52 protein-coding genes and 1 pseudogene (1 of these 53 running past the window's edge) are annotated in these 56,078 nt (G+C 68.5%); 44 read left to right on the top strand and 9 right to left on the bottom strand.

What is annotated here, in order from left to right; genetic code table 11:
* The first annotated feature begins 374 nt into the window (after positions 1-374).
* The 11 genes from V5F61_RS17430 (at position 375) to V5F61_RS17480 (ending at position 11,746) form a co-directional block, all read left to right on the top strand.
* On the top strand, positions 375-1,586 hold the full coding sequence (locus V5F61_RS17430) for an EAL domain-containing protein (RefSeq protein WP_393989034.1): 1,212 nt from the start codon (positions 375-377) through the stop codon (positions 1,584-1,586).
* Positions 1,583-2,371, top strand: coding sequence for a response regulator (locus V5F61_RS17435; protein WP_393989035.1), 789 nt, complete (start codon positions 1,583-1,585; stop codon positions 2,369-2,371). The genes V5F61_RS17430 and V5F61_RS17435 overlap by 4 nt, the downstream gene beginning before the upstream one ends.
* Before the next feature lie 433 nt (positions 2,372-2,804).
* Positions 2,805-4,400, top strand: a complete 1,596-nt coding sequence (locus V5F61_RS17440) for a methyl-accepting chemotaxis protein (protein ID WP_393989101.1) — start codon at positions 2,805-2,807, stop codon at positions 4,398-4,400.
* Positions 4,401-4,833: 433 nt separating this feature from the next.
* Positions 4,834-6,429 (top strand): methyl-accepting chemotaxis protein, encoded by a 1,596-nt coding sequence (locus V5F61_RS17445; protein ID WP_393989036.1) that lies wholly within the window; start codon positions 4,834-4,836, stop codon positions 6,427-6,429.
* Between the two features lie 162 nt (positions 6,430-6,591).
* Positions 6,592-7,575 carry a diguanylate cyclase gene (locus V5F61_RS17450; RefSeq protein ID WP_393989037.1) on the top strand — a complete coding sequence of 328 codons (984 nt, stop codon included), beginning with the start codon at positions 6,592-6,594 and terminating at the stop codon, positions 7,573-7,575.
* A 382-nt stretch (positions 7,576-7,957) separates the two neighbouring features.
* On the top strand, positions 7,958-9,115 hold the full coding sequence (locus V5F61_RS17455; RefSeq protein ID WP_393989038.1) for an amine dehydrogenase large subunit: 1,158 nt from the start codon (positions 7,958-7,960) through the stop codon (positions 9,113-9,115).
* Entirely contained in the window at positions 9,112-9,696 is a 585-nt protein-coding gene (locus V5F61_RS17460) for a MauE/DoxX family redox-associated membrane protein (RefSeq protein WP_393989039.1), read from the top strand. Before V5F61_RS17455 ends, V5F61_RS17460 begins: the two co-directional genes overlap by 4 nt.
* Before the next feature lie 9 nt (positions 9,697-9,705).
* Positions 9,706-10,302 carry a redoxin domain-containing protein gene (locus tag V5F61_RS17465; RefSeq protein WP_393989040.1) on the top strand — a complete coding sequence of 199 codons (597 nt, stop codon included), beginning with the start codon at positions 9,706-9,708 and terminating at the stop codon, positions 10,300-10,302.
* Between the two features lie 22 nt (positions 10,303-10,324).
* Positions 10,325-10,855, top strand: a complete 531-nt coding sequence (locus tag V5F61_RS17470; protein ID WP_393989041.1) for a methylamine dehydrogenase light chain — start codon at positions 10,325-10,327, stop codon at positions 10,853-10,855.
* Entirely contained in the window at positions 10,852-11,298 is a 447-nt protein-coding gene (locus V5F61_RS17475) for a c-type cytochrome (RefSeq protein ID WP_393989042.1), read from the top strand. The genes V5F61_RS17470 and V5F61_RS17475 overlap by 4 nt, the downstream gene beginning before the upstream one ends.
* Before the next feature lie 28 nt (positions 11,299-11,326).
* Complete coding sequence (locus V5F61_RS17480; RefSeq protein WP_393989043.1) at positions 11,327-11,746, top strand: c-type cytochrome; 420 nt, start codon at positions 11,327-11,329, stop codon at positions 11,744-11,746.
* A gap of 48 nt (positions 11,747-11,794) precedes the next feature.
* Here the strand turns inward: V5F61_RS17480 and V5F61_RS17485 are convergent, their stop codons facing one another.
* Positions 11,795-12,712 carry a helix-turn-helix domain-containing protein gene (locus V5F61_RS17485; RefSeq protein ID WP_393989044.1) on the bottom strand — a complete coding sequence of 306 codons (918 nt, stop codon included), beginning with the start codon at positions 12,710-12,712 and terminating at the stop codon, positions 11,795-11,797.
* A 247-nt stretch (positions 12,713-12,959) separates the two neighbouring features.
* Between V5F61_RS17485 and V5F61_RS17490 the strand changes: the two genes are divergently transcribed.
* Genes V5F61_RS17490 through V5F61_RS17540 form a run of 11 tightly spaced genes read left to right on the top strand, consistent with a single transcriptional unit; the run spans position 12,960 to position 23,369 of the window.
* The gene (locus tag V5F61_RS17490) at positions 12,960-13,643 is read left to right on the top strand and encodes an HAD-IB family phosphatase (RefSeq protein ID WP_393989045.1); all 684 of its coding nucleotides are present in this window, start codon (positions 12,960-12,962) and stop codon (positions 13,641-13,643) included.
* Complete coding sequence (locus V5F61_RS17495) at positions 13,636-15,057, top strand: aspartate aminotransferase family protein (protein ID WP_393989046.1); 1,422 nt, start codon at positions 13,636-13,638, stop codon at positions 15,055-15,057. The genes V5F61_RS17490 and V5F61_RS17495 overlap by 8 nt, the downstream gene beginning before the upstream one ends.
* Before the next feature lie 5 nt (positions 15,058-15,062).
* Entirely contained in the window at positions 15,063-15,980 is a 918-nt protein-coding gene (locus tag V5F61_RS17500; RefSeq protein WP_393989047.1) for a hypothetical protein, read from the top strand.
* Positions 15,977-16,345, top strand: a complete 369-nt coding sequence (locus V5F61_RS17505; protein ID WP_393989048.1) for an EamA family transporter — start codon at positions 15,977-15,979, stop codon at positions 16,343-16,345. Before V5F61_RS17500 ends, V5F61_RS17505 begins: the two co-directional genes overlap by 4 nt.
* Before the next feature lie 6 nt (positions 16,346-16,351).
* Positions 16,352-17,230, top strand: coding sequence for an alpha/beta hydrolase (locus V5F61_RS17510; RefSeq protein WP_393989049.1), 879 nt, complete (start codon positions 16,352-16,354; stop codon positions 17,228-17,230).
* Between the two features lie 55 nt (positions 17,231-17,285).
* A complete protein-coding gene (locus V5F61_RS17515; protein WP_393989050.1) occupies positions 17,286-18,434 on the top strand; it encodes a GNAT family N-acetyltransferase in 1,149 nt (382 codons plus the stop codon).
* Positions 18,431-18,877 carry a DMT family transporter gene (locus V5F61_RS17520; protein WP_393989051.1) on the top strand — a complete coding sequence of 149 codons (447 nt, stop codon included), beginning with the start codon at positions 18,431-18,433 and terminating at the stop codon, positions 18,875-18,877. Before V5F61_RS17515 ends, V5F61_RS17520 begins: the two co-directional genes overlap by 4 nt.
* Complete coding sequence (locus V5F61_RS17525; RefSeq protein ID WP_393989052.1) at positions 18,850-19,371, top strand: DUF2147 domain-containing protein; 522 nt, start codon at positions 18,850-18,852, stop codon at positions 19,369-19,371. The genes V5F61_RS17520 and V5F61_RS17525 overlap by 28 nt, the downstream gene beginning before the upstream one ends.
* A gap of 6 nt (positions 19,372-19,377) precedes the next feature.
* On the top strand, positions 19,378-21,159 hold the full coding sequence (locus V5F61_RS17530) for a sensor histidine kinase (RefSeq protein ID WP_393989053.1): 1,782 nt from the start codon (positions 19,378-19,380) through the stop codon (positions 21,157-21,159).
* Entirely contained in the window at positions 21,149-22,534 is a 1,386-nt protein-coding gene (locus V5F61_RS17535; RefSeq protein ID WP_393989054.1) for a sigma-54-dependent transcriptional regulator, read from the top strand. Before V5F61_RS17530 ends, V5F61_RS17535 begins: the two co-directional genes overlap by 11 nt.
* Positions 22,527-23,369, top strand: a complete 843-nt coding sequence (locus tag V5F61_RS17540) for a MipA/OmpV family protein (RefSeq protein WP_393989055.1) — start codon at positions 22,527-22,529, stop codon at positions 23,367-23,369. The genes V5F61_RS17535 and V5F61_RS17540 overlap by 8 nt, the downstream gene beginning before the upstream one ends.
* Positions 23,370-23,417: 48 nt before the next feature.
* Here the strand turns inward: V5F61_RS17540 and V5F61_RS17545 are convergent, their stop codons facing one another.
* Positions 23,418-24,191, bottom strand: coding sequence for an SDR family oxidoreductase (locus V5F61_RS17545; RefSeq protein ID WP_393989056.1), 774 nt, complete (start codon positions 24,189-24,191; stop codon positions 23,418-23,420).
* A gap of 139 nt (positions 24,192-24,330) precedes the next feature.
* Here V5F61_RS17545 and V5F61_RS17550 point away from each other — a divergent pair, with 139 nt between their 5' ends.
* The 17 genes from V5F61_RS17550 to V5F61_RS17630 all read left to right on the top strand — a co-directional run bounded on the left by V5F61_RS17550 (position 24,331) and on the right by V5F61_RS17630 (position 39,038).
* Entirely contained in the window at positions 24,331-25,233 is a 903-nt protein-coding gene (locus V5F61_RS17550; RefSeq protein WP_393989057.1) for a LysR family transcriptional regulator, read from the top strand.
* A 939-nt stretch (positions 25,234-26,172) separates the two neighbouring features.
* A complete protein-coding gene (locus V5F61_RS17555; RefSeq protein WP_393989058.1) occupies positions 26,173-27,234 on the top strand; it encodes a D-alanine--D-alanine ligase family protein in 1,062 nt (353 codons plus the stop codon).
* A complete protein-coding gene (locus V5F61_RS21260) occupies positions 27,231-27,884 on the top strand; it encodes an ATP-binding cassette domain-containing protein (RefSeq protein WP_445329453.1) in 654 nt (217 codons plus the stop codon). The genes V5F61_RS17555 and V5F61_RS21260 overlap by 4 nt, the downstream gene beginning before the upstream one ends.
* Complete coding sequence (locus V5F61_RS17565; RefSeq protein ID WP_393989059.1) at positions 27,872-28,177, top strand: nitroreductase family protein; 306 nt, start codon at positions 27,872-27,874, stop codon at positions 28,175-28,177. The genes V5F61_RS21260 and V5F61_RS17565 overlap by 13 nt, the downstream gene beginning before the upstream one ends.
* The gene (locus V5F61_RS17570) at positions 28,096-28,419 is read left to right on the top strand and encodes a nitroreductase family protein (RefSeq protein WP_393989060.1); all 324 of its coding nucleotides are present in this window, start codon (positions 28,096-28,098) and stop codon (positions 28,417-28,419) included. Before V5F61_RS17565 ends, V5F61_RS17570 begins: the two co-directional genes overlap by 82 nt.
* Positions 28,420-28,546: 127 nt before the next feature.
* Positions 28,547-30,049, top strand: coding sequence for a PAS domain S-box protein (locus V5F61_RS17575; RefSeq protein ID WP_393989061.1), 1,503 nt, complete (start codon positions 28,547-28,549; stop codon positions 30,047-30,049).
* A complete protein-coding gene (locus V5F61_RS17580) occupies positions 30,046-30,708 on the top strand; it encodes a response regulator transcription factor (RefSeq protein WP_393989062.1) in 663 nt (220 codons plus the stop codon). Before V5F61_RS17575 ends, V5F61_RS17580 begins: the two co-directional genes overlap by 4 nt.
* A gap of 198 nt (positions 30,709-30,906) precedes the next feature.
* Positions 30,907-31,728 (top strand): SphA family protein, encoded by an 822-nt coding sequence (locus V5F61_RS17585; protein WP_393989063.1) that lies wholly within the window; start codon positions 30,907-30,909, stop codon positions 31,726-31,728.
* A 31-nt stretch (positions 31,729-31,759) separates the two neighbouring features.
* Positions 31,760-33,058, top strand: coding sequence for an acetamidase/formamidase family protein (locus V5F61_RS17590; protein WP_393989064.1), 1,299 nt, complete (start codon positions 31,760-31,762; stop codon positions 33,056-33,058).
* A gap of 11 nt (positions 33,059-33,069) precedes the next feature.
* Positions 33,070-34,272 (top strand): aromatic ring-hydroxylating oxygenase subunit alpha, encoded by a 1,203-nt coding sequence (locus tag V5F61_RS17595; RefSeq protein ID WP_393989065.1) that lies wholly within the window; start codon positions 33,070-33,072, stop codon positions 34,270-34,272.
* A 10-nt stretch (positions 34,273-34,282) separates the two neighbouring features.
* Positions 34,283-34,621, top strand: coding sequence for a hypothetical protein (locus tag V5F61_RS17600; RefSeq protein WP_393989066.1), 339 nt, complete (start codon positions 34,283-34,285; stop codon positions 34,619-34,621).
* Positions 34,618-35,112, top strand: coding sequence for a nuclear transport factor 2 family protein (locus tag V5F61_RS17605; RefSeq protein WP_393989067.1), 495 nt, complete (start codon positions 34,618-34,620; stop codon positions 35,110-35,112). The genes V5F61_RS17600 and V5F61_RS17605 overlap by 4 nt, the downstream gene beginning before the upstream one ends.
* Before the next feature lie 25 nt (positions 35,113-35,137).
* Entirely contained in the window at positions 35,138-36,403 is a 1,266-nt protein-coding gene (locus tag V5F61_RS17610) for a styrene monooxygenase/indole monooxygenase family protein (RefSeq protein ID WP_393989068.1), read from the top strand.
* Positions 36,393-36,947, top strand: a complete 555-nt coding sequence (locus V5F61_RS17615) for a flavin reductase family protein (RefSeq protein ID WP_393989069.1) — start codon at positions 36,393-36,395, stop codon at positions 36,945-36,947. The genes V5F61_RS17610 and V5F61_RS17615 overlap by 11 nt, the downstream gene beginning before the upstream one ends.
* Positions 36,940-37,728 carry an SDR family oxidoreductase gene (locus V5F61_RS17620; protein WP_393989070.1) on the top strand — a complete coding sequence of 263 codons (789 nt, stop codon included), beginning with the start codon at positions 36,940-36,942 and terminating at the stop codon, positions 37,726-37,728. The genes V5F61_RS17615 and V5F61_RS17620 overlap by 8 nt, the downstream gene beginning before the upstream one ends.
* Positions 37,725-38,054, top strand: a complete 330-nt coding sequence (locus tag V5F61_RS17625) for a non-heme iron oxygenase ferredoxin subunit (RefSeq protein ID WP_393989071.1) — start codon at positions 37,725-37,727, stop codon at positions 38,052-38,054. The genes V5F61_RS17620 and V5F61_RS17625 overlap by 4 nt, the downstream gene beginning before the upstream one ends.
* A 3-nt stretch (positions 38,055-38,057) precedes the next feature.
* Entirely contained in the window at positions 38,058-39,038 is a 981-nt protein-coding gene (locus V5F61_RS17630) for a 2Fe-2S iron-sulfur cluster-binding protein (protein ID WP_393989072.1), read from the top strand.
* A 52-nt stretch (positions 39,039-39,090) separates the two neighbouring features.
* Here V5F61_RS17630 and V5F61_RS17635 read toward each other — a convergent pair whose 3' ends face one another.
* The 3 genes and pseudogenes from V5F61_RS17635 to V5F61_RS17645 form a co-directional block, all read right to left on the bottom strand.
* A complete protein-coding gene (locus tag V5F61_RS17635) occupies positions 39,091-42,249 on the bottom strand; it encodes an efflux RND transporter permease subunit (protein ID WP_393989073.1) in 3,159 nt (1,052 codons plus the stop codon).
* Positions 42,250-42,252: 3 nt separating this feature from the next.
* Positions 42,253-43,362, bottom strand: a complete 1,110-nt coding sequence (locus tag V5F61_RS17640; RefSeq protein ID WP_393989074.1) for an efflux RND transporter periplasmic adaptor subunit — start codon at positions 43,360-43,362, stop codon at positions 42,253-42,255.
* A 216-nt stretch (positions 43,363-43,578) separates the two neighbouring features.
* A pseudogene (locus tag V5F61_RS17645) lies at positions 43,579-45,854 on the bottom strand (DUF3141 domain-containing protein).
* Positions 45,855-46,748: 894 nt separating this feature from the next.
* Here V5F61_RS17645 and V5F61_RS17650 point away from each other — a divergent pair.
* Positions 46,749-47,627: a class I SAM-dependent methyltransferase gene (locus V5F61_RS17650; protein WP_393989075.1), complete on the top strand. Its 879-nt coding sequence runs from the start codon at positions 46,749-46,751 to the stop codon at positions 47,625-47,627.
* 291 nt (positions 47,628-47,918) lie between these two features.
* Here the strand turns inward: V5F61_RS17650 and V5F61_RS17655 are convergent, their stop codons facing one another.
* From V5F61_RS17655 to cysE, 4 genes are all read right to left on the bottom strand, one after another.
* Entirely contained in the window at positions 47,919-48,449 is a 531-nt protein-coding gene (locus V5F61_RS17655; RefSeq protein WP_393989076.1) for a rhodanese-like domain-containing protein, read from the bottom strand.
* A 110-nt stretch (positions 48,450-48,559) separates the two neighbouring features.
* Positions 48,560-50,458 carry a SufS family cysteine desulfurase gene (locus V5F61_RS17660; RefSeq protein WP_393989077.1) on the bottom strand — a complete coding sequence of 633 codons (1,899 nt, stop codon included), beginning with the start codon at positions 50,456-50,458 and terminating at the stop codon, positions 48,560-48,562.
* A complete protein-coding gene (locus V5F61_RS17665) occupies positions 50,445-51,830 on the bottom strand; it encodes a family 2B encapsulin nanocompartment shell protein (protein ID WP_393989078.1) in 1,386 nt (461 codons plus the stop codon). The genes V5F61_RS17660 and V5F61_RS17665 overlap by 14 nt, the downstream gene beginning before the upstream one ends.
* A 76-nt stretch (positions 51,831-51,906) precedes the next feature.
* Positions 51,907-52,677 carry a serine O-acetyltransferase gene (gene cysE / locus V5F61_RS17670; RefSeq protein WP_393989102.1) on the bottom strand — a complete coding sequence of 257 codons (771 nt, stop codon included), beginning with the start codon at positions 52,675-52,677 and terminating at the stop codon, positions 51,907-51,909.
* Positions 52,678-53,279: 602 nt separating this feature from the next.
* Between cysE and V5F61_RS17675 the strand changes: the two genes are divergently transcribed.
* The 4 genes in view from V5F61_RS17675 to V5F61_RS17690 are tightly spaced (at most 60 nt apart) and all read left to right on the top strand, a layout consistent with a single transcriptional unit that may run on beyond the window.
* Positions 53,280-54,110, top strand: coding sequence for an ABC transporter substrate-binding protein (locus V5F61_RS17675; protein ID WP_393989079.1), 831 nt, complete (start codon positions 53,280-53,282; stop codon positions 54,108-54,110).
* Positions 54,111-54,170: 60 nt separating this feature from the next.
* Positions 54,171-54,965 carry an amino acid ABC transporter ATP-binding protein gene (locus V5F61_RS17680; RefSeq protein ID WP_393989080.1) on the top strand — a complete coding sequence of 265 codons (795 nt, stop codon included), beginning with the start codon at positions 54,171-54,173 and terminating at the stop codon, positions 54,963-54,965.
* Positions 54,958-55,782, top strand: a complete 825-nt coding sequence (locus V5F61_RS17685; RefSeq protein ID WP_393989081.1) for an amino acid ABC transporter permease — start codon at positions 54,958-54,960, stop codon at positions 55,780-55,782. The genes V5F61_RS17680 and V5F61_RS17685 overlap by 8 nt, the downstream gene beginning before the upstream one ends.
* Positions 55,775-56,078 carry the 5' portion of an ABC transporter permease subunit gene (locus V5F61_RS17690; protein ID WP_393989082.1) on the top strand. 416 nt of this gene lie beyond the right edge of the window, so the window shows 304 of its 720 coding nt (coding positions 1-304); it begins with the start codon at positions 55,775-55,777; its stop codon lies beyond the right edge, outside the window. Before V5F61_RS17685 ends, V5F61_RS17690 begins: the two co-directional genes overlap by 8 nt.

Here is a 56,078-nt window from a genome sequence, read left to right on the forward strand (position 1 = left end):
CCTGGATGTCCCGTGCGGCGAGACCCGCCCGAGTGCACCGCTTCGGCTGCCGGTTGGTCAAGGGTAACTCGATCCAAGGCGGACGCAAGAAATCAGATCGGTCCAGAATAGATCAGTTCGGAAGGTACTTTAATGCCCTGCCCCGGAATGGAGGTATCCTACTATGTTTTTTTGCCCGCTGGTGACAGCCCAGGATTTTTAATCTGACGGCTTGCAAGCTGTGCGCTAGGCGTCAGAATGGGGATGACCTGATAGAAATGGAGCGTTCGATAGTCGAACGGCGCCCAGGCGGGCATTTTATTCTTTTAAGGAAAGGGATATCGGCGGTCGTGGCAGGAGAGTAAAGAGCCCATGAAGGAAAGAACCCCACGCGCATGAAGAAGCGCATTTTCATTCTCGATGACGATGACGCTTTCCGCGAGGATCTCGGCGAGCTGCTGGTCATGTGGGGGCACGACGTGGATGGCCGCGGCGCCGTCGACGCATCGTGCCTGGAGCGAATTGGCTGCTATGATCTCCTGCTGCTGGACCTGTCGCTACCCGGGCTCGACGGCACGGAGGTGATCCGTGCTCTTTCCCACCTGCCGGTGCGGCCGCAGGTGGTCCTGGTTTCCGGCAGCGCGGAGGATGTCCTCAGCGCGGTGGCCGATGCATCGCGGCTGCAGGGCATGCCCATTCTCGGCACCTTGAAGAAGCCTTTCGATCCTGCGGATCTGTTGCACCTCGTGGATGCGACGCCATGCCTTGCGCAGACTCCGGCGGGCGGCGTGGCACAGGTGGACAGGGCCACCGTGGCCCGGGCCCTGGACGCCGCCCTCGCGCGGGGCGATCTGCCAGTCATGTTCCAGCCTAAGGTCGATGCGTGTGATCTGAGCTTCCGCGGCGCGGAGCTGCTGCTGGGCAACGACCTGCCGGGAGTGGGGTGGGTTCCGGTCCCCGCCATGATCGAGGCTGCTGCGGATTGGCCCGAGCTCATGGCGCGTCTCGTCGAACATACCGTCCGCGCGGGCCTCGCGGCTTGCCGGCTGTGGCAGGGGCTCGGATACAGCGGCGCTGTAAGCATCAACATGCCGCACGACGTGCTCCTGAGCACCGATGCGCCCAAGAGGCTGGCCCAGCAGGTGCGGGAAGCGGGGATCGAGTCGTCGTCCGTGATCTGTGAGCTGACGGAGGACGCACTCTACGACAATTCGAGCGACAGCCTGATGACTCTCGCCCAACTGCGGCTCGCCGGGCTCGGCCTCGCGCTCGACGATGTCGGCCAGCGCCAGAGCGGATTGCTCCAGCTGGCGCGCCTGCCGGTGACGGAGCTGAAGATCGACATGGATCTTCTGCACGGCGCGCGCACCTCGTCCAAGGCCGGCAGCATCCTGGTGTCGCTGACTGAGCTTGGCCACCGGCTCGGCATGAAAGTGGTGGCCGAAGGCGTTGAAACGTCGGAGGACCTTGCCATTGTCCGTGCTGCCGGCGTCGATATGGTGCAAGGCTATCTGATCGCGCGCAAGATGCCGGTCGGCGATCTCGTGGCATGGCTTGCGAGCCATGAGCCGTGCCGGGAGGCCGTAGCCGCTGGGGGAGCCGCATGACGGATCAGGCACAGACACTGGCGCAGCCGCGGGTGCTGGTGGTGGACGACGATCCAGATGGTCTGGGTGAGCTCACCGAGGGCCTCGGCCTGCTGGGCGTTCCCGTCCTCGGCGCCGCCACCGCGGCCGAGGCGCTGGATCTCGCGCAATCCCATGCGGGCCTGCAGGTGATCGTGACGGACCTGCAACTGCCGGGCATCGACGGCCTGGAGCTGCTGCAGAAGCTCTCCGCGCGCCGCCGCATGTCGCCGCTGGCGGCCATTGTCGTCACCGGGCATGCCTCCCTGGAGCGCGCGGTGAATGCCTTGCGCCTGCGGGTGGTCGATTTCCTGCAGAAGCCGGTGACCGCGGACGAGGTGGCGGCCGCCATAGATCGCGCCCTCGCGCTCCTGGGGAGCGCGCCGACCCAGGTCCAGCCTGCGAGCCCCGGCAGCCTCCACTGGCCGGATTTCCTGCGCATCCTGGTGGCCGCGCAGGCGGACCGCGCCGCCATCTTCGAGCCCAACCCGTTCGGTGACCCGGCCTGGGAGATGATGCTGGATCTGCTGATATCGGAGGCCTACGGGCGGCATATCTCCGTCACCAGCCTGTGCTTCGCCTCAGGGGCCCCCACCACAACCGCGCTGCGGCGCATCGACGAACTGCTGGAGGCCGGGTTCCTGGAGAAGCAGCCGGACCACAGCGACAAGCGGCGCACCCTCGTGCGCCTTACGCCACACGGCCGCGAGCGCATGGAGGCGTTCGTTCAGCGCCAGGCAGGGCGGCTCAGCCTGAAGCTGGACTGATATCGGACAGGGCGCGGGCCTGATTCGCGCGCCAGCGGCCGGAGTCTGCGTCAGGCGCGCGCACTCTGGGTTGCGGCGCCGTCGGGGCGCAATGAAGGGGCGTCGCGGCGCGCTCCGCTCTCTTTACATGTGCATTCGGGGTGGCGGCGGGAGGTATCCCGAAGCGCTCGTCGGCCGGCTATTTGCCTTGCCGAAGTTGTTTGGCGGATTGGTCTTGATAATAGGAGGGAGATGCTTCCATTCCGGCTCCATGAGTGTATCTGTGTGGAGCTTTCCCTCGGCGCGAAAATATTGCCGCCTGCAACTTGATCCGCTGTGGGAAACACCAATAAGTTGGGTGCGTAGCATGCTATCCTTGTCGATCAAGTCCAGGCTTTTGCTCCTGTTCGGGACCTTCATCATCGGTCTGGTGGCTGTCAGTGCTGTTTTCCTCATGTATCTTAAGGGAAGCATGCTGAATGAGCGCAAGGAGGGCGTGAGTCACATCGTCGAGGCGATGTATTCGCAGATCAACGGTTTCCACCAGGCGGTGCAGAAGGGCCAGATCACTGAAGCGGAGGCGAAGCGGCTCATCGGCGACCTGATCCACCGCACGCGGTTCGATGGCGACAACTATCTGTTCGTTTACGATGGCGAAGGCGTCACCGTGTTCCACGGCGCGCGGCCTGAACTGGAGGGACGCGACCGCAGCCAGGACCGCGACATCCAGGGCAACCTGTTCGTCAAGCAGCAGGTGGAGGCCGCCAGGGGTGGTGGGGGTTTCACCGTCTACTACGCGCCCAAGGCCGGCGACAACAGAACGTCGTTCGAGAAGATCTCCTACAGCCTTATGTTCGAGCCTTGGGACTGGGTGATCTCCGCGGGTGTTTATGTGGATGATATCCAGGAAACCTTCTACGATCAGGTGATCGAACTCGCCACGATCATCGCGCTGGTCCTTGCCGTTCTGGCTGTGGTCTCCTTTTTCCTTTACCGCTCCATCATGCGCCCCATGGACCACCTGTCGGCGGAGCTGCGGGCCATCGGCGACGGCAACCTCGACGTGGAGGTGGCCACCGCCGCCCGCTCCGACGAGTTCGGCGCCATCGGCCGGAACGTGATCTACATGCGGGATCGGATGCGTGAGGGTGAGCGCCTGAAGGAGGCGCAGAAGGCCCGAGAGGCGGCCGAGCGCGAGGTGCTCGCGCGCCGCGAGAAGCTGGCCGGCGCCTTCGTGGAGCGGATGCAGCAGCTTGCCGGCGGCTTCGCCGGCTCCTCCGGGAACGTGGCGGACGCGGCACGCAATCTTTCGGCCACCGCCGAGCAGACCTCCCAGCAGGCGCGGGCGGTCTCGGGCGCGGCCGAGGATGCGGCCGTGAACGTGCAGACGGTCGCGGCCTCGGCCGAGGAGATGGCCGCTTCCATCCGCGAAATCAGCAGCCAGGTGGCCCATTCCGTGCAGATCGCGGACACTGCCTTCACCGAGGCTCAGACCTCCAACGCCCGCATCTCCGACCTCGCGGCGGCCGCGTCCGCCATCGGTGACGTCATCAGCCTCATCAAGACCATCGCCGACCAGACCAACCTGCTCGCCCTCAATGCCACCATTGAGGCGGCGCGTGCGGGCGAGGCGGGCAAGGGCTTCGCGGTGGTGGCGGAGGAGGTCAAGCAGCTCGCCCAGCAGACCGCCAAGGCCACAGAGGAGATCGGCGCCAAGGTGTCCGAGATCCAGCAGGCCACCGAAAGCTCGGTGACGTCCATGAGCGGGATCGCGCGGGTGATCTCGACCCTCAAGGAGATTTCCTCTGCCATCTCCGGCGCCGTGGAGGAGCAGAGCGCGGCCACCTCCGAGATCGCCCAGAACTGCCAGCACGCGGCCACCGGCACCCATCAGGTGATGCAGAACATCTCCGGAGTGGGGCAGGCGGCGGGCATGACGGGCGCCGCCTCCACCCAGCTCATGTCGCTGTCCGCAGGCCTTTCGAGCCAGGCGAAGGAGTTGCGCAGCGCGGTGGACACCTTCGTTTCGGATTTCGCCGCCGCGGCGTGATGGTTCGGCCGGGGCGCGGCCTTTTCCGTGCCCCGGCCGGCCTGTGCGCGAGGTTGTGCTCAAGGGCGTGCCAGCACGCCCCAGTCGCGAAGAGATATCGCGTAGTCGCCTCTCACGCCTAGGAAACCGGCATGTCCGTTTCGCCCGCATGAGGTATCATGGTGAATGATACTCGTTTTCATTTGCAGTGTGGAAGATCTGGATCCGAACTGGTCTGATTACAGGGGGTAGATGCGTCCGATCCGGTTTCATAAGTGGATCTGTGAAGGCTTCTCCGGGGTGCCAAGACAACGCATTTGATGAATTGTTGTCCCTTGGAAAAACACCAATCAGTTGGGTGCCGGTCATGCCATCTCTGTCGATTAAATCCAGGCTCCTCATCCTGTTCGGAACCTTCATCATTGGGCTGATGGCGATCAGTGCCGTTTTTCTGATGTCGCTCAAGACGAGCATGATGGACGAGCGCAAGGAGGGCGTAAGCCACATCGTCGAGGCGGTGTATTCGCAGATCAAGGGCCTTCATGAAGAGATCCAGAAAGGCGTCCTCACCGAGGCCGAGGCAAAGAAGCTTGCCGGCGATATCATTCACCGCACCCGGTTCGACGGGAGCAACTATCTGTTCGTCTACAGCGGCAGCGGCTTCGCGGTGTTCCATGGGGCTCGGGCCGAGTTCGAGGGGCGCGACCGCAGCCAGGATCGCGATACCCACGGCAACCTGTTCGTCCAGCAGCAGGTGGCAACGGCGAAGGCCGGCGGCGGCTTCACCACCTATTACGCGCCGAAGGCCGGAAACGATCAGACATCGTTGCAGAAGATCTCCTACAATTTGATGTTCGAGCCCTGGGACTGGGTGATCTCGGCCGGCGTCTATGTCGATGACATCGACGAGACCTTCTACGCCCAGGCGCTCAGGCTTGCGCTGGTCATCGCCCTCGTGCTCGCGGTTCTGGCCGCGGTCGCCTTCCTGCTCTATCGCTCCATCATGCGGCCCATGAATCATCTTTCGGAGGAACTGCGGGCGATCGGCGATGGCAACCTCGGTGTGGAAGTGGTCACGGCCGCCCGCTCCGACGAGTTCGGCGCCATCGGCCGAACCGTCATCTACATGCGCGACCGGATGCGCGAGGGCGAGCGCCTGAAGGAGGCGCAGAAGGCCCGAGAGGCGGCCGAGCGCGAGGTGCTCGCCCGGCGTGAGAAGCTGGCCGGGGTCTTCGTGGAGCGCATGCAGCAGCTTGCGGGCGGCTTCGCGGGCTCCTCCGGGGAGGTGGCGGATGCCGCCCGCAACCTCTCCGCCACCGCCGAGCAGACCTCCCAGCAGGCGCGGGCGGTCTCGGGCGCGGCCGAGGATGCCGCGGTGAACGTGCAGACGGTCGCGGCCTCGGCCGAGGAGATGGCCGCTTCCATCCGCGAAATCAGCAGCCAGGTGGCCCATTCCGTGCAGATCGCCGACACCGCCTTCGCCGAGGCGCAGAGCTCGAACGCCCGCATCTCCGACCTTTCCGCTGCGGCATCTGCCATCGGCGACGTCATCAGCCTCATCAAGACCATCGCCGACCAGACCAATCTGCTCGCCCTCAACGCCACCATCGAGGCTGCGCGGGCGGGCGAGGCGGGCAAAGGCTTCGCGGTGGTGGCGGAGGAGGTCAAGCAGCTTGCCCAGCAGACCGCCAGGGCGACCGAGGAAATCGGCTGCAAGGTTTCAGAGATCCAGCAGGCCACCGAAAGCTCGGTGACCTCCATGAGCGGCATCGCGCGGGTGATCTCCATTCTCAAGGAGATCGCCACCACCATCTCCGGCGCGGTGGAAGAGCAGAGCGCGGCCACCGCCGAGATCGCCCAGAACTGCCAGCATGCGGCCACCGGCACCCATCAGGTGATGCAGAACATCTCCGGCGTGGGGCAGGCGGCAGGCATGACGGGCGCCGCCTCCAGCCAGCTCATGTCGCTGTCCTCGGGCCTGTCCAACCAGGCGCAGGAGCTGCGCACGGTGGTGGACGGGTTCGTGTCGGATTTCGCCGCCGCGGCGTGATGGTGCCGGCTGGGGGCGGGCGCGCGGCCGGACCCCAGCGGCATACCTTGCATCCGCTTGCTGCGGCGCCCGTGATTTGGGATCATGGGGCCGCAACTTTTTGCGAGGGCAGGATCGCGTATGTGGAGACGAGCCGTCCCGCCGCTGAATGAGGCCGAACGCGTGAGCGTCCTCGCGGCGTGCGGCATCATGGACGCCACGCCCGACGAGCGCTTCGACCGCATCACCCGCCTCGCCGCCCACATCTACGATGCCGAGGCCGCCTTCATCGGGCTGGTGGACGACCAGTGCCAGTCGCTCATCTCGCTGACATCGAGCGCCCTCGGCCGTAACGTGCCCCGCCGCGACAGCGTCTGCGACATGATCATCGAGAGCGGGCAGCCGATGGTGGTGGGGGACCTGAAGACCGATCCGAGGCTGGAGGGCCATCCGCTGGTGCCGCAGCTGACGCTGCGCTTCTACGCCGGAGCCCCCATCGTCGCCGAGCCGGACCTCGTGCTCGGCACGCTGTGCGTGATGAAGCGGGACCCCGTCGACCCCGACCGCTTCGATATCGGCCCGCTGGTCGATCTTGCAGCCATTGCGGCCGACGAGATCGTGCAATGGCGGCGCAACGCGGAGCTGGCCCGCCAGTCGCAGACCGACAGCCTCACGGGCCTTGCGAACCGGCGCGGCTTCGACGACGCCATCGCCGGCGCGGTGCGCCGTACCCACAGGACCGGGCAGCCGCTGTCCCTGCTGGTGCTCGACGTCGATTATTTCAAGGGCCTCAACGACCTCGGCTGCCACCAGATGGGCGACGAGGTCCTGGCGCGCATCGGCGGCCTGCTCGCGGCGATGGCGCGCTCGCCGCTGGATCTGTGCGCGCGGATCGGCGGCGACGAGTTCGCCGTGATTCTGCCGGACGCCGGCGAGCAGGGGGCGCGGGCGGTGGCCGAGGCCCTTCTGGCGGAGCTGCGCGCCGCGGCGATTCCCCATCCGGCCGGCACCAGCGTGACCGTGAGCATCGGCGGCGCCACCCTGGGCGGAGAGGACGCCACCGCATCAGACCTGTTCAGGCTGGCCGATGCCGCACTTTATGAGGCCAAGCGCGCGGGCCGCGACACCTTCCGCCACAACGCCCTGGAGCTCCTGGAGCGGGCCTGAGCCGGCGCGCGGCGGGTGTGTGTTCCGGAACGGTGTTTCCGGCCCCCCGGCTGTGAATGGCCCGGCGCCGTGCCGGCTGCATGAATGGCATTTATGCATGTCTGATCTGCGTATTTCGCAAGCCTTGGCCCGCGCCTGGGCTGGCTCCGCGCAGCCGCACACGAGCGCGCGCCGGGGTTGCGGCGCATCCGGCGAGTAGGAAAAAACCTTTCCAAAACAAACCATAAGAAAGGGCGGCTTCCCTCGGCAGCGTCTAAAATGATTAAAATATAGTCATTCTATATCTGCGCATTTGCTGGGCAATTGCCTAGGCGGGGGCTGGATAGATTCACGTTCTACCCCTGCCTAGCGTCCCGGAAGACAAGAGTGCGGAGACGATCAGATGCGTTTTGTCACCCCGGGGCTCACTGCGGTGGCCCTCGTGCTTTCCCTCGGCGCGGCGGCGGCGGAAGAGAGCTTCGTTCCCGAGAAGCTGACCGTGGAGGAGCGCATCCCGCCGGGCCCCAACGTGTTCGTTGTGGACCAGCGGTGGGACGGCGCCAGCAAGGTTTCGGTGATCGGCGCCGACAAGCTCGACCGGCGCGGCACCATCAGCGCGGGGCTCATCGCCCAGTTCGCCCTCTCGCCCGACCGGAAGACCCTCTACACCGCCTCAGCCTATGCCAAGCGCATCACCGCCGGCCCCACCGAGGCGGTGCTCCAGGAGTTCGATGTCGAGACGCTGACGGAAAAGCGCGAGATCGCCGTTTCCGAGAAGATGGCGCAGGTGGCGCCGCAGAACAACGCGCTCGCCCCCTCCGCCGATGGCCAGTACATTTTCGTGCAGAATGCGACGCCTGCCACCTCCGTCTCGGTGGTGGACCTGAAGGCGGGCAAGCAGATCGCCGAGGTGCCCATTCCCGGCTGCTGGTCCATCCACCCGGCGGTGAGCGGCCTGCGCTTCACCACCCTGTGCGGCGACGGCACCCTCCAGACCTACACCATTCAGGCCGACGGCACCTTCTCCAAGCCGGAGAAGAGCAAGAAGATCTTCGACGCCGTCAGCGAGCCGCTGTTCACCATCAGCCAGCGGCGCGGCGAGGCCCTGCTGTTCCTCTCCTTCAACGGCAACGTCTTCATCGTTTCCGACAAGTCCGGCCCGGCCCAGCTCGAAGAGAAATTCTCCATCACCGAGGGCCAGAACGGCGCCGACGAGGCGTGGGCGCCCGGCGGGTTCGAGGTGATCGCCTACAACGCCGCCAACGACGTGCTGTTCGTCACCATGCATCCGGAGGCCAAGGAGGGCAGCCACAAGAGCGCGGCCCATGAGATCTGGCCGGTCCAGGTGGCGCAGAAGAAGGTGCTGTACCGCTCGCCGGTGGAGGGCGTGAAGTCCATCGCCGTCACCCAGGGCAAGGAGCCGGTTCTGTTCGGCACCGATGACGAGGAGAAGGTGCTCACCCGCTACGCTGTGGACCCCGAGGCCAAGTTCGCCGCCAAGCTCACCGGCAAGGTGAAGGACATCGGCGAGATGGCCGTGCAGCTCTACGTGGCGCCATGATGGAGAGCGCCTTCACCACGGCATCCCAGGCCATGGTGGCGGCCACGGCCACCACCTTCACGGCCCTGCTGCTGGCCCGCGCCCTCTGGCACAAGCTGAGCGAGCGCGCCGCCTTCACCGGCTTCCTGGCGGACTACCGCCTGCTGCCGGAGCGGGCGGTGGAGCCGGCGGCGTGGCTGCTGGCGGCGATGGAGGGGGCGGCCATCGCCCTCCTGGTGTGGCCCGCCGCCCGTCCGGCGGGTGCTGTCCTCGCGGCGGGGCTGCTGGCGCTCTACGGCGCCGCCATGGCCATCAACATCGCCCGCGGCCGGGCCAAGGTGGAATGCGGCTGCGGAGGCCCCGCCCAGGCGCTCTCCGTGCCGCTGCTCGCGCGCAACGGGGTGCTCGCCCTCATCGCCCTGGCGGCGGGGGTGAACGGGCCCGGCGCTGGCCTCGGCCTGCCGGAGGCGAGCGTCTCCATCCTCGCCGGGCTCACCCTGTGGCTGCTCTATGCGGGCATCGAGCAGCTCCTCGCCAATGCCGGCCAGATGCGCCTTGCCGGGACGCCGCGCGGCGCCGGCCAACCGCCCTCCAAGAATTGAGCTGAAGACATGAATGCCCTCATCTTTGCCGTTGCCGCCCTGTGGCTGCTGGTCCTGGTTCTCATCGGCGTCATCTTCGCGCTGGCCCGCCAGGTCGGCATCCTGTTCGAGCGCGTCACCCCCGTGGGCGCCATGGTGAACGACAGCGGCCCGAAGATCGGCGAGGCCGCGCCCGCCTTCGGCCTGCCCAGCCTCAACGGCGGGGAGGTGACCATCGGCGCCCGCGGCGCGGAGCGCAGCACGCTGGTGTTCTTCCTCTCCACCACCTGCCCCATCTGCAAGAAGATCCTGCCCGCGCTGCAGGACATGCGCCGTAGCGAGGGCCGCTGGCTCGACGTGGTGCTGGCCAGCGATGGCGATGCCGACCTCCACCGCGCCTTCATCACCAAGGCCGGGCTGCAGCAGTTCCCCTACGTGCTCTCCCCCGATCTGGGCATGAGCTTCCGCGTCTCGCGCCTGCCGTTCGCCGTGCTCATCGACGCGGAGGGCACCGTGCGGGCCAAGGGGCTCATCAACAGCCGCGAGCAGCTGGAGAGCCTGTTCAACGCCACGGAGCTGGGGGTCGGCTCCATCCAGAGCTTCCTCGACGCCCCCGCCCACTCCTGAAACGCCCCATTGGAGGCCCGTCATGACCCATTTCATCGACAGCCTGCTGAAGCTGATCGACAAGACCACCGAGAAGACCAGCCGCAAGGCGGCCACCCAGTTCGGCCGCCGCTCCTTCCTCTCCAAGGCGGGGATGGCGCTGGTGGGCGGGGCGCTGATGCCGGTGCTGCCGTTCGATCGCACCGGCGGCGCCGCCTTCGCCGCCGAGGCGGAGGACGAGACCTCCTGCGACTACTGGCGCTACTGCGCTCTCGACGGCAATCTGTGCAACACTGCCGGCGGCAGCACCACCTCCTGCCCGCCGGGCACCTCGGCGTCCAAGGTGTCGTGGGTGGGCACCTGCCACAATCCCAAGAACGGCAAGGACTACCTCGTCTCCTACAATGACTGCTGCGGCAAGGCGGTGATGCCCGGCTCCACCTTCTGCTTCCGCTCCGAGGGCGAGCGCCCCGGCTACCGCATGGGCCTGCACAACGACATCAACTGGTGCATGGCCAACGCGAACAAGGGCTACCACTGCACGGTGGCGGTGCTGGTGGGGCTGGCGGAATGAGGAAGCCTTTCCTTCTCGCGGCGCTGGGTCTCCTGGCGCCGCTCGCCACCGCCGCCTCCGCCGAGGACCTCGGCCGCGGCTTCTTCAACTCGGTCTGCGCCGCCTGCCACGGGGAGGGCGGCGTGGGCACCGAGGGGCTGGCCCCGCCCCTGGTGGATGCCGAGCTGTGGGAGCGCCTGGGCGACAAGGCGCCGGCCTATGTCAGCGGCGTACTGGCGAGCGGCCTCAGCGGCAGGATCACGGCCAACGGGCAGGATTACATCGGCCTCGTGATGCCGCCGCAGGCCGAGGCCGGAACGCCCGAGCAGCTCGCCGCCGCCGCCACCTACGTGCTGCAGGAGCTGAACAAGACCGCGCAGAAGGTGACTCCGGCGCAGGTGGAGGCGGCCCTGAAGGCTCCTCTCGCCCACAAGCAGCTCCGGGCCATGCGCGAGGGGCAGTGAGATGGCGGGGCGCAGGCTTCTTCCGGGGATGCTCTCCGCGTTCCTGCTGCTGCCGCAGGCGGGCCACGCTGGGGAGCTCTCGGCGCGGGCCAACTACCTGCTGCGCTGCTCGGGCTGCCACCTGGCCGATGGCGAGGGGCTGCCGAAAAGCGGCATCCCCGCCTTTCCCGGCTATGTGGACGCGCTGGCGGCGGACGACCAGGGCCGCACCTACATGCTGCATGTGCCCGGCGTCGCCGGCGCCAGCCTGAGCGACGGGGAGACCGCCGCCGTCCTCAATTATGTGGTGGAGACCTGGGGCTCGCCCCGGTCGGTCCGCCCGTTCACCGCGCAGGAGGTGGCGGCCCGCCGCGCTCTCGAGGTGGAAGACGTGGTGCGCCTGCGCCGCGAGATCGCGGCCCGCCTTTCGGCAGCGGGCGCGAAGATGGCCGAATATCCCTGGCCGTGATGGGAGCGGCCCCTCGGTGAAGCCGCCGCGCCGCCCCGCTTTCGCGCGTCAGGCGGCGCGGATGGTCTGCGAGGGGGTTTCGCCGAACAGCGCGTGGTAGCGGCCGGCGAAACGTCCCCAGTGGAAGAAGCCCCAGTCCAGCGCCACGTCTGAGACCTTGCGTCGCGTCTCCCGCGCCGCCAGCAGCGCGCGGCGGGCTCCGTTCAGCCGGTGCAGCATCAAGATGGCGTCCAGCTTGTGGCCGGTGGCATAGAGGCAGGCCGCCCGCAGCCGCTCGTGGGGCACGTCCAGCGCCGCGGCCAGCTCGCTCACGGTGACCGGCGCGTTGGCGTGCGCCTCCAGCCATTCGACACAGCGGCCGTAAAGGCGCGGCTCCTCGCGCATGCTGCCCGCCGGCTGCCCGTCCATGCCGTCGAGAAGCAGGGTCAGCCGGTCCTGGATGAGATCCGGCAGCAGGGCGCGGGCCTCGTCGGGCATGGCCGGCGCGGGCTGGGCGGGCTCGGCGCGGGCATACATATGCAGGAGCGTTCCGAGCCAGGTGAACAGGTCCCGCGCGCGCTGGCCGGTCTGCGGGGCGAACACGCCGATGGAGCGCTGCAGGTTGGCGGCGAAGGGCGCCGCGTCCACCACCAGCATCATCATGTCCGCCTGCGGGCTGGTGACGATGAGGCCCTCGTCCTGGCTGTAGTCGAAGCCGATGGAGCGGCCGGGATAATGCGCCCCGTGCACGTAGAAGCCGCCCGAGGTGGCGGCATGGCTGAAGAGGACGAGGTTGTTGGCCGGGGGCAGGTAGCGCTGCTCGGTGGAAACGTTCATCTGCTCCCGCATCAGCATCACGCCGCCGAGCCGGAGAAGCGCAACCTCGCCCTCGAACCTGCCGGAGGAGAGATGAGTGTAGCGCTGCTGCCAGCCAGGCAGGGCGGCTTCCTGTTCCGAGGCGTCTTGAAACGTCCTCCTGGTGAACATCAGGTTCCCTTGCGCACGTTGATCCGCCCCTCAATACTTACGACGGCGCTCGCGCAACGTCACTCTTCATCGCGCGGGTGTGCGGTGCGGCATCCCCCGCGGGGAGCTTGACCCCCGCATTTCGGGGGAAGCTCCAACATTCGGCGTGGCCCGCCCGGCGGCGGTCTTTTTAACATATTGATTTTCATACAAAATATATCTGGCACGAGAGTTGCGAAATCCTCCGCGAAGTGACGCGTGAGGCCAAATGCAGTTCCATTTCGCTCTCGATTTCGATGGCACCGTCTGCCCGACGGACACCACCGATCTCATCATCGAAGCCTTCGCTGAAGGCGACTGGCGGCAGATCGAGCAAGACTGGCGTGACGGCCGGATCGGGTCGCGGGAATGCCTGTCCCGGCAGGTCGCCATGCTGCGCGCCGATCCCGCCGCCCTGCGCAAGGTGCTGGCCGGAGTCGACCTCGATCCCGACTTTCCCGCCTTCGTCACCGCCGCGTGGCTGCGCGGGGCGAGCGTCTCCATCGTCTCGGACGGCTTCGACCGCATCATCGTCCCGCTCCTGCTCGCCCACGGCATCGACCTGCCGGTGACGAGCAACCGCCTGCTGCCGGCCGGCGCGGACCGCTGGACCGCCGCCTTCTCCAATCTCGGGGAGAGCTGCGCCAACGGCACCTGCAAATGCGCGGCCGTGCCGGGCAACCGGCCCGTGGTGCTGGTGGGCGACGGGCGCTCCGACTTCTGCCTCGCCCGGCGCGCCGATTTCGTGCTGGCCAAGGGGGAACTGGCCGCCTTCTGCACCCGCGAGGGCATCCCTCACCGAAAGATCACGGGCTTCGCCGACGCGCTCGGCTTCCTCGAACCGCCCTGTGCGCCCCGCCCGCGCGACACCAGGGCCGATCCCCGTTCCACCTGCGAGAACCTCCATGCTTGACCGCCAGACCGACGTCGTTTCCACCGCCGATGAACGCGCGCGCCTGCTCGCGCTCGAGGCGGAGTACTGCTCCTACGGCGACACGGTCCATTACACCGACGTGCCGAAGATCTTCGAGCGCTGCGACGGCTCTTTCCTCTATGACGATGAGGACCGCACCTTCCTCGATCTGCAGATGTGGTATTCGGCCGTCAACTTCGGCTACGCCAATCCGCGCCTGAACGAGGCCATGCGCCGGCAGCTCGACCGCCTGCCGCAGGTGGCGAGCCAGTACCTGCACCGCGAGAAGATCGAGCTTGCCGCCGAGATCGCCACCGGTGTGCTGGAACGCTTCGGCGCCAAGGGCCGCGTGCACTTCAACGTGGGCGGGGCGCAGGCGGTGGAGGATTCGCTGAAGCTGGTGCGCAATGCCAGCGGCGGGCGCAGCCTCATGTTCGCGTTCGAGGGCGGCTATCACGGCCGCACGCTCGGCGCCTCCGCCATCACCTCTTCCTACCGCTACCGCCGGCGCTACGGCCATTTCGGCGAGCGCGCGCAGTTCGTGCCCTTTCCCTACCATTTCCGCGGCCCGCGCGGCATGAGCAAGGAAGAGTACGGCCACCGGTGCGTCCAGCAGTTCGCCCGCCTGTTCGAGAGCGAGTACAACGGCGTCTGGGATCCCAAGGCCGGCCAGTGCGAATACGCCGCCTTCTATGTGGAGCCCATCCAGGGCACGGGCGGATACGTCATTCCGCCGCCGAACTTCTTCGCCGAGCTGAAGGAGGTCCTGGACCGCCACGGCATTCTGCTGGTGGTGGACGAGATCCAGATGGGCTTCTACCGCACCGGCAAGCTGTGGTCGATCGAGCATTTCGGCGTCTCGCCGGATGTGATCGTGTTCGGCAAGGCGCTGACCAACGGGCTCAACCCGCTGTCGGGCATCTGGGCGCGCGAGGCGCTCATCAGCCCCACGGTGTTCCCTGCCGGCTCCACCCATTCCACCTTCAACGCCAACCCGCTCGGCACCGCCGTCGCGCTGGAGGTCATGCGCATGCTGCGCGAGGAGGACTTCGCCGCCTCGGTGGCGCAGAAGGGCGCGTACTTCCTCGAAGGGCTGAAGGAACTCCAGGCGCGGCACGCCATCGTCGGCGACGTGGATGGCCTCGGCCTCGCGCTGCGCATGGAGATCTGCGAGGCCCACGACAGCTTCACCCCCTCCAAGGCCCTGGTGGACCGCATGGTGGACGAGGCGCTGAAGGGTGATCTCGTCCACGGGGGGGAGCGCTACGGCCTGGTGCTGGACATCGGCGGCTACCACAAGAACGTCATCACCCTGGCGCCGTCGCTCACCATAAGCCGGGAGGAGATCGACCTCGGCCTCGCGCTGCTGGACCAGCTCTTCACGCGCGTGGCGCCGGGCGGCAGGCGGAAGTGACGGCCATGCGCCTGCGCGTCCTGGATGTCGATGGGTCCCTCCTCCTCCAGCCCCAGCTCATGGGTGCCGTGGCGGCGGGGGACCTCGTCGCGGCCGCCGACCTCTCGCCGCGCCTCCGGTTCCTCGCCGGCCGCGACGGACTGGGGGCGCTGGCGGGCCGGCTCGGCGCGCCGCGGGCGGGCGACATCCATTTCTACGGCTCGGGCGACTTCCACCACCTCGCCTTCCTCCTCGTCAGCCGCCTCGACCAGCCGGTGAACGTGGTCCATTTCGACAACCATCCGGACTGGACGCGGTGGCCCCACACCCTGGGGTGCGGCTCCTGGGTGAGCCGCCTCCTGGAGCGGCAGGAGGTGGCGCGGGTGGTCACCATCGGTCCGTGCTCCAGCGACATCGACGCGCCGCAGATGAAGGCGGCGGACCTGCCGGCGCTGCGCTCCGGCCGGCTGGAGCTGTTTCCGCTTGCGGCGGGCACCACCTTCTATGCCGGGCCCGCGTTCGAGACGGCGGCGGCGACCGGCCGGGCCGGCATCGCGGCGGACGGGCTGTCCTGGCGCGGCATCGGGGCGGGGGACTGGGCCGGGAAGATCGACGCCATCGCTGCGCGCCTGCCGGAGCTGCCGGTGTGGATCAGTCTCGACAAGGACGTGCTCGCCCCCGCCGAGGCCGTGACCAACTGGGACCAGGGCCGGCTGAGCCTCGATGCCGTGCTCGGGGCCATCTCGGCCATCGCGGAGCGCCGCCGGGTGATCGGCATGGATGTGTGCGGGGATTTCGCTCCGGAAGGCCACGACGGCGCGCTGCGCGGCATCCTGTCCTTCCTTGATCGCGCGCAGCGCCCTGAGCCGGCCGGCGACGCGACGGCCGTCAACGGCGCCGCCAACGCCCGCATCCTCGCGCACATGGAGCCCATCCTGCAATGAACGCCGCGATCGTCGCCCTGTTCGCCGCCTCCGTCGCCTGCGACGTGCTGGGCCAGCTCGCCTTCAAGCGCGGGGCGGACCGGCTGCCGGAGATCGGCGTGGTGGGGGCCCCGGCCTTCGCCATGCGGCTCGTCGGCGAGCCGTGGCTGCTGGCCGGCCTTGCCATCTATGCCGTGGAGTTCGCGGTGTGGATGCGGCTGCTCGCCCTAGTTCCGCTCACCATCGCCTTCCCGGTGGCGAGCCTCAACATCATCGGTGTCACCCTGGCGAGCCGCCTGTGGCTCGGCGAGGCCGTGGCCCCCCGGCAATATGCCGGCGCGGTGCTCGTCACGGCCGGTGTCGCCCTCGTCGCATCCAGCCTGTGAGGTTCCATGAGCGTCGATCGCAGCTTCATCCTTGAGGGCGGCCCTGTCGGCGTGCTGCTCATCCACGGCCTCGGCGGCACGCCGGTGGAGATGCGCGACGTGGCGCGGCGGCTCGCCGCCACGGGCGCCACCGTCTCCTGCTGCCAGCTCGCCGGCCATTGCGGCACCGAGGACGACCTGGCCGCGACCCGGTTCGAGGATTGGTATGAGAGCGCCGCCACCGCCTTCGAGGCGCTCGCCGGACGGTGCGGGCGGGTGATCGTGGGCGGCCTCTCCATGGGCGCGGTGCTCGCCGCCCTTCTCGCCGCGCGGGAGCCGGAGCGGGTGCGCGGGCTGGTGATGCTGTCGCCGACCCTGCGCTACGACGGCTGGTCCATTCCCCGCTACAGCTTCCTCCTGCGCCTGCTCATCGATACCCCGCTCGGCCGGCGCTACCGCTTCGTGGAGAGCGAGCCCTACGGCATCAAGGACGAGCGCCTGCGTGCGCGGCTGGCGAGCGCCATGAAGGCGGGCAATCCCGATGCCGGCGCCCTGGGCACGCCTTCCGCGGCGCTGCGCCAGTTCTGGCGGCTGGTGGACACGGTGAAGCCCGTGCTCGGCTCCATCCGCCAGCCGGCCTTTATCGCCCATCCCCGGCACGACGACGTGGCGAGCCTGAAGAACGCAGTCTATCTCCAGCGCCATCTCGGCGGCCCGGTGGAATGCCTGGTGCTGGACGACAGCTACCACCTCGTCACCGTGGACAGGCAGCGCCACCTCGTCACCGACCGGGTGACGGCCTTCGTGAATACGCTGGCGGCTTCCGAACGTCGGGTCGCCGCGCCCGCGACGTCCACGGCCGACGCGCCTCTGCCCGCGGCACCCGTGGTGGCCCATGTTGCGTAGCGCCGGGACATTGACCCTTCCGGTCGCAGAGGCGGGCCCCTGCGCCGGGAGCGGCATGACGGCCGGCGTCGTGGCCGGCATGTCCGCCATCTGCCCGAAGGCGTGGCGCGCGGCCCGCCCGCCGGAGAGCGAGGGCTGGGGCTATCTGGCGGCCTGCGAGGCAGCGCCGATGGCGGCCATGGAGCTGGCGGCGGCACGGGTGGAGGACGCCGGCGGCCTGCGCGCCGCAGCGCCGCTGTTCGCGCTGAGCTACCGGCTCGACACGCCGATCCAGGGGGGGCGGCTCGGCGCCGTGGCCGAGGCCATCGTCCGGCGCATGCCGGGGCTGCTGGAATGGCGCATGCTCGGGGTCGGCTCCGCCTTCACCGAGGCCTGCCCCATCGCTCTGGACCCGCGCCTCGATGCCGCCGGGCGGGCGGAGGCGCTCGCCGCCCTCATCCGGGCGGTGGAGGAGGAGGCGGCCCGGCGCGGCGCCGGCCTCGTCGCCTTCAAGGACCTCGCCCCCCGCGAGGCGGCCCTGGCGGGCCCCGCGCTCGAAGCCGCCGGCTATGTGCAGGTGGAGAGCCTGCCGGTCGCCGTCCTCGACCTCGACGGCTGCGCGGACCTCGACGCCTACCTCGCCCGCCTGTCCCGCGCCACGCGCAAGGACCTTCGGCGCAAGCTCAAGGGCGCGCCGCGGGTGGCGGTGGAATGGCGCTCCTCCATCGCCGGGCTGGAAGCGGAGATCGCCGCCCTCTACGAGGCGACCCGCACCCGCAGCACCGTGCGCTACGGCGATTTCGAGGACCTTCCCGAAGGCTATTTCGCCCGCGTGGCCGAGGCCATGCCGGGGGAGGCCGTGTTCGCCCTCTACCGCGTGGACGGCGTGCTGGCCGGCTTCAACCTGCTGCTGGTGGAGGCGGACAGGGTGATCGACAAGTTCCTGGGCATGGTTTATCCGCTCGGCCCCGATCACGATCTCTACGCCCTGAGCTGGCTGGAGAACGTGCGCTTCTGCCAGCGCATCGGGCGCCGCTTCCTGCAGACCGGCCAGACCGCCTACGCCTCGAAGCTGAGGTTCGGCAGCGGGCTCGAGCCGCGCACCCATTTCGTTCGCCATCGCAACGGCCTGCTCCACGCGGCCGTGCGTCTCGCCGCCCCGCTCCTGTCCTTCCCCCGCTGGGACCCGGAGCTGGGGCGGCGGCAGGGGGAGGAGCGTCCATGACCGGGCTTTCGGTTTCCGTCCGTCTGGCGGCGCTCCTCCTCGCCTTCCTGGGTGTCGACACCGCCACCCAGGTTGCCTTCAAGATGGCCGCGGACAGCATCGGCGACGTGCCGCTCGGCCTCGGCTTCGCTGCGGCCATGGCGGGCAGCGCGGCGGCGTGGCTGGCGGTGGGCTTCTACATCGCCACCTACGTGCTGTGGATGCTGGTGCTGAAGGACACCGCGCTCAGCCGCGCCTTTCCGCTCACGGCGCTGAGCTACGTCACCGTGCCGCTGATCGGCTGGCTCGCCTTCGGGGAGGCCATCGGTCCCCGCGTCGCCGCCGGCATCGCGCTCATCCTTGCCGGCGTCGCCCTCGTGGGGGCGTCGCCCGAGACGGACGAGCAAGGGGTGCCCCAGAGGGAGGAACTGGACCCATGCAGGAACGGACAGTGGAAAAGCTGACGCGGCGCGCGCTGGCCGCCGCCCTCGCCCTCGGCCTGCTCTGCGGCCCCGCGCGCGCCGGCGGCGACATCACCGGAATCTGGATGACCGAGGACCAGGACGGCGCGGTTCTCATCGAGCCTTGCGCCGATGCCCTGTGCGGCCGCATCGTGTGGCTGAAGTCGCCTCTCGACGAGGAGGGCCGGCCCGTGCGCGACGAGAACAACTCCGACTCCAGCTTGCGCGCGCGCAGCTTGTGCGGCATCGCCGTGCTCGGCGGCGCCCGCCCCTCCGGCGAGGGCTGGGAGGGCGGCTGGATCTATGATCCGAACTCCGGCACGAAATACGCCCTCTCCATCCGGCAGGGTGAGAACGATACGCTGGCCGTCACCGGCTTCATCGGCGTCAAGGCCATGGGGCAGACGCTTGAATGGCATCGGGCGCCGGCCGCCCTGAAGCGCTGTGACGGCGCCGCGACACCGTCCGGAAAGCCCGCCGCCGGCAGCAGATCCTGAGGACCCATGACGAGCGCACCCGCACGCGGATTCGAGGACTGGTGGTCGCGGCTGCCGCTGCGCCTGCGGGTCACCTTCTATTTTCTCCTCGTCAGCGTGCCGCCGGTGCTGATCGCCACCTTCATCGCCGCCCAGGCCATCTCGGCGGTATTCGAGCGCAACGTGGAGCAATGGATCGGCGAGATCGCGCGCTTCATGGCAGACGAGACGTCCGAGGGGCGGGAGGAGGCGCAGCGCGCCGGTGCCATCGTGGCCGCCGCGCTCTCCAGCGCCGGTCCCCACGGTGAGCACAAGTCCATCGGCCCCTTCGCGGAGCTGCTGGCCTCGGTGGGCTATGATTTCGTCAGTCTCTACACCGCCGATGGCCGGGTGCTGTTCTCCACCGGAGAGGTGGAGGTGACCCAGCCGTTGCCGCGGGAGGCGATGTCCTCGGTGTTCTTCGCCAAGCGGGACGGGCAGCGCAGCATGATGGTGGGGGCGGTGCAGGAGGTGCGTGTCGGCGACGAGAAGGCGTTTCTTTTCGTCGCCAACCTCCTCGACCAGGCCTTCTTCACGGCGCCGCATACCATCCGCGCCCTCGACCTGCACCTCATCGAGGTGTCCGAGAAGGGGCGCCTGTTCGACCTTGCGGGCATCGGGCGTGCGGCGATCCCGGTGCCGGAGAGCGTCCATGCCGCGCTTGCTGCGGGCGCCGGACTGGTCACGGAGCCGGCGCGCTCAGGCGCCGCCGGGGCGGTCGCCTTCGCGGCGATCCGCGACGACCACGGCCGCCTGGTGGGGATCATCGCCTGCCGGCTGGTCGGCGTGCCCGCGCTGTTCGAGCGGCTCGGCACCTTCTGGCTGTTCGTGGCGCTGGCGGGCATCGCGGCAGCGCTCTCCTTCCTGGTCGGCATCAGCATGTCCCGCCGCCTCACGGCGCCGCTTCGCAACCTGACCGGGGCGGTGCGGGCGGTGGCCGATGGCGACTACCGGATCCGGGTGCGCGAGGAGGGTGGGCGCGAGCTGGAGGAGCTCGCCTGCGGCTTCAACGCCATGGCGGCGCAGCTCCAGAAGCTGCGGGAGATGGAGGCAGCCCTGCGCCACCGCTCGCAGCTCGCGGCGCTGGGACAGGCGGCGGCGGTGATCGCCCATGAGATCCGCAATCCCCTCGGCATCATCAAGACCTCGGCGGAGCTGGTGCGCCGCAAGACCGCCATGGCGCCGGCCGAGGACCGCCTCATGGGCTTCGTTCTCGACGAGGTGGTCCGGATCGACCGCCTCGTGGAAGAACTGCTCAACTTCGCGCGGCCGGCCCAGTGCTCGGCCGTGCCGGTCGATCTCGTCAACGAGACGGTGCGGCCCGCCCTCGGCTTCGTCGAGACCGAGGCGCTCCGCCGCGGGATCTCGCTCGCCGTGCGCCTGCCGGACACGCCGGTGACGATCCTCGGCGACGCCGACCAGCTCCATCAGGCGCTTCTCAACCTCATCCTCAATGCCATGGAGGCGGCGGGGCGCGACGGCCATGTCATCGTCCGGGTGCGGGAAGAAGAGGGACACGTGGCGGTGGAGGTGGAGGACAATGGTCCCGGCGTGCCGCAGGAGGTGCGCGGCACGCTGTTCGATCCCTTCGTGACCACCCGCGTCAACGGCACCGGCCTCGGTCTTGCCACGGTGCGCTCTATTGTCGAGGCGCATCAAGGCGAGGTCACTTATGCCGATGCTCCAGAAGGCGGCGCCGTCTTCACCCTCCGTTTCCCGCTCCCCGCGCTCCCCCTCCGACCCCGCGCCGAGGCCGGCCATGGCGGCTAGAATCCTGATCGTGGACGACGAGGTCCGTCACGGCGAGGTGGTGGAGGCCGCCCTGGCGGAGCGCGGCTATGAGGCCTCCTCCGTCGCCAGCGTGGCGGCGGCGCTGGAATTCTGCGCCGGCCACCCCGTTGATGCGGTCCTGAGCGACCTGCGCATGCCCGAGAAGAGCGGCCACGACCTGCTCAAGGCGCTGAAGGCGCAGCGGCCGGATATGCCGGTCATCATCATGACCGCCTATGCCACCGTGCGCGGGGCGGTGGACCTGGTGAAGGACGGCGCCTTCGACTATGTGGCCAAGCCCCTCGACCTGGACGACGTGGTGGCCACCATCGAGCGCGCGCTCAAGATGCGCGCGGTGGAGAGCGAGAACGCGCGGCTGCGCGCGGAGCTGGAGGGCCGCTACCGGTTCGACAACCTGATCGGGGAGGGGCCGGCCTTCCGCGACGTGCTGCGCCAGGTCATCGAAGTCGCCCCGAGCCGCGCGAGCGTGCTGCTGACCGGCGAAAGCGGCACCGGCAAGGAGCTGGTGGCCCGCGCCATCCACTACAACAGCCCGCGCCGGGACAAGCCCTTCGTCGCGGTGAACTGCGCCGCCATTCCCGAGGCGCTGATCGAGAGCGAGCTGTTCGGCCACGTGAAGGGCGCGTTCTCGGGCGCCACCACGACGCGGGAGGGGCGCTTCGCCGTCGCCGACGGCGGCACGCTCTTCCTCGACGAAATCGCCGACATGCCGCTCGCCGTGCAGGCGAAGGTGCTGCGCGCGCTGCAGGAGCAGAGCTTCGAGCCGGTGGGCTCCAGCAAGAGCGTGTCCGTGGACGTGCGGATCATCGCCGCCACCCACAAGGACCTGCACCAGGAGATCGCCGCCGGCGCCTTCCGCATGGACCTCTACTACCGGCTGGCTGTGTTTCCCTTCGCCCTGCCGCCGCTGAGGGACCGGCCCGAGGACATTCCCCTGCTCGCCGAGCATTTCCTCGCCGCGGCGGCGCGGGAGATGGGCAAGCGCATCCGCGGCCTCGCGCCGGACGCCCTGGAGGCGCTCGGGCGCTACCGGTGGCCGGGCAACGTGCGCGAGCTGCAGAACTGCATGGAGCGCGCCGCCATCGTCGCCCGCGGCGACCTTGTCGGGCGGGCCGACCTCCTGATGTTCGAGGCCGGAAGCGAGCCCGCCGCGCCTGCGCTGCGCCTGTCGGGCGACCTCGATGCGGAGATGGCGCGGATCGAGCGGGAGTTCGTGCTCAGCGCGCTCAAGGACAGCGGCGGGGTGCAGGTGCGGGCGGCCGAGAAGCTCGGCATAACCGAGCGCAGCCTGTGGCACCGCATCAAGAAGCTGGCGATCCGGATCGATCGCGTCGCGGGAGGGGCGGATGGCTAGGCTTGAGGCCTGGAGGGCGGGGGGCTGCCGCGTTCTCGCGAGCGCCGTCATCGCCGTCGTCGTTCTCGCATGCGTGGTCACGGCTTTTCCCGCCGGGGCCATGGCACAGGAGGCCGCCGCGGCGGCGAGCGACGCCTGGATCGTCACCCTCGGCGGCAGCATGGCGTTCGCGCCCACCTATGAGGGCGCGCGCACGGGCTCCCTCTACTTCATGCCGTCCTTCGACATTCGCCGCGCCGACGAGCCGGCGACCTTCAGCGCCCCTGACGACAGCTTCGGCATCGGCCTGTTCGATTTCGATGGTGTGCGCTTCGGCGTGCTCGGCGGTCTCCGCGAGGGACGGCCGGACTGGGTGATACCCGGGCTGCCGGGATACGCCACCACCATCGAGGGCGGCGGCTTCGCGGAGTTCTGGCCGGTGGAGGGACGCCTGCGCACCCGCATCGAGCTGCTCCAGGGGCTGGCCGCCAACGCGGGCCTCGCGGCCAACCTTTCGGCGGATCTGGTGGAGAAGCAGGGGCCCCTCACCATCGCCTTCGGCCCCCGGCTTTCGCTCGGCGACCGCGTGCTGATGCAGACGGAGTTCGGCGTTCCCCAGCAGGCCGTCGCGCTCGGCATCGCCCCGCCCTTCGATGCCGATGCGGGCATCAAGTCCGCGGGCCTCGCCACCTCGCTCTCCTACGACTGGTCGCAGGAATGGACCACGACGGTCTTCGGCAGCTACCAGCACCTGGCGGGCGCCGCGGCCCAGAGCCCGGTGGTAACAGGCACGGGCAGCCCCAACCAGCTCACCGTGGGCCTCGGCTTCGAGCGTTCGTTCACGCTCGGGCACTGACCGGCCGGCCGCAGGTGGATGGCCGCCCGGAGCGGGCGGCCATGGCGCTCACTTGGTGGTATAGCCGCCGTTGACGAGGATGGTCTGGCCGGTCATCCACCAGCCTTCGGACACGAGGAAGCGGACCCAGGGAGCGATGTCCGCGATGTCGGTGAGGCCGGTCTTCGAGAAGGGCGAGAGCGCCGCCGCCGTCCGGTGGTAGGCGACCGCCTCCGCGCCTTCGGCCGGATAGAAGAAGGGCGTGTCCATGGGGCCGGGGCCGATGGCGGTCACCGAGATGCCGCGCGCGCCGAATTCCTTCGCCGCGGCACGGGTGAAGTGCTCCACCGGCGCCTTGGTGCCGGCATAGCTCGCATAGAAGGGCGTGAACGCGCCGAGCAGCGAGGTCACCAGCGTGCAGATCTTGCCGTTGTCATTGAGGTGCCTGCCGGCTTCCTTGAGGAAAAAGAAGGCCGCCTTGGTGTTGACGGCGCTCATCTCGTCGTATTCGGCCTCGGAAATCTCGATCATGGGCTTCTTCAGCACCTTGCCCACGGTGTTGATGGCGATGTCCGCGCGGCCGAGAGCGGCGCTCGAGTCGGCGAACAGCTTCTCCACGGCGGCGGCGGTGGTGAGGTCGCCCTGGAAGGCCGCGGCCCGCGCGCCCGCCGCCTTTACCGCCGCCACCGTCGCCTCGGCATCCGGCCGCGCTGCCTCGCTGTTGTAGTGGATGGCGATGGCCCCGGCGCCGTGCGCGGCGAGGTCGCGGGCGATCAAGGCGCCCAGGTTCTTGGCGCCACCGGCGATGATGACGGTCTTGCCCTTGATGGAATGGTCGGTCATGCCATGAGCCTCCTCGGCAACCACGGGACAGCGCTGTGCTGCCGGTTTCGGCGCTCAACCTACCGTCTGGAAATCCGCGATAAAGAGAGGCAATCTGACATCATCCGTCAGAGCTGACGAACAATACTCGGCCGCCCGCTTGGATCGCATCGACCTTTTCCGCATCTTCACCCGTGTCGTCGAGGCGGCGAGCTTCACCCGCGCCGCCCACACGCTGGGCCTGCCCCGCTCCTCGGTCTCGGCCGCGGTGATGGAGCTGGAGGGGCGGGTCGGAGTGCGGCTCCTGCACCGCACGACACGCAAGGTGGCCCCGACCCAGGACGGACTGGCCCTCTACGAGCGCTGCCTGCGCGTGATCGCCGACGTGGAGGAGACTGAGAGCCTCTTCCGGCACGCCGGCGCCAAGCCCTCCGGCAAGCTCCGCGTCGATGTCCCCGGCCGCATCGGCCGGCTCGTGGTGGCGCCGGCGCTGCCCGCCTTCCTCTACAGCTTCCCCGACATCGATATCGACCTCGGTGTGACCGACCGGGCCGTCAATCTGGTAGAGGACAGCGTGGACTGCGTGCTTCGGGTCGGCCCGCTCGGAGATTCCGGCCTGATCGCCCGCCCGGTCGGCCGGCTCGCGCTCATCAACGTGGCGAGCCCCGGCTATCTCGCCCGGCACGGCACGCCGCGCGCGCCCGGTGACCTGAAGGACCATTGGGCGGTGAACTATGCCTCGCCCGCGAGCGGGCGTGTCGAGGCCTGGGAGTGGGTCGAGGGCGAGGCCACCCGTGTGCTGCCGATGCGCGGGCGGGTCACCGTCAACGGCGCCGAGGCCTACATCGCATGCTGCCTGGCTGGCCTCGGCCTCATCCAGATTCCGGCTTACGACGTCAGGTCCCATATCGCGGCCGGCGAGCTGGTGGAGGTTATGCCGGAGCACCGTGCGGAACCGCTGCCGATGACACTCCTCTATCCGCACCGGAGGCATCTTTCCCGCCGCGTTCAGGTCTTCGGAGACTGGCTGGAAGCGCTGCTGCGGGACATGATCGGGCGGTGAGCGGGGCCACCGGGCCCGCGTGCACGGCCTCCATGGTCGCGTTGAGGGCGAGCAGGTTGGTCTTGCCGGCGATCCGCCCGATCAGGCCGGTGATGCCGCGGATCCGTCCGACGACCTCGGAGAGGGTCTTGACCCTGTCGCGCGCCCGGCCGGCATTCTGCGCGCCGCCGGCCGTGACATCGGCGGAGCGCTTCACCCGGCCTCCGATGGGCGCGCCCACCCGGTCCGTCGCCGCGGTGCAGGCGGAGAAGCGGCCGATGAGGAGCAGTTCGGCCGATTGCGCCACGGCGCGGCGCAGGAACGCCTCCGCCGCGCCCAGCTCGCTGGGCAGCGGCATGCCGGTGGCGAGATCGAGGTAGAGCGGCGACCCGCCGGCGTCCGGCCGCGGCACCTGCACGTAACTGAGGACGCGGAAGCCGCGCGCCGTGAGATCAAAGGCGAAGGCCGCGAGCAGTCCGTCCACGCATTCGAACGGGTCGTGCACGACCAGGCCGGGGCGGTCTCAGCCGCAGGCCTGCGGCGTCAGCCCCTTGCCCGGCGTCGCTCCCTGCGCCTTCGGCCCGCTCATGACATCTCCACCCATCGGCGTGGGCCCGTGCGGCTCCAGACGTTTCCCGTCCCGCAAGCACAGGGCTAAAGATGAAAGTGATGCCGTCCGGGCCTTTGTGCCGGTGCGCGGCAGCGCGAAGGCACGGAACGGCGGGGCCATACATTCGTACATCCGCGAACACTTGCGCAGGCCAGGCGGCCGGAGCGTTTTGCGCGCAACGACCTACGAAAGGCGTAGGGCGTTTCTGCATTGTGCATTTTCTTTTCGCGGACCGGAATCCACTTCGCCTGAAAACGCATTAGACATGAGCTGGCGCGCGCCTTGCTCTTCTCTTCCCGGCCGGCGGCGCGCGCGGCCGCAGGCGGCAGAGGACCGGAAAGCGAGGCGACATGCGAAGCGACTGGGCCGAACCTCATCTCGACACTGTGCTGCTGCGCCCGCGAACGGCATCCCCGGCGCGCATCCTCTTCCTCGCGCCCCACGCGCCGGAGGCGCCGGACTATGCCTGCCGCGCCTTTCCCGGCGATGGCGGCTATCCCGCCTATTACCATCGCGTGTTCGAGACCTTGACCGGCCTCGGCTATCCCGTCCGCACGGCCTCGCGGGCCGATGCTCCGCTGCAGGCGGCGGGCGGGGTGGATCTCGTCTTCTCCCTCATGAACCGCATGGACATGGCCAATCCGGAAGTGTTCGTGCCGGCCCTGTGCGAGTTCCTGCACCTGCCCCATGTGGGCGCGGGGCCCAATATCCGCGCCCTGGCGGAAGACAAGTGGCTGACCAAGAAGGTGGCTGGGGCGGCGGGGCTGCCGGTGGCGCCGGGCGCCATCTACGGCACGCCGGCATCCCTGGCCGCGCCGCCCGCCTTCGCCGGGCCGTACTTCGTGAAGAACCGGTTCGGCGCGGCCTCCGAGGGGGTGTCCGAGGCCTCCATCCAAGATGATTGGAGCGGCGCGGTGCGGGTGGCCGAGGCGCTGATGGCGCGGGGCATGGCGGTGCTGGTGGAGCAGTTCGCCCCCGGCATCGACGTGACCGTGCCGGTGCTCGGCGGGGCGGAGCCGCTGGTGCTCGGCCTCGTGCATCCGCGCTCCGACCGCACGGGCGCCATCGTCACCGAGGAGCTGAAGCGGGACGATCCGCTCGGCTACGCTTTGTTCGAGGCCGGGGGGGCGGAGGTGGCATTCCACGCCGATGCCCGTGCCCTGTGGGCCGTCGCCGGCCCCATGGATTACCTGCGCCTCGATTATCGCTTCGATCCCGAAAGCGGGCGCCGCACCCTCTTGGAGTTCAACATCTGCTGCCACATCGGCCGCTCCGGCGCCATCTGCCTCGCCGCTGGCCGTTGGGGGCTCTCCCAGGCCGACGTGCTCGGCCATGTGGTGGAGTTCTCGCTCGCACGCCAGGGTCGCCGTCCGCTGCGCATCGACCCAGAGGTCCAACGATGCGACCCGTGACGCCGCTGCCGGCCGCCGCTCCGGTATCCGCCGGGCGCCCGCTCGATCTCCTGTGCGAGGTGGCGGTGCCGCTGTGCATACGGTTCGCCGACGATCTTGCGCGCCGCCTCGCCGGCGATTGCGCGCGGGGTGCACAGGCGCTGTCCTGCCATGTGCCCTTGGGCCAGGGCGGCCGCAGCCCCTCGATCGCCTGCGCCAACGACCACGCCGGCGAGCGCTTCGGCGCCGATGTCTCCCTGACCCAGCTTTCGGGCGGCCAGACGCGGGCGCTGATGATCGCCGACACGGCTCTGCTGTCCGCCTCGCCGGTGGTGCTGATCGACGAGATCGAGAATGCCGGCATCGACCGCAAGCGCGCCCTCGACCTGCTGGTGGCACAGGACAAGATCACCCTCGTCTCCACACACGATCCCATTCTGGCACTGCTGGGCCATCGGCGCATCGTGGTGTCCAACGGCTCGGTGGCGGGCGTGATCGAGACCTCGCGGGACGAGGTGGAGAGCCGCGCGCACCTGGAGCGGCTCGATGCGGTGCTGGTGGCCCTGCGCCAGCACCTGCGCGGCGGCGGGCGCATCGCCGCGCTGCCGCCGGTCTTCGCCGTCTTCGCCGCCGATCCCATAACCGACGAGCCCTTTCCATGGACGCGCTGACCCTGCTGCTGAACCGCCGTTCCACCGCCGCACTGGAGGCGCCCGGCCCCGAGGGAGACGCTCTCGACGCCATCCTGGGCGCCGCCGTGCGGGTGCCGGACTTCCAGGGGTTGAGGCCCTACGAGTTCCTGATCGCGGAAGGCGAGGGGCGGGCGCGTCTCGGCCTGATGATGCAGCAGGCCGCGGCGGCCTCGGCCGTGCCGAGGCGGATGTGGCGCGCGCGCCCAACATGCCGCTGCGCGCGCCGCTGGTCATCGTGCTGGTGGCCAAGGCGCGCGACAGCCGCACCGTGAGCCTGTTCGAGCAGCAGCTCACCGCCGGCGGCGCGGTCATGGCCATGCAGATGGCGGCGGTGGCCCAGTGCTATTCGGGCATCTGGCGCTCCAGCTGGCCCATGTTCGATGCCAACCTCGCCCGCGCCCTGGGGCTGGCGGCGGAGGACCGTATCGCCAGCTTCCTTTATCTCGGAGCGCCGGTCCGCGCTCCGGCCGCTCCGGCGGCGGTGAGCCCGGCGCCCTTCACCCGGCATCTGTAGGCGGCCTCGGAGGGCCGCGAGGGGGCGAATTGGCGAAAATATAGGCAATCCGCTCAAGCGACTTGAAAATGGGCGGGGAAACGCCGCATGAATGTCACACGCCCCGTCGAGACCGGGGGAGCGCTTCATGATGCAGCTTTCCAACAGCCACTACCGCACAGCCTTCGAGAATGCGAGCGACGCCATCTTCATCCACGACCCCGCGGATGGGCACATCCTCGAGGCCAATGAGACGTCGGAGCTGCTGACCGGCTACAGCCGGGAGGAGCTGCTGAGCATGACCGTGGCCGGCATCAGCCCGCCGCGCACGCCGTTCAGCGTGGAGCAGGCGCTGCGCCGCATCCGCCGCGCCACGGAGCAGGGCGGCTACACCTTCGAATGGACCATCCAGCCCCGCGGCGGCGCGGAGCTGCCGGTGGAGGTCAACCTCAAGCTCATCACCGTGGAGGGGCGCAGGCTGGTGCTGGCGCTGTTCCGCGACATCCGCGAGCGCAAGCTCTACGAGGAGCGCCTGATCGCCCGCGAGGCCCATTTCCGCCGGCTGATCCAGCATTCCTCGGACGGCATCGCCATCGTCCTGCCCAACGGACGGGTGCGCTATGTCTCGCCCTCGGTCTCCACCGTGCTGGGCTATGACGAACGGCGCGCCACCGGGCGCAACGTGCTCGACTACATCCACCCCGCCGACATCGAGCGGGTCCGCCGCCTGCTGAAGCGCGAGGCGCCCGTCGCTCCGGATGGCGAGGGCGCCCATCACATCACCTATCGCATCCTCCACCGCGACGGCGGCTGGCGCCACCACGAGGCGACGGTGAAGAGCTTCTCCAACACGCCGGAGATGGAGGGCATCCTCGTCAATTACCGCGACGTGACCGAGCGGGTGGTGGCCGAGCGCAAGGCGCGCGAGCGCGAGCGGGAACTGGAGCACGTGGCCCGCTGCCGGTCCATGGGGGAGCTGGCCTCCGCCCTCGCCCACGAGCTGAACCAGCCGTTCGCGGCCATCGGCAACTACATCGGCGGCTGCATCCACCGCATGGAGAGCGGCCGTTTCGATCCGGGGGAGACCCTGGCCGCCCTGCGCGAGGTGAACGCCCAGGCCGAGCGCGCCGGGCGCATCATGAGCTCCATCCTCAACTTCACCCGCCGCAACGACCCCCAGCGCCAGCGCGTGGACGTGAACGAGATGGTGCGCGACGTCGCCTCCTTCATCGACCTGAAGGCGGAGCGCTGCGACGCGCGGGTGGAATATCGTCTCAGCGCCCGGCCGGTGGGCACGGTGGCGGACCCGATCCTGATCGAGCAGGTCATCCTCAACATCGCCTTCAACGGCATCGAGGCCATGGCCGGCACAGCGCCCGGGAGGCGCGTCCTGCGCATCGCCACCGACCGGCTGCCGCGGGCGGTCCGCATCTCGGTGGAGGACAACGGCCACGGCCTGCCGCGCCTGAATCCGGACCAGATCTTCGACGCCTTCTACACCACCAAGAAGGAGGGGCTCGGCATCGGCCTCGCCCTCTGCCGCACCATCGTCGATTCTCATGCCGGGCACATGTGGGCGACGTCCGGCGCCACCGGCACGGTGTTCCATGTCGCCCTGCCCATCGCCGAGGAGGAGGCTGGCCACGCATGAGTCCGCAGCCGCGACCCGATTCCTGCGCGCCGCCGCCGGTCGTCTACATCGTGGACGACGACGACGCGGTGCGCACCTCCCTGCGCTTCCTGCTCGAATCGGTGGGCTGCGACCTCAGGGTATGCGCCGCCGCCGCAGAGTTCCTGGATGCCTACGATCCCCAAAGGCCGGGATGCCTGGTGCTGGACGTGCGCATGCCGCTGATGGGCGGCTTCGACCTGCAGAAGGAGCTGGCGCGGCGCCATGCGGCCCTGCCCATCGTCTTCATCACCGGCCACGGCGATGTGCCCATGTCGGTACGGGCGCTGAAGGCCGGGGCGTTCGACTTCATCCAGAAGCCGTTCAACTACCAGGTGATGATCGACACCATCCAGGCCGCGGTGGCGGCGGGCGTGCGGCTGTTCGAGGAGGCGCAGCGCAACTCGCGGCGCGCGGCGTGCCTCACCGCGCTCTCGCCGCGTGAGCGGGCGGTGCTCGATCTCATGATCGAGGGGCACCAGACCAAGCAGATCGCCCATGAACTCGGCATCAGCCCAAAGACGGTGGAGGTGCACCGCGCCAATATTCGCCAGAAGATGGGCACGGACAGCCTCGCCAAGATCGTGCAGATCGTGTTCGGCGTGAAGGCGCCGTCCGGGGAGGTTCCCGATATCCATTAGGGAAAACCCCTAGAGGTCTGCGAACGTCCCCAATTGAGGGTGATCGCCGCCGCTTTCTAAAGTGACTCCAGAACCCGCGGGACCGCGGGAGCCAGCCGGAAGTCAAATCCGGCGGCGAAACCTGACACTGGGGTCACGATGTCTCACACAGCACAGCGCATTCTTCTTGCCGCATCGTTGGCATTCTGTGGAGCGGGGGTGGCACAGGCCACCGAGGGCGGCGGCGGCGCCTATCAGAACGGCGCCGAGAGCTTCATGACCGGCTTCCTGCCGCCGCCGGGCTTCTACGTCGTCAGCTACAACGAATATTACACGGCGAGCACCTTCAAGAACAGCAACCCCATCTTCAACGACTTTAACGCCACCGCCGCGGCCACGGTGTTCCGCGCCATCTACGTCACCGACGTGCAGGTGCTGGGCGGCAACTGGGCGATGCACGCCTTCCTGCCCATCGCCAGCGTGGACGCCTCCTTCGGCGGCATGTCCGGCCACTCGTCCGGCATCGGCGACATCATCGTCGATCCCTTCATCCTGGGCTGGCACTTCGGCGAGTGGAACATCGTAACCGGTTTCGACATCACGCTGCCGACCGGCAAGTACGATTCAAATTCTCTCGCCAATCCCGGACGCAATTACTTCACATTCACGCCCGTCTTCGCCTTCACCTACCTCAATAAGGAGGGGTGGGAATTGTCCGCGAAGATCATGTACGATTTCAATACCAAGAACCAGGACACCGATTACCAGTCGGGCCAGGAGCTGCACGCGGATTTCGTGGCGGCCAAGCATTTCGGCCCCTTCGCCATCGGTCTCGGCGGCTACGCCTACAGGCAGACCACGCCCGACAGCGGCCTCGGCGCGGTGTTCGGCGGCTTCGAGGGACAGTCGGTCGGTCTCGGTCCGCAGATCATGTACTCCTCTGGAAAGCTCACAGCCGTTGCCAAGTACATGAGCGAGTTCGCGGTCGAGAACAAGCCGCAGGGCGACAGGGTCTGGGTCAACATCGTCGCCGCCTTCTGATTTTTACTTCAAATTTCCGGAGTTCAAGATCATGCCGGCGCAGTCCGTCATCGATGTGTTTTCCTATTCCGGCGGCATCGTCGGCCCCTCGGTGCCCATGCTGGGCCCGGTGGCGGACGGCGGCACCATCCGCACCGGCACCCCTCCGGGCTGCTGGGGCCCCATGATTACCCCGAAGTTCCAGGGCGGCCACGAGGTGACCCAGCCGGTGGCGGTGGAGGGCGCGGAGGTGGGCGACGCGGTGGCCATCAAGATCCGCCGCATGCAGGTCACCTCCCTCGCCACCGCCTCGGGGGTGATGGCGTTCGTGGAGGGGCGCTATCGCGGCGATCCCTTCGTGGCGAAGCTCTGCCCCGTGTGCGGCACCATGAGTCCGCCCAGCCACGTGGAGGGCATCGGTGATGAGGCCATCCACTGCGATGTGTGCGGCTCCGAGGTGAACGCCTTCCGCGTCGCCAACGGCTACGTGATCGTGCTGGACCGCGAGGCGGGGGTGAGCCTCACGGTAAGCAAGGAGGTGGCGGCGAAACTCGCGGGCGAGGCGAGCGACTTCTCGGCTTTGCCGCAGGCCGCCGAGCAGCATTCCATCCTCACCCTCGCCCATGCCGACATCGCGGGTCTCGCCGCCCACATGCAGCCGTTCCTGGGCAACATCGGCACCACCCCTTCGGCCGACATCCCGGATTCCCACAATGCGGGCGACTTCGGCGCCTTCCTCGTGGGCGCGCCGCACAAATACGCGATGACCGCCGAGGCCCTCGCCGCCGCCAAGACCGACGGCCACATGGACACCAATTCCGTGCGCGAGGGAGCGATCCTCATCTGCCCGGTGAAGGTGAAGGGCGCTGGCATCTACATGGGCGACATGCACGCCCAGCAGGGCAATGGCGAGATCGCCGGCCATGCCACCGATGTCTCCGGCGAGACCGAGGTGGAGGTGGAGGTCATCAAGGGCCTTCCCATCGATGGCCCCATCCTGCTCCAGCGTCCCGACGACCTGCCGCCCATGGCCCGGCCCATGAATGCCGCCCAGAAGGCGGCGGTGAAGGCGCTGGGCGCGCGCTACGGCCAGAACGAGGTGGAGGAGAACGGCCCCATCACCTTCATCGGCTCGGCCGCCAACCTCAACGACGCCACCAAGAACGGCCTGGAGCGCGCCGCCGCCGTCACCGGCCTGCCCTACGACGAGATCCTGAACCGGGCCACCATCACCGGCTCCATCGAGATCAGCCGGCTGCCGGGCGTGGTGCGCGTCACCTTCCTCTGCCCCATGCCGATCCTGGAACGCCTCGGGATCGCTCACCTCGTGCGCGCGCAATACGGACTTTGAGGAGTAAAGCCATGTCCCAGACCCAGCAGAAGTGGGCCTCAGCCTTTCCCGAGCTCGGCACCGGCCCCATTCCGGTGGAACCCTGCGTCTCCCCCGCATTCTTCGACGCTGAAATGGAGAAGGTGTTCAAGAAGACCTGGCTGAAGGTGGCGCGGGTCGAGGAGATCCCCAACGCCGGCGACTTCAAGGTGAAGAAGCTCGCCTTCGCCCACACTTCCGTCATCCTGATCCGCGGCAAGGACGGCACCATCCGCGGTTTCCACAACACCTGTTCGCATCGCGGCAACAAGGTGGTGGTGGAGAGCGGCGACGAGACCTTCGGCTCCAGCAAGGCGGCGGTGGTTACCTGCCGCTTCCACGGCTGGGTCTATGACGCCAAGGGCGATCTCGTCTCGGTGCCCGAGGAGGAGAAGTTCCACGCCTGCTTCCACCGCGGCGAGAACGGCCTCACCCCCGTGCGCACCGACGTGTGGGCGGGCTTCGTGTTCGTCAACCTGGATGCGGAGGGAACCCAGGGCCTCGAGGACTTCCTGGGCGGCATGGGCCGGCACCTCGGCGCCTATCCCTATGAGAAGATGCCGCGCGCCTATGCCTACAACACCGTCCTGAACTGCAACTGGAAGGTGGCGCACGACGCCTTCGCGGAAGCCTATCACGTGGCCACCATCCACGCCGGCTCGTTCCCGAACGTGTTCTCCTCCGGGCTTGAGAACGTGCAGCTGTTCGGCCCGCACCGCACCACGGCCGTGTGCCTTTCCATGAATGCCGAGGCAAAGCCGGTGGCGAAGCTCGCCAACTCCATCACCGGCGCCTCGCTGGTGACCAATCGCGGCGCCTCCATGCTGCCGCCGAGCGTGAACCCGGAGCGGCGGCCGGACTTCTCCTTCGAGCTGTCGGTGCTGTTCCCCAACCTTCTGCTGCACGTTTCGGAAGGCATCTGGTTCACCCACCAGTTCTGGCCGCTCGCGCACAACAAGACCCGCTGGGAGGGCCGCTATTACCTGCCCGCCCCCAAGACCAACTCCGAGGTGTGGGCGCAGGAATTCTCCCAGGTTCTCCAGCGCAACGCGTGGCTGGAGGACACCGCCACCATGGAGGACACCCAGGACGCCCTGGAATCCGGAGCCAAGAGCGTGATGCACCTGCAGGATGACGAGGTGCTCATCCGCCACGGCTACCACGCCCTCGAACAGTTCATGACCGCCGCCGAGTGAGGATGACGCGATGACCGAGACCCTTCCCGCGGACTTTCAGGTCCTGGCGCCCTTCGCCGCCTGGGCGCTGTCCACCCAGGATGCCCGCCAGCACAAGCGCATCACCTCCAGCAAGGCCGAGCTGAAGGCCTTCTACGACGCGGTGCTGCCCGAGCTGCCGAAGATGCTGGAATACGTGGACCGCTATCCCCTGGGCGAGATCGCGCCCGAGGCGCGGCCGGTGTTCTGGATGGCCCTCTCCATGGCCGAGGTGGCGCCCCATGTGGAGCTCTACCGCGGCGATCCGAAGGTGCCGCACTCCTTCGACGAGGCCCGCTTCGTCGCCGAGCACGGCCAGATCCCGGCATGAGCGCGGGGCTCTGCGGCGCCGCCGGGCTGGAGGCGCGCCTGGCGCGGCTCGAAAGCCTGGAAGAGATCCGCAGCCTCGTGGGGCTCTACGCCCTTGGCGCCGACCGCCGCAACGACCCGGAGATCTTCTCCGGGCTCTACACCGAGGACGCGGTGTGGGAGGCGGCCGGCTTCGGCCGCTTCCAGGGCCGCGCGCGGATCGTCGAGGAGCTCGCGCGCATCGGCCGCGAAACCATCGTCTGGACACTGCACTACATGACCTCGCCGATCATCGAGATCGACGCGGACGGAACAGGCGCCCGCTGCCGCTGGTGGCTGTGGGAGCTTTCCAAGATCAAGGGCCGGCCCGGCGAGGAGCCGGTGGCCCACTTTCTCGGCGGCACCTACGACACGCGGCTCGCGCGGACGCCGGACGGCTGGCGCTTCTGCTGCGTCACCCTGGACCTGCCCCTCATCAGCCCCCACGAGCCGGGCTTCAAGACCCGGCCGTGACCTTCCGGATTTCAAGGAACATCCCATGCGCAAGATCGCCATCATCGGCGGCGGGCAGGCCGGCCTGCTGCTCGGCTTCGGCCTGATCGACAAGGGCTACGACGTCACCATCTACTCCGACCGCACGGCGGAGCAGGTGATGCACTCGCGCCTCGCCACCACCGCCTTCCTGTTCGAAAGCTCGCTGAAGATCGAGCGCGAGCTGTGCCTCAATTTCTGGGAGGACGTGGCGCCCTACGGCGAGGGCATCCACGTGGACTTCCGCGCCCCGGACGGGGCGGTGGGCCTCTCCGTGCAGGGCCGGCTCGGCGTCAACCATGGCCAGGCGCTGGACGTGCGCACCAAGTTCCACCGCTGGATGAACGAATTTTCCCGCCGTGGCGGACGGCTGGTGATCCAGGCCATCTCCATCGCCGACCTGGAGCGCATCTCGGCCGAGAACGACCTCACCATCGTCGCCGCCGGCAAGGGCGCCATCACCGCCCTGTTCGAGCGCGACGAGGCCCGCTCGCCCCACAAGGTGCCGCCGCGCAACCTCGCCGCCGTGCTGGTGACGGGCTCCAACCTCACCGGCGACCGGCCGTGGCGGGAGATTCCCTTCCGTCCGCTGCGCTTCAATTTCATCGCTGGCGCGGGCGAATACTTCTCGCTGCCCTTCTACACCCACACCAAGGGCGAGTGCCGCTCCTTCCTGTTCGAGGCGGTGCCCGGCGGCCCCATGGACGTGTTCCAGGATGTGAAGGACGGCGCCGAGATGGTGGCCACCGTGCGCGAGGTGGTGAAGCGCCTCACGCCGGACCAGGCCGAGCACGTGCCCGACGACATGGAGATCACCGACGCCAACGCCTGGCTGAAGGGTGCCTTCACACCCGTCACCCGCCGGCCGGTGGGGGTGCTGCCCTCGGGCAACATCGTGTTCGGCATCGGTGACGCCGTGGTGCTCAACGATCCCATCGCGGGGCAGGGCGCCAACAATGCCAACCGCATGGTGAAGGCCTATCTTTCCGCCATCCTGGAGCGCGGGGACCGCCCCTTCGACCGGGCGTGGATGGAGGGCCTGTTCGAGGGCTTCTGGGAGGCGTCCGGCCAGTATACCTGCGGCTTCACCAACGGGCTGCTGGTGCCGCCCACCCCGCCGGTGCTGGAGCTTCTCGGCGCCGCGTCCAAGGTGCCGGCCATCGCCGACGAGTTCTGCGGCAACTTCAACGATCCCACCCGCTTCTGGCCGGCCATCGCCGATCTCGATGCGGCCAAGCGCTATGTGGCGTCGAAGGTGGCCCATGTCGCCTGAAGCTGCGCCCGAAGCCATGCCCGCGGCGGCGCCCGACGGTGCGGAAGCGGAGCGGCGCGCCATGCGCCGCTCCCTCTCCCTCTACGCCACCGGGGTGTGCGTGGTGACCACCCTTTCGCCGGAGGGCGAGAAGGTGGGGCTGACGGTGAACTCCTTCGCCTCCGTGTCGCTCGCCCCGCCCCTGGTGCTGTGGAGCCTCGCCCGGACCTCGCCGCGTCTCGCCCTGTTCCGGGGCGGGACCCATTTCGCGGTCAATGTGCTCTCCGCCGCCCAGGAGGATCTGTGCGCCCGCTTTTCCCGGCCGGGCGCCGACCGCTTCGCGGGGCTCGACGTGGATGCGGGAGCCGGCGGCGCGCCGCTGCTGCCGGGCTGCCTCGCCGCTTTCGAGTGCGCGCGGCACGAGGTGGTGGAGGGGGGTGACCACATCATCCTCATCGGCCGGGTGCTGGCGCACCGGCGCGGCGCGGCGGCGGACGCTTTGGTGTTCTGCGACGGCGCCCTGAGAAGCTGGTCCGGGCTGCGGGAGGCGAGGGCAAATGGCTGAGTTCTCGGGCAAGGTCGCCATCGTCACCGGCGGCGCCACCCTCATCGGCGCGGCGGTGGCAGAGGCGCTGGCGGCGGCGGGTGCGCGGGTTGTCATCGCCGACATCGACGCCGAGGGCGGCGCGCGCGTCGCCGCGGGGCTGGGCGAGAGCGGCCTGTTCCTGGAGACGGATGTCTCCAAAGACGCCGCCATTGCCGCCACGGTGGAGGCGTGCCTCGCCCGCTTCGGCCGCATCGATGCCCTGGTGAACGCCGCCGCCTGCTACATCGACAGGGGCGCGGCCTCCTCCCGCGCGGACTGGGCGGCGGCCTTCAACGTGAACGTGTTCGGCGCCGTCGCCTTCCTGCAGGCGTGCCGGCCGCACATGGCGGCCCAGGGTGGCGGCGCGGTGGTGAACTTCACCAGCGTCTCCGCGCGCGTCGCCCAGGCCGGGCGCTGGGTCTATCCCACCACCAAGGCGGCCATCGAGCAGCTCACCCGCGCGCAGGCCCTCGACCTCGCCGGGGACGGCATTCGCGTGAACGCTGTGGCCCTTGGCTGGACCTGGTCGGCCCCCATCCGCGCCATGGTGAAGGGCGACCGGGCGCAGGCGGACCGCATCGCCCGACCGCTCCACATCACCGGCCGGGTGGGCGATCCGAAGGAGGTGGCCGAGGCGGTGCTGTTCCTGCTCTCGCCCCGCGCCTCCCTCATCACCGGCACCACGCTGGCGGTGGACGGCGGATACCTGGCCCTGGGCCCGGAAGGGCGCGGGCTTTCCCTGGAAGAGGTGGGGCCATGAGCGACACGTTGACGGACGAGAGAGTGCTCTGCCGCGCAGCCGATGTGCCCGAGGGCGGCGCCCTGCGGGTGGAGCTGGAAGGCCGGCCGCCGCTGGCGGTGTTCCGCGTGGGCGGGCGGTTCTTCGTCACCGACGACACCTGCACCCATGGCGATGCCTCTCTCTCGGAAGGCGAGATCGACGCGGAGGAGCTGGTGGTGGAATGTCCCTGGCACGCGGGCGCGTTCGAGCTGTCCACCGGCGCGCCGTGCGGGGCGCCCTGCACCATTGCCCTGCGCGTGCACCGCTTCGAGCTGCGCGGCGAAGACATCGTGCTGGTGGCCTGAGCCATGGCGCGGATCACCCTCGACGATGGTGCAGACTTTGACTGCGAGGCCGGCGACACCCTGCTGCGCGCGGGCCTCAGGGCCGGGCTCGGCCTGCCCTATGAATGCAACGCCGGCGGCTGCGGCACCTGCAAGGTGGAGCTGCTCTCCGGCGAGGTGGAGGTGGCCTGGGAGGAGGCGCCCGGCCTTTCCGAGCGGGACCGGCGCAAGGGCCGTCTCCTGGCCTGCCAGTGCCGCCCGCGCGGGGATTGCCGGCTGAAGGTGCGGCAGGACCCCGCCTGCATTCCCCCGCTGCCGCCGGAGCGGCGCCGGGCGCTGCTGGAGAGCGCGGAGGACGTGACCCACGACATTCGCGCCTTTCGCTTCCGGGTGGAGGGGCCGGCGCGCTTCCTGCCCGGCCAGTATGTGATGCTCGCGCTGCCCGATGGCCTGGAGCGGGCCTATTCCCTCGCCAACCTGCCCAATGCGGCGGGCGTGCTGGAAGTGATGGTGCGCCGCGTGCCCGGCGGGCGCATGAGCGCGCGCCTGTTCGAGGCGCCGCCCGCCGAGGTGACGATTGACGGACCGTTCGGCCTCGCGCACCTGCGGCGGGGCGAGCGGGATGTGGTGTGCCTTGCCGGGGGCTCCGGCCTCGCGCCCATGGTGTCCATCGCTCGCGCCGTGGCGGCGGAGGCGGCGCCGCGGCGCGTCGTCTTCTTCCACGGCGGGCGCACGGGCGCGGATGTGCTGGATGTGGCGCGGCTCGATGCCCTCACCGGCCTCGGCACGCGCCTCACCTATGTGCCGGTGGTATCCGGGGAGCCCGTTCGCGGCCTCGCCCACGGCATGGTGCACGAGGCGGCGGCGGCGTGGCTCGGGGGCAATATCGACGCCTTCGATTATTATTGCGCCGGCCCGCCGCCCATGATGCAGGCGCTGGAAACCCTTCTGGTGCGCGAGGCGGGCCTTCCCGCCGCGCGGGTCCGCTTCGACCGTTTCTTCTGAGCTGCCACCCGCGGGGGAGGCGGGCGGCAGCCGTTGCCCGTCCGCCAGCGGGTCAGCTTTTCTCCGGATCGGAGGGCGCGGAGGTCGCCGTCTTCGGCCGCGCCCCCGGCCGCAGCCTCTCGCGCAGGCCCTGGAACAGGACGTAGAGCGGCGGGATCACGAAGATGCCCAGGAAGGAGGCCGCGATCATGCCGCCGAACACGGGCGTGCCCACGTTCTGCCGCGCGATCTGCGCCGCGCCCTGGGCCACCACCAGCGGATACAGGCCGAGGATGAAGGCGAGGGAGGTCATCATCACCGGCCGGAACCTCAGGCGCGAGCCCTCGGTGGCGGCTTCGAGCAGGTCCTCGCCGTGCTCGCGCCTCTCCTTGGCGAACTCGACGATGAGGATGCCGTTCTTCGCCGCGAGGCCGATGAGCACGATCATGCCGATCTGGCCGTAGAGGTCGAGGGTGAGGCGCCCGACCACGATGGCGGCGAAGGCGCCGAGCATGCCCACGGTGACCGAGAGCAGAACCGGCAGCGGGATGGACCAGCTCTCGTAGAGCGCCACCAGGAACAGGAAGGCGAACAGGACCGCGAAGGCGAGGATGGTGCCGGTCTTGCCCTCCGCCCGCTTCTCCTGGAAGGAGGTGTCGGTCCACGCGCCGGAGAAGCCCTGGGGCAGGGTCTTCGCCGCCACCGCGTCCATGGCCGCGAGGGCCTGGCCGGAGGAGACGCCGTCGGCGGGCGCGCCCTGCACCGTCACCGCGCGCTTGTTGTTGTAGCGGATGAGGGCCGGCGGCCCGATTTCCACCCGCGCCTCCACGATGGAGCGCAGCGGGATCATCTCGCCTTTGTCGTTGCGCACGTGGATGCGGTAGATGTCGTCGATGCCCTTCCTGTCCTCCGCCTCGGACTGCACCTGCACCTGCCAGGTGCGGCCGTAGAGGTTCATGTCGTTCACATAGAGCCCGCCCAGCGAGGTTTGCAGCGCCTGGAACACGCTGTCCAGCGGCACGCCGAGCACCTGGGCCTTGTCGCGGTCGATGTCGAGCTGGATGGAGGGGTTGGTGGCCGTATAGGTGGAAAAGACGCGGGCGAGCCTGGGGTCCTGGTTGGCGGCGACGATGAGCCCGCGCAGCACCTGGGCCAGCACCTTGGGGTCGCCGGCCCGCAGGTCCTGCAGCACGAAGGTGAAGCCGCCGCCGGTGCCGAGGCCGACGATGGGCGGCGGCGCCAGCGGCACCACCGTGCCGCCCGCGATCTGCCGCATCTTCCCGCCGAGCCGGGCGATGATGGCGTCCGCCCCGTCCGCCTTGCCCTTGCGCTCCTCGAACGGCTTCAGCGTCACCACGATGAAGGCGGCATTGGGCTGGGAGTAGTTGTCGATGAAGTTGAGGCCGATGACGGAGGTGAAGTCCTCCACCGCGTGTTCATCCTTGAGCAGCGCCTCGGCCTTGCGGATCACTTCGGTGGTGCGCCCCACGGAGGCGCCGCCGGGCAGCTGCACCACCACGAAGAAGGCGCCCTGGTCGTCCTCGGGCAGGAAGCCCGTGGGCGTCACCTTCGACAAGGCGAAGATGCCACCCGAGGCCACGAACACGCACACCAGCCCGATGAGCGAGAAGCGCACGAGGTGCGCCACCGCCGCCCCATAGGCGTCGCGCACCCTGTCGATGGCGCGCATGACATAGCCGATGGGTCCCTTCTTCGGCCCGTGGGCGGGCTTCAGCAGGATGCCGCACAAAGCGGGCGAGAGCGTCAGCGCATTGATGGCGGACAGGAACATGGCCACCGCCACCGTGACCGCGAACTGGCGGAACAACTCGCCGGAAATGCCGGGGATGAAGGCCACCGGAACGAACACCGACAGCAGCACCAGGGTGATGGCGATGATGGGTGCGGTGATCTCCGCCATGGCCTTCTTCGTGGCCTCGGCGGGGGTGAGATCGGGGTGCTCCTCCATCACCCGCTCGACATTCTCCACCACCACGATGGCGTCGTCCACGACGATGCCGATGGCGAGCACGATGGCGAGCAGCGACACCGTGTTCGCCGAATAGCCGATGGCGTTGAGCACGATGAAAGCGCCGATGAGGCTGACCGGCACGGCGAGGGTGGGGATCAGCGTGGCGCGGAACGAGCCGAGGAAAAGGTAGACCACCAGCACCACCAGCACGAAGGCCTCGATGAGGGTCTTCTGCACCTCGTGCATGGTCTCGGTGACGAAGGTGGTGGGATCGTAGGTGACCTTCCAGGCGAGGTCCTCGGGGAAGGCCTTCGCCAGTTCGTCCATGCGGGCGCGGATGGCGTTGATGGTGGTGATGGCGTTGGCGCCGGGCGACTGGTAGAGCGCCAGCACCGCGGCGGGCCCCCCGTTGAACAGGGTCTCGCGGTCGAGGTTGGCGGCACCGAGTTCCAGCCGCGCCACGTCGCCGAGGCGCAGCACCGAGCCGTCCGGATTGGTGCGCAGCACGATCTTCTCGAATTCCGCGACGCTGGAGAGGCGCCCCTTGGTGCGCAGGTTGAGCTGGAGCTGCTGGTCGTCGGAGATGGGGCGCGCGCCGATGCGGCCGACGGCGGCCTGGATGTTCTGCGCCTTGATGGCGTTCACCACGTCCTGAGTGGTGAGGCCTAGGCCGGTGAGGCGGTCCGTCCGCACCCAGGCGCGCATGGCATAGTCCTGCGGCCCCCAGAGCGAGGCGTCGCCGACGCCGGGAATGGACTTCAGCTCGTCCAGGATGTTGATGGTGGCGTAGTTGGAGATGTAGAGCGGGTCATAGGTCTTCTTCGGCGAGTAGATGGCGAGCACGCCGAGCAGCGCCGAGGACTTCTTCTTCACCGTCACGCCCTGGCGCTTCACGTCCTCCGGCAGCTTGGAGAGCGCCACCTGCACGCGGTTGTTCATGTTGACGGTGTTGATGTCGGGATCGGTGCCGAGCTCGAACGAGCCGGTGAGCGTGTAGGAGCCGTCGTCGCCCGACACGCTCTTCATGTAGATGAGCTTGTCCACGCCCACCACCTGGGCTTCGATGGGTTGGGCGACGGTGGAATCCACCACCTCGGCCGAGGCGCCGGGATAGCTCGTGGTCACCGAGACCTGGGGCGGGATGATGTCGGGATACTGCGCCACGGGGATGGCGAGCAGCGACAGCAGGCCCGCGATGACCGTGACGATGGCGATGACGATGGCGAGCCGCGGGCGGTCGACGAAGACGGAGGACAGCATGGCTCAGCCCTTGAGGCTGGAGGCGGCCGGCGTGGCGCGCACCGCGGCTCCGGGCCTGAGCGCTTCGAACCCCTCCACGACCACAGGGTCTCCGGCTTTCAGTCCCTCCGTCACAACCACGTTCGCGCCCACGGTGCCGCCGGGCCTGATCCGCCGCACCACTGCCTTGCCGCCCTCGACCACGAACACGTAGACGCCCCCCTGGTCGGCGATCAGCGCCGCCTGGGGGATGAGGATGCGCTCTTCGGGGGTGCCGGCCTTCAGCTCCACCCGCACCAGCTGGCCGTCCACCAGCTGGCCCTTGGGATTGGGCACGTCGGCGCGCAGGATGACGGTGTCGGTGGTGCGGTTCACGGAGACATCGACGAAATTGACCCGCCCCACCTCGCCATAGATGGCGCCGTCCGGAAACTTGATGCGGACCTCCACGTTGGAGAGGTCCACTTTTCCTTCCTCCTTCTGCGCGTCCTGGTAGTCGCGCTGGCTCACCGGGAAGGTGACGTACATGGGGTCCTGGCTCACCACCGTGGCGAGCACGCCGCTTTCCGGCCCCACGATGTGGCCCCGGGTGAAGGCGGTGCGGCCGATGCGGCCGACGATCGGCGAGACGATGTCGGTGTAGCCGAGGCTGATCTTCGCCGTGTTCAGCGCCGCCTCCGCTGTGAGCAGCGCGCCCTTGGAGGAGGCCTCGCCGGCCACGGCCTGGTCGCGGGCCACGGCGGTGCCGGCATTCCTGGTCAGCAGCTCCTCGGCGCGCTCGCGCTGGATCCGCGCGAGGTCCAGGGCGGCCTGGGCGCGCGCCACGTCGCCCTCGGCCTGCTGCACGTCCGCCTCGAAGGGGGGCTTCTCGATGCGGTAGAGGGGCTGGCCTTCCTTCACGGTCTCGCCCTCCTTGAACAGCACCGCCTCCAGCACGCCCTTCACCCGCGCGCGGATGTCCACGCGCTCCGGCGCCTCCACGCGGCCGACGAACTCCATGGCCTGCGACACGGGCTTGAGCTCCGCCGGCACCACGGTGACGGCGACGGCCCCTTCCTGCGCGTGGAGAGGCGCGGCGCTTCCCAGGAGGAGGAGGAGGGCCGAGGCGGCATAATTGATGATGACGCGTGACATGCCGTTCCCCCCAACACTCCGGGTGGCGCCCGCGCCGGCCCGAAGCCGGATGAAGATTTCGTCGCCGCACGGAGGGCGGGGCATCGGCAGGGCAGTGCTCAATACCTATTGTGCGGTACTTTTATACATTTATTCTTCTATCGATCGGAAGCTTATCTCCGAACGGGACTCTTGTGGAGCCGAATTTCGCGAGGCCGGTGCGGGGAGCCGCATGTGTCACCCGGCGTGGCCTGCCTCCCCGGAAGGGATGGCGGCGGCATCCGGCGCGGGCAGCGCTTCACCGTCGACCACGCGGCGGACCTCCTCGACGAAAGCCTCGGTCTGCGGGCCGAAGCTGATGTTCGCGGTCAGGCGGTCCATGAGCGTCAGCAGCCGCGCCTTGTCCTGCGGGCTCTCCAGCAGCGCCGGCAGGGTCGCGAGCGCCGCTTCCGGCGCATGGTCGACGATGATGGACTGGCGGCGGATGACCGCCTGCGCCGCCTCGGCCGGCAGGGCGATGAGCCCCACCTCGCTGCCCACCAGATCACGGATCTGCCGCAGTGTGGAAAGCTGGTGTCGGCCGTTGCCGCGGCTCTGGGCCAGCAGGGCGACGCGGACGGCGGCTTCGGTGAAGCCGCCCTCCCGCACCGACGCGAGCGCGGCCTGGACCTCGGCTGGTGGCTTCTCCATGAGGGCGGGGTCCGCCGGGGCGCTCAGGTCCGGGTCCAGCATGGCGCAGGTGCCGTACAGGCGGAAGAATTCCGTTTCCACCGTGGCGTCGCGCAGGCGGCGGAAGAGGTCCCAGCCGGCCGTGATGGCGGCGGCGGCGAAGCGTTCGGCGGCGGCATGGGGGCCCTCCTCGTCCCGCGGGGTGCGCTGGCTGCGGGCGAAATCCGCGAGCGGCGCCAGCGCCGTGAGGAAGGGGTTGAGATCCGAGAGGCCCCAGCGCGCCGCCCGCAGCGGGTGCGCCACCCGCAGCGCCCGCCCCATCTCGGGCGTCACCAAAGCGGAAAGCGGGGGGTGGACCAGCGCCTCGTAGAGGCGCGAGACATGCTCCGAGACATTGGCCACCACCTCGAAGGGGATCTCGTCGCGGCGGTCGTATTTCTGGAGCCGGGCGAGCTCTTCCACCTGCCGCTCCATCAGCGAGACGTCGTATCTCACCTCGCCGTCGACATTCTCCTCCACGATCCGCATGCCATAGAGGCCGGGCGGCAGCGCTTCCACGTATTCGACCAGATTCACGATCTGCGCGTGCTCGCGCCGCGCGATGGCGCCGGACACGAAGATGCCCAGGTGGCCGACGCTGTCGTGCATCATCCCCACCACCACCTGGCCGGCATCCTTCAGGGCCTGGGTGGTGGGGTAGATGTCCGCCACCCAGTTGATGGCCTGCTGCGGCGGGGTGATGTTGTCGCCGAGCGAGGCGAAGACGATGATGGGCGAGCGCACCGCCTTCAGGTCGAAGGTGCGGCCCGGCGCCCATTCCGCCTTCCCGGCGGCGAGCTTGTTGCCGACGAACAGGTTCTCGACGATCCACTTGATCTCCTCCCGGTTCATCAGGAAATAGCCGCCCCACCAGCGCTCGAAATCAAGGAAGCGTTCGGGCTCGCTGTCGATCCGGGACCAAGGTTGTAGTATTTTGTGAAGTATGTGTTGGCCGGATTCAGGTATTCGAAGTTGTCCACCAGGTGCGCGCCGTCGAATACCCCGCCGCCGAGATCGGAGGCGAGCAGTGCGGTCCAGGAGCCGCCCAGGACCCCGCCGGCATAGCGCATGGGGTTCTCCGCATCGTTGCCGGCCCAGTAGGACATGGGAGCGCCGTTCACCACCACGGGGCCCACGCCGCCGGGATCGAGCGCCGCCAGCAGCATGGCCGCCCAGCCGCCCTGGCAGTTGCCCACCACCACCGGCTTGCCGCGGGTGGGGTGGCGCTCGCGCACGATGCGCAGGAACTCGGATTCCGCCAGCGACACGTCGGCCAGCGTCTGCCCCGGCACCGGCTCGGGGAAGAAGGCGACCACATAGACCGCGTGCCCCGCCTTCAGGGCGAAGCCCACCTCCGAATCCGCCTTGAATCCGCCGATGCCCGGCCCGTGGCCGGCGCGCGGATCAATGACGAGGAAGGGCTGCTTGGCGGGATCAAGCGCCACGCCGGGCGGCGGCAGGATGCGCAGCAGCGCGTAATTGCAGGGCCGCGCGAAGGTGCGGGCGTCGGCGATGGTCTCGTGGTCGAAGGCGAGCAGCGGCGGCTTGCCGGCCTTCTCGTGGGCGATCCAGTTGTTGCCGCGCTGGCGCAGCGTGTCCCAGAAGATGAGGGAGCGCTGCATCGCATCGAAGGCGTAGGAGACACCTTCGCGCCAGACGGCGGCGGGCTCGGGTGCTCGGGTGGCGGCGAAGGCGCCGGCGGCCTCGCGCATCGCCTCGCCATAGGCGAAGATCGCCTCGCCCAGCCGCAGCCGGTACACCTCCGCGATGCGACCATACATCTTCCTCATGTCCGTGGGGTGCATGGAAGCTTCCTCCGCATTCCCCCGCGGCCCGGCGATGAAGTCGCGCCCGCCCGCCCTGTCCGTGCGCAGCAGCGCACGCCGCCGAGAGCTGAAGCGTTTTTCTCTATCGAAATACCAAATCGCACGCACGACTACATCAGGTCATCGTATAAAGTGCGCATGGAACCCGTGGTTCCAAGTCATTCATATTTTTGTTGCATCTGACAGCGTGGCAAGACCTTCGGCGGCATCGGAGGTCCATCCCCGCAGCACCAGCTTCTCGTTCACGGCGCGGCGCAGGATGGGGAAACGGCGGCGTTCTGCGGCGTGCGGCCTCGTCGCAGGCTCCGAAGTGGCGCCCAGGGATATGCTCTGCATGGGGGCCACGACGGTGAGGCGATCTCTCCGAGTGATACACTTGATGTCGGCATCGCCCGCACCTCGATGCTCCTTCTGCCGGCTCGCCGATGGTGCCCGCAAGGTGCGGCAGCGTGGTTCTCGATGTGCTCATGGGCACAGCTTTCTGGAGGACCAGGGCCGTCCCCACCGAACAGGGCATTCCGTTTGCATGAGCGCCGGTGAAGCATTGTCGCCCGCATTTTGGCTGGCGCCTCATCTCTCAAAAACGCCTGGGTGTTGAATGATGTACGGCTGTTCGTCGTTTTCGTCAGGCTTTGTGCGGATTTCAATCTACTGAAAGGGGGCGAAAAACAAATTTTCGGAGGTGCCCCCATCGGTCACCGGTGAAGTGCCGAAAAAACACATGCATCCAAGCTTTCTCCTTACCGGATGGAGCCTTCCCAAAGCAGTCTCTTTGGGCTAAATGCCGGTGAAAGTCTGAGGGCATGGCGCTGCCTTCGTGCTCCTGCGTGTCTTGGTTGTAATTTTCTTTAGCTCAATCTAGGACTGTTCGATATGGGTTGGGAAAATGTCGATGATTTCCACCAAAAGATACGACTTCTTTCCGATGCCGACTGGCTTCAATGTTTAAATAATTCGTCGCTGTCCAATGTGGTGAATGAAATATACATGCCGACCTTCCCGCCGGAGGAGCTTCAGGTTGGCGTTCACGGGCATAGTGGCAGGCATTCGATATTGGAGGCGTGGAATTATTATATAGAAGTGAGAAATTATGCGTTATTCTGCCAGCATGAGTTCCATCCAGCCCGTCGGTTGTTGGATTTCGGGAGTGGATGGGGGCGCATTTTGCGGCCTTTCATGCGTGATGTTCATCCCTCAAATATTTTCGGGGTTGAGCCAAATTCAGCAAGAATCGTAACTGCAAGAAATCACAATCCTTACGTAAATTTCATACAATCAAGATATTTGCCACCCTTGCCGGTTGCCAGTGATTCTGTCGATTATATTGTCGCTTGGTCTGTATTCTCGCATATTGATGAATTTTCGACCCGGAAATGGTTTGGTGAGTTCCATCGCATCCTGCGCCCAGGTGGGGTTCTGGCCGTTACCACGCAGCGCCTCGATTTCATCGAAACCTGCGAGGCAATCAGAGCGCGGAAGCAGGCGGGCGAAACGCTCTCACATCCATGGCATGAAGCTCTCGCAAGGAGCTTCGTTGATGTTGAAGCATGCAAAAGCGCCTTTGAGCGTGGGGAGTATCTGCATTCTGCGACGTCCGGGGCCATTCCGAAACTCGGTGCCCGCTATGGCGAAGCAATCATTTCGCCGAATTTTGTAAAACGGGAGCTATGCGAAGGTTTCGATTTCATAGATTACGTCGATAATCCAAATCGGCTCCCTCAGGCGCTGATCGTCATGCAAAAGAATGCTTAAGTATATTTGATATAGATTTGAGTTTCGCGAGTTATTTTTTCCTTAAAATATGATCTGCTTCGATAAGTTGGACCGTCTCTGGCGAGAAAAGGACGTGAGGATGCCAGGTGGGCGCGTTATTCGTGCGTGGGCGCATGAATAACGCGTGATGGAGTTGGGTGGACTCCGTCTTCCCATGCGAGCAAGTGCTTCCCGTGCCTGATTCCGCCGTGGGGGAGCGGCGGCGAGTGGTTTGGAAAACCTCGCCGCCATGCCGAGTGGTCCTCGGGATCGGAGCCGAACATTGCGCGGTCAGGCCCGCTGGTTCCAGGGGGCGCGGGTCAGCAGCAGGCCGAGGCCGCAGGTGTCGGTAATGCCGGCGAATACCAGGCCGGCGCCCACGAAGGCGGAGAGCAGGATGAATAGCGGCTGGACCAGCCACGCCAGCAGCACGCCCAGCACCACCAGGCTTCCTGCCGCGATGCGCACCTGGCGCTCTAGCGAGATCACCTTGCGCGCGCCCCGTGCCACGGGGTAGCCGGCCGCATCCCAGGCGGAGGTGCCGCCTTCCACCACGAGCACGTTCTTGAAGCCCGCCTTCTCGAATACGGCGGCGGCGGCCTTCGAGCGGTTCTGGGTGCGACAGATCAGGTAGAGGGGCTTGTCCCGTTCCACCTGCCCGGCACTCTCCAGCGCCTGCGGGTCCAGAGTGTCGAGCGGGGCGCTGCGCGCCTGGGGAATATGCACCTCGCCATATTCGGCCGGCGTGCGCACGTCGATGAGGGTGAGGGGACCCTGCGCGATGCGCTCGCGCAGGGTGTCGATGGAGATGAGAGTTGCCATGTCGGCCCCGTGCCATCGGCCCCGGTCTTCGACCGGCGCCAGTTAAGTTTCGCTCAAGCGCCGTGCGGGCTTGCCAAAGGCCGGTGAGAAAAGCTCACTGGCCTTTGGGATCAGCCGCGCGGCAAAGCGTGGAGGGCCTCGACCAGGGCATCCACGTCCTCGCGCGTGTTGTAGAGCGCGAGCGAGGCCCGCACCGTGGTTTCCACGCCGAAGCGGCGCAGGGCCGGCTGGGCGCAATGGTGGCCGGAGCGGGTGGCGATGCCGCGCTTGTCCAGGAATTTCGCCACCTGCTCCGTATCCTTGTTGCCGATCACGAACGACAGCACGCTCGCCTTGTTGCGGGCGGTGCCGATCAGCCTGAGATCCCGCACCGTGGTGATGGCGTCCGTCGCGTAGGCCAGCAGCTCGTGCTCATAGGCGGCGATGGCCGGCAGGCCGACGCTCTCCAGATAGTCTACCGCCGCGCCCAGCCCCACGGCGCCGGCGATGTCGGGCGTGCCCGCCTCGAACTTCTCGGGGATACCGTTGTAGATGGTCTTGGCGAAGGTCACGTCCTTGATCATGTGGCCGCCGCCCTGCCACGGCGGCATGGCCTCCAACAGCTCGGCGCGGCCGTAGAGGATGCCGATGCCGGTGGGGCCGAACACCTTGTGCCCGGAGAGCACGAGAAAGTCCGCCCCCAGCGCCTGCACGTCGATGGGGATGTGGGGGGAGGATTGCGCCGCGTCAACCAGCACCGGCACGCCGCGGGCGTGGGAGAGCGCGATGATCTCCTCGACCGGGTTCACCGTGCCCAGCGCATTGGCCACGTGTGTGATGGAGACGAGCTTGGTGCGTCCGTTCAGCAGGGCCGCGAACTGTTCCAGGATCAGCTCGCCCCGGTCGTTCACCGGCGCCACTCGCAGCACCGCGCCCGTCTGCTGCGACAGCAGCTGCCAGGGCACGATGTTGGCGTGGTGCTCGATGGTGGAGACGATCACCTCGTCGCCCGGCGCGATGTTGGCGCGGCCGAAGCTCTGGGCCACGAGGTTGATGGCCTCGGTGGTGCCGCGCACGAACACGATCTCACGCGTCTGTGCGGCGCCGATGAAGCGGCGCAGCTTCTCCCGCGCCCCCTCGAACAGGTCGGTGGAGCGCTCCGCCAGCGTGTGGGCGGCGCGGTGGATGTTGGAATTGTGCCGCGCGTAATATTCGCTGGTGGCGTCGATCACGCTCTGTGGCTTGTGGGTGGTGGCGGCATTGTCCAGCCACACCAGCGGGTGGCCGTGCACCTTCTGGTGCAGGGCGGGGAAGTCTCGCCGCACCTTCTCCACGTCGAAGCCTGCCAGGGCCGGGCCGTGCCCCCGTGCGGGCAGCGCCGCCGCGTTGCGGGAGGTGCCGGGGGTGAGGAAGTAGAAATCCGAGGCGGCGAACGGGTCCGCCCCCGCCGGATTGTCCACCACCCGGATGCGCGACCAGCCGTTGCCGTCCGTGCTTCCCGGAGCTGCGGCGCGTGGCTCCTCGACGCGGCCGAACGAGGGGCTGTCGGCCCCAGCCGCCCGTAGCAAGGGGCCCAGTTCCAGTGCGCCCGTGTCGATCTGCGGGGCCGCCGGCTCTGCGGCACGCGTCGATTCCAATGGATCGATGACCGGATGCACCGGCGGCAGGCTTTCGCTCACCTGGTGCGGATCGGCGCTGCCCAGGGCCACGCTCGCCGGTGCGCCCTGGGAATAGGCGCGGCGGCTGATGGAGGGCTCGGGGCCCGGCGCGAGATTGGCGGGGGCAAGCCCCGCCGGGCTCAGGGCCGAGGTGGGGATGGCGGTTTCCGCCAGCGTGGCGGCATCCGCGCGCGGCCAGCCCGTGTCGGGCCAGGCGGCGTAGGGAAGCGGGGCGCTGGCGCCCCGGCTGAACTCGTTCCAGATCTCATTGGCCAGCCGGCCGATCAACTCGGTCTGGAAGGGGTCTCCGGCCAGGCCGGAGACGTTGTTTGGAAAGGCGGCGCCCAGGGCGCGCGGATCAGGCGTAGTCATGATAGCGGCCGATCAGCACGTTATCGAGGCGGCCGATGGCATCCTCCACCAGCACGGCGGCCGAGAAGTAGCGCGTGACGAGGTGCGACGCGATGGAGTGCTCGTTGGTGCCGGAATAGCGCACGGACAGGCCCGGCTCCACCTCGCCGGTCACGCCCACCTTCTGCAGGCCCACCACGCCCTGCTCGGCCTCGCCCACGCGCAGCAGCAGGATGGAGGAGGAGGCGACGCCGGTCTGCGGGTCCACCTGCACCGGCACCTTGTCGCTCGGCACCAGCGGAACGCCGCGCCAGGTGAGGAAGGGCGAGCCGTAGAGGTGCACCACCACCGGCGGGACGCCGCGGCGCGTGGCCTCGCGGCCGAAGGCGGCGATGGTGCGCGGATGGGCCACGAAGAAGGCGGGCCGCTTCCACACCAGCGCGATCAGGTCGTCGAGATCGTCCGGGGTGGGTGGGCCGGAACGGGTGGGAATACGGAAGCGCGGGCTCACCTCGTGCAGCAGGCCGAACTCCGCATTGTTCAGCAGCTCCCACTCCTCGCGCTCCTTCACGGCCTGCACCGTGAGGCGGATCTGCTCGCGCAGCTGGTCGATCTCGTTGGAGTAGAGGTCGGTGATGCGGGTGTGGGTGTGCAGCACCGTCTGGATGGTGGAGAGGTGATATTCGCGCGGGTGCTCCGCATAATCCACGAAGGTGGTGGGCAGCAGCGGCTCGCCGGCATGGCCGGACAGCAGGCTGACGGCGCGCTCGCCGAAGGCGTTGGTGCGCTGCTCGGCCTTGTTGCGGGCCGTCACGCTCGCTTCGATCTTCTCGCGCAGCCCCTTGATGGTGTCGAGCTTCTTCAGGTCGAGGGTGAGGAGGGTCGCCTCGGAAAGCGCCTTCACGGCCGGGGCGTGGATGCTCTCGCCTTCCAGCGCCTCGGCGCCGAAATAGTCGCCCACGGTGGCGAGGCGCTGCCGCAGCTGGCCGCCGAACGGGCCGCCGACGAACAGTTCCACCGTGCCTTCGGCCACCACGTGGAAGTGCCGGGCATCCTTGTCCTGCTTCACGGCCACTTCGCCGGGCGCATGACGGGCCGGGGTGAACGCTCCCGCGAGGGCGGAGAGGGTCTCATCGTCCAGGTCCGCCAGCACGGGAATGTGGCGCAGGCTGGCGGGCTCGATGGTGTTTTCTGAGGTGATGCGCAGCAGGCCCGGACGCGGCACCACCACGGAGCGGCGGTTGACGCGGTAGACGCCCCCGGCGACATCGACCCAGGGCAGAAGCCGGTGCAGCCAGCGCGGCGTGTTCTCCGCGTTCTGGACGACGGTGACGCTGGCGGTGGCGAGATTTCGTGCAGCGGCGGCGCTGACACTCAGCCTCAGGTCACTCATTTACACGCACTCCTCATGATGCCCTTGCGAACGAAGGGGTGGCAGGAACTTTGCGAAGGGGAGGCCGGGAAGCCGCTCAGATGCCGTCGCCGAACATCTGGTCCATGGTCAGGGCCGGCTGCTGGTTGGCGGACTGGCGGATGATGCGGGCGGGCACGCCGGCCACGGTGGAATAGGGCGGCACGTCGTCGAGCACGACGGCGGCGGCGGCCACGCGGGTGCCCTCGCCGATGGTGATGTTGCCCAGCACCTTGGCGCCCACGGAGAGCAGGACCCCGCGGCCGATCTTGGGGTGGCGGTCGCCACGCTCCTTGCCATTGCCGCCGAGGGTGACGGACTGGAGGATCGAGACGTCGTCCGCCACCACTGCGGTCTCGCCGATGACGACGCCGGTCGCGTGGTCGATGAACACGCCGGAGCCGATGCGCGCCGCCGGATGGATATCCGCCTGGAACACCTCGGACACCCGGCTCTGCAGCGCCAGCGCGAGCGTCACGCGGCCCTGTGTCCACAGCCAGTGCGCCACGCGGTAGGCCTCCAGCGCCTGCAGGCCCTTGTAGAAGAGGAACGGGTCGAGATAGCGCCTGCAGGTCGGGTCGCGCTCGCGGATGGCCGCGAGGTCACGGGTCAGGGCCTGGCGCAGGCCGGGCTCCGAGGCGAACGCCGTCAGGCTGAGGTCCCGGATCGTGAGCGCGGTCACGTCGCCCCCGCCGAGGCGCTGGCCCAGGCGATGGGAGAATGCGGTGGTGATGTCCTGCTGGTCGAGGATGGTGGTCTGCAGGGCGGCGGCCAGGAGCGGCTCTTCCAGCACCGCCGCCTCGGCTTCGTGCCGCAGGGTGTGCCACAGGCGGTCGCCGTCGTCGGCATCCGGGCGTGCGCGGCGGGCGTCCTGCGCCGTTCGGGCCGCTTCGATCCTGGTCTTGATGAAGGTCACGGTGGCTCCCTTCCATTTCTAAATTACATTAAATCAATCGAAAAAGAAAAATAAACCGCGGTCAAGGGGGAAAATTGGAGCGCGGCGGCAATCGGGTGAGGCGTGGAGGGGGCGCGTGGACGGCAAGCTCAGCGCCGGCACAGGTTTGTCGCGCGCCGTCCCGCGAAAACGCGATCTCAGCCGTGCGAAAATCTGAAGGGTACGGGGTGCGAGCAGGAGTTCGGAGGTTGGCGCCATGATGGCGGGGAGGGGGCGAGGCCTGCCCTCACCGCAAGGCCGAAAGCCGCGGCGGATAAAGGCAGGACGGCCGATTCGCCTGGAGGCGCTGTCGCCGGCGGCCGTTGCGCGGTCCACAGCTGCCTCGCGCCTCTGATGCCGAGTGCGCATGGCGTGTGCGTTCCGGCTCCGTCGATATACTAATTTGACTTTTTCTATCGACTGAATTGATTATTGCTGCCCCGCCGGTGCATGGCGGACTCGTCGTGTCCTCCGTTCCCTCCCTCAGGAAGCCGCCCATGACATTCCCGCTTCGCCGTCTGGCCGCGCTCGCGGCCCTCGCCGTGCCGGTCGCTCTCGTCGCCCTCCTGCCGGGAGCGGCGCGCGCGGACGACCTCGCCGCCATTCGCAAGACCGGGGTGATCAACATCGCGGTGTTCGATTCCAATCCGCCCTTCGCCAGCGTCGATCCCAAGACCGGCAAGCTCGCTGGCTACGACATCGATTTCGCCGACGCGATCGCCGAGCGGCTGGGCGTGAAGCCGCGCCTCATCGCCACCAACCCTGCCAACCGCATTCCGCTGCTGCAATCCGGCAAGGCGGACCTGATCGTGGCGGACATCACCATCACCCCCGAGCGGGCCAAGGTGATCGATTTCTCCACGCCCTATTTCGTCACCGGGCAGAAGTTCCTGGTGCCCGCCGGGTCGCCCGACACACTGGACGCCTACTCGGCCGCCCGTATCGGCGCGGTGAAGGGCACAACGGGCGAGCAGGCCATCAAGGCGCGCTACCCCAAGGCCAAGGTGCTCTCCTACGACGACATCCCCTCCGCCTTCACCGCGCTGCGGCAGGGCAACGTGCAGGCCATCACGCAGGACAGCACCATTCTCGCCGGCCTGCTCGCCGGCGCGCCGGACGGCGCGAAATACAAGATCCTGGCCGAGCCCCTGAGCCGGGAGGATATCGGCGTCGGCGTGGCGCGGAACGCGCCCGCGCTGCTGGCGGCGGTGAACGACATCCTGGTGGGCCTCGAGAAGGACGGCACCGCGCAGAAGATCTACGACCGCTGGTTCGGGAAGGAGTCCAAGACCCCCGAGCCGCGCGGCTTCACGATCGCGAACCGCTGATGCGCCGCCTCCCGTCACGGGAAGGGGATCTGTAAGCCGCGCGAGGCAGGGGGATGTCACATGAGCGAGCCAGGGGGCGCGCAGGCGCCGGCGATCGAGTTCCGAGGCGTGCGCAAGCGCTTCGGCGAGGTGGAGGTGATCGGCGGCGTCAGCCTTTCCATCCCCAGGGGGCAGGTGGTGGTGGTGTGCGGCCCCTCGGGCTCGGGCAAGTCCACCCTGGTGCGCCTCGTCAACCGCCTGGACACCCTCTCCGAGGGCGAGATCCTCATCGACGGCGTGCCCACCGCTGCCTTCGCCGGCCGGCAGCTGCAGAAGCTGCGCGAGGGCATCGGCTTCGTGTTCCAGCATTTCAATCTCTATGGCCATCTCACGGCGCGTGAGAACATCACCCTCGCCCCGCGTAAGCTCCTGGGCCTCTCCGCCGCTGCGGCGAACGCCCGCGCCGATGAGCTGCTGGCGCGCGTGGGGCTGTCCGGCAAGGCGGAGCTGAAGCCCGCCCAGCTCTCCGGCGGGCAGCAGCAGCGCGTGGCCATCGCCCGCGCGCTCGCCATGCAGCCGGCCATCCTGCTGTTCGATGAACCCACCTCGGCGCTCGACCCGGAGATGATCGGCGAGGTGCTGGGCGTGATGCGCGAAATCGCCCGCAGCGGCACCACCATGCTGGTGGTGACCCACGAGATGGGCTTCGCCCGCGAGATCGCGGACCGGGTGCTGTTTATCGATGGCGGGCGCGTCCTGGCCGATGCCCCTCCGGCTCTCTTCTTCAACAACCCGCCGCACGCGCGCATCCGCCGCTTCCTGGCGCAGCTGCTCTCGCCCATCCACAACCGGGAGGAGGAGCAGGCCGATGCTTGAAGGTGGCATTCACGGCTGGCTGGCCGTCCTCAGCGGCCCGCCGTTGCATTGGCTCGCAACCGGCGTTGTCACCACGCTCGCCGTCAGCGTGGCGGGCGCCCTCGGCGCCAGCGCCCTGGCGGTGGTGCTGCTGGGGCTCAGGGTGTCGCGCCTGCGGCTCGCGCGCGGCCTCGCCACGTCCGTCATTGCGGTGTTCCGCAACTCGCCGCTGCTGGTCCAGCTCTTTTTCTGGTACTTCGCGGCCTACACCGTCCTACCCCAGGGTTTCCGCGCCTTCGTGGTGGACAACGACCTCGGCAGCGAATGGCTCGCGGGGCTCGACATCCTCTCGCCCGAGTTCATCTGCGCGGCGTGGGGCCTCGCCGTGTTCGGCGCGGTGTTCCTGGCGGAGGAGCTGCGCGCCGGGCTTGCCGCGGTGCCGCGCGGCCAGCGCGAGGCGGCTGAGGCGCAGGGCTTCTCCGCGCCGCAGGTACTGCTCCATGTGCTTCTTCCGCAGGCGGTGGCCAATGCCTGGCAGCCCATCGTGGGGCAGTATCTGAACATCATGAAGCTCTCCTCGCTCGCGACCGCCATCGGCCTGTCCGAGATCACCTATGAGGTGCGCCAGATCGAGAGCTACAATGCCCGCGCTTTCGAGGCGTTCGCGGTCGGCACCGCGCTCTATCTCGTGCTCGGCCTTGTCATCGGCTTTGCATTGACGCGCCTCGGGCCTTCGCAGGTCGGCGTGCGCCACCGGCCCCTTGCCGTACGGGATGATGCGGATGAGGCGATAGATCCGCGGCTGGCGCTTGCCGCACGGGAGGCTGGCCGTGGCTGATCCGATCCTCTTCCTCGGGCTGAACCTTTCCGTCATCACGGAAAACCTGCCCTATCTCCTCTGGGGCCGCGCCGGCGACGGCGAGATCGGCGGCCTGCTGCTCACCCTGGTCATGGCGGTGTCCGCCGCCGCGCTGTCGCTGGTCCTGGGCATCGGCGGGGCAATCGTCGCCTGGCTGTTTCCAGGGCCGATCCGGCGCATCCTGTTCCTGTGGGCGGATTTTATCCGCGGCATCCCGCTGATCTTCGTGATCTTCTGGCTCTACTTCCTGGTCCCCGCGCTCCTCGGCGGCCGGA

The organism is Xanthobacter sediminis (assembly GCF_043195015.1).
Classification (GTDB): Bacteria; Pseudomonadota; Alphaproteobacteria; order Rhizobiales; family Xanthobacteraceae; genus Xanthobacter.

Coding starts and splice junctions, on each gene's coding strand:
- V5F61_RS17490 (WP_393989045.1), top strand. CDS start 12,960: ATGCAGTTCCATTTCGCTCTCGATTTCGATGGCACCGTCTGCCCGACG.
- V5F61_RS17445 (WP_393989036.1), top strand. CDS start 4,834: ATGTCGCTCAAGACGAGCATGATGGACGAGCGCAAGGAGGGCGTAAGC.
- V5F61_RS17500 (WP_393989047.1), top strand. CDS start 15,063: ATGCGCCTGCGCGTCCTGGATGTCGATGGGTCCCTCCTCCTCCAGCCC.
- V5F61_RS17595 (WP_393989065.1), top strand. CDS start 33,070: ATGTCCCAGACCCAGCAGAAGTGGGCCTCAGCCTTTCCCGAGCTCGGC.
- V5F61_RS17580 (WP_393989062.1), top strand. CDS start 30,046: ATGAGTCCGCAGCCGCGACCCGATTCCTGCGCGCCGCCGCCGGTCGTC.
- V5F61_RS17685 (WP_393989081.1), top strand. CDS start 54,958: ATGCTTGAAGGTGGCATTCACGGCTGGCTGGCCGTCCTCAGCGGCCCG.
- V5F61_RS17635 (WP_393989073.1), bottom strand. CDS start 42,249: ATGCTGTCCTCCGTCTTCGTCGACCGCCCGCGGCTCGCCATCGTCATC.
- V5F61_RS17485 (WP_393989044.1), bottom strand. CDS start 12,712: ATGTTCACCAGGAGGACGTTTCAAGACGCCTCGGAACAGGAAGCCGCC.
- V5F61_RS17525 (WP_393989052.1), top strand. CDS start 18,850: ATGCAGGAACGGACAGTGGAAAAGCTGACGCGGCGCGCGCTGGCCGCC.
- V5F61_RS17680 (WP_393989080.1), top strand. CDS start 54,171: ATGAGCGAGCCAGGGGGCGCGCAGGCGCCGGCGATCGAGTTCCGAGGC.
- V5F61_RS17535 (WP_393989054.1), top strand. CDS start 21,149: ATGGCGGCTAGAATCCTGATCGTGGACGACGAGGTCCGTCACGGCGAG.
- V5F61_RS17505 (WP_393989048.1), top strand. CDS start 15,977: ATGAACGCCGCGATCGTCGCCCTGTTCGCCGCCTCCGTCGCCTGCGAC.
- V5F61_RS17470 (WP_393989041.1), top strand. CDS start 10,325: ATGACCCATTTCATCGACAGCCTGCTGAAGCTGATCGACAAGACCACC.
- V5F61_RS17540 (WP_393989055.1), top strand. CDS start 22,527: ATGGCTAGGCTTGAGGCCTGGAGGGCGGGGGGCTGCCGCGTTCTCGCG.
- V5F61_RS17655 (WP_393989076.1), bottom strand. CDS start 48,449: ATGGCAACTCTCATCTCCATCGACACCCTGCGCGAGCGCATCGCGCAG.
- V5F61_RS17675 (WP_393989079.1), top strand. CDS start 53,280: ATGACATTCCCGCTTCGCCGTCTGGCCGCGCTCGCGGCCCTCGCCGTG.
- V5F61_RS17495 (WP_393989046.1), top strand. CDS start 13,636: ATGCTTGACCGCCAGACCGACGTCGTTTCCACCGCCGATGAACGCGCG.
- V5F61_RS17515 (WP_393989050.1), top strand. CDS start 17,286: ATGACGGCCGGCGTCGTGGCCGGCATGTCCGCCATCTGCCCGAAGGCG.
- V5F61_RS17555 (WP_393989058.1), top strand. CDS start 26,173: ATGCGAAGCGACTGGGCCGAACCTCATCTCGACACTGTGCTGCTGCGC.
- V5F61_RS17510 (WP_393989049.1), top strand. CDS start 16,352: ATGAGCGTCGATCGCAGCTTCATCCTTGAGGGCGGCCCTGTCGGCGTG.
- V5F61_RS17565 (WP_393989059.1), top strand. CDS start 27,872: ATGGACGCGCTGACCCTGCTGCTGAACCGCCGTTCCACCGCCGCACTG.
- V5F61_RS17460 (WP_393989039.1), top strand. CDS start 9,112: ATGATGGAGAGCGCCTTCACCACGGCATCCCAGGCCATGGTGGCGGCC.
- V5F61_RS17475 (WP_393989042.1), top strand. CDS start 10,852: ATGAGGAAGCCTTTCCTTCTCGCGGCGCTGGGTCTCCTGGCGCCGCTC.
- V5F61_RS17590 (WP_393989064.1), top strand. CDS start 31,760: ATGCCGGCGCAGTCCGTCATCGATGTGTTTTCCTATTCCGGCGGCATC.
- V5F61_RS17625 (WP_393989071.1), top strand. CDS start 37,725: ATGAGCGACACGTTGACGGACGAGAGAGTGCTCTGCCGCGCAGCCGAT.
- V5F61_RS17640 (WP_393989074.1), bottom strand. CDS start 43,362: ATGTCACGCGTCATCATCAATTATGCCGCCTCGGCCCTCCTCCTCCTC.
- V5F61_RS17545 (WP_393989056.1), bottom strand. CDS start 24,191: ATGACCGACCATTCCATCAAGGGCAAGACCGTCATCATCGCCGGTGGC.
- V5F61_RS17520 (WP_393989051.1), top strand. CDS start 18,431: ATGACCGGGCTTTCGGTTTCCGTCCGTCTGGCGGCGCTCCTCCTCGCC.
- V5F61_RS17575 (WP_393989061.1), top strand. CDS start 28,547: ATGATGCAGCTTTCCAACAGCCACTACCGCACAGCCTTCGAGAATGCG.
- V5F61_RS17480 (WP_393989043.1), top strand. CDS start 11,327: ATGCTCTCCGCGTTCCTGCTGCTGCCGCAGGCGGGCCACGCTGGGGAG.
- V5F61_RS17605 (WP_393989067.1), top strand. CDS start 34,618: ATGAGCGCGGGGCTCTGCGGCGCCGCCGGGCTGGAGGCGCGCCTGGCG.
- V5F61_RS17660 (WP_393989077.1), bottom strand. CDS start 50,458: ATGACTACGCCTGATCCGCGCGCCCTGGGCGCCGCCTTTCCAAACAAC.
- V5F61_RS17600 (WP_393989066.1), top strand. CDS start 34,283: ATGACCGAGACCCTTCCCGCGGACTTTCAGGTCCTGGCGCCCTTCGCC.
- V5F61_RS17440 (WP_393989101.1), top strand. CDS start 2,805: ATGTATCTTAAGGGAAGCATGCTGAATGAGCGCAAGGAGGGCGTGAGT.
- V5F61_RS17430 (WP_393989034.1), top strand. CDS start 375: ATGAAGAAGCGCATTTTCATTCTCGATGACGATGACGCTTTCCGCGAG.
- V5F61_RS17620 (WP_393989070.1), top strand. CDS start 36,940: ATGGCTGAGTTCTCGGGCAAGGTCGCCATCGTCACCGGCGGCGCCACC.
- V5F61_RS17610 (WP_393989068.1), top strand. CDS start 35,138: ATGCGCAAGATCGCCATCATCGGCGGCGGGCAGGCCGGCCTGCTGCTC.
- V5F61_RS17665 (WP_393989078.1), bottom strand. CDS start 51,830: ATGAGTGACCTGAGGCTGAGTGTCAGCGCCGCCGCTGCACGAAATCTC.
- V5F61_RS17615 (WP_393989069.1), top strand. CDS start 36,393: ATGTCGCCTGAAGCTGCGCCCGAAGCCATGCCCGCGGCGGCGCCCGAC.
- V5F61_RS17630 (WP_393989072.1), top strand. CDS start 38,058: ATGGCGCGGATCACCCTCGACGATGGTGCAGACTTTGACTGCGAGGCC.
- V5F61_RS17530 (WP_393989053.1), top strand. CDS start 19,378: ATGACGAGCGCACCCGCACGCGGATTCGAGGACTGGTGGTCGCGGCTG.
- V5F61_RS17650 (WP_393989075.1), top strand. CDS start 46,749: ATGGGTTGGGAAAATGTCGATGATTTCCACCAAAAGATACGACTTCTT.
- V5F61_RS17455 (WP_393989038.1), top strand. CDS start 7,958: ATGCGTTTTGTCACCCCGGGGCTCACTGCGGTGGCCCTCGTGCTTTCC.
- V5F61_RS17465 (WP_393989040.1), top strand. CDS start 9,706: ATGAATGCCCTCATCTTTGCCGTTGCCGCCCTGTGGCTGCTGGTCCTG.
- V5F61_RS17435 (WP_393989035.1), top strand. CDS start 1,583: ATGACGGATCAGGCACAGACACTGGCGCAGCCGCGGGTGCTGGTGGTG.